51 protein-coding genes and 1 riboswitch (1 of these 52 running past the window's edge) are annotated in these 56,884 nt (G+C 67.3%); of the genes, 31 read left to right on the forward strand and 20 right to left on the reverse strand.

What is annotated here, in order from left to right:
- Positions 1-95 precede the first annotated feature (95 nt).
- Together ACFWAY_RS07065 and ACFWAY_RS07070 are read right to left on the reverse strand one after the other, a co-directional pair.
- Positions 96-467: a hypothetical protein gene (locus ACFWAY_RS07065; RefSeq protein WP_378510265.1), complete on the reverse strand. Its 372-nt coding sequence runs from the start codon at positions 465-467 to the stop codon at positions 96-98.
- Between the two features lie 224 nt (positions 468-691).
- A complete protein-coding gene (locus ACFWAY_RS07070; RefSeq protein WP_378510266.1) occupies positions 692-1,153 on the reverse strand; it encodes a hypothetical protein in 462 nt (153 codons plus the stop codon).
- Positions 1,154-1,194: 41 nt separating this feature from the next.
- Between ACFWAY_RS07070 and ACFWAY_RS07075 the strand changes: the two genes are divergently transcribed.
- Positions 1,195-1,671: an SRPBCC family protein gene (locus tag ACFWAY_RS07075; protein WP_378510267.1), complete on the forward strand. Its 477-nt coding sequence runs from the start codon at positions 1,195-1,197 to the stop codon at positions 1,669-1,671.
- Positions 1,672-1,692: 21 nt separating this feature from the next.
- Here the strand turns inward: ACFWAY_RS07075 and ACFWAY_RS07080 are convergent, their stop codons facing one another.
- Together ACFWAY_RS07080 and ACFWAY_RS07085 are read right to left on the reverse strand one after the other, a co-directional pair.
- Positions 1,693-2,235, reverse strand: coding sequence for a hypothetical protein (locus ACFWAY_RS07080; protein ID WP_378510268.1), 543 nt, complete (start codon positions 2,233-2,235; stop codon positions 1,693-1,695).
- Positions 2,236-2,585: 350 nt separating this feature from the next.
- On the reverse strand, positions 2,586-2,810 hold the full coding sequence (locus ACFWAY_RS07085; protein ID WP_378510269.1) for a hypothetical protein: 225 nt from the start codon (positions 2,808-2,810) through the stop codon (positions 2,586-2,588).
- A 184-nt stretch (positions 2,811-2,994) separates the two neighbouring features.
- Between ACFWAY_RS07085 and ACFWAY_RS07090 the strand changes: the two genes are divergently transcribed.
- From ACFWAY_RS07090 to ACFWAY_RS07120, 7 genes are all read left to right on the forward strand, one after another.
- Positions 2,995-3,612 (forward strand): hypothetical protein, encoded by a 618-nt coding sequence (locus tag ACFWAY_RS07090; protein WP_378510270.1) that lies wholly within the window; start codon positions 2,995-2,997, stop codon positions 3,610-3,612.
- A 128-nt stretch (positions 3,613-3,740) separates the two neighbouring features.
- Complete coding sequence (locus tag ACFWAY_RS07095; protein WP_378510271.1) at positions 3,741-4,145, forward strand: decarboxylase; 405 nt, start codon at positions 3,741-3,743, stop codon at positions 4,143-4,145.
- A 22-nt stretch (positions 4,146-4,167) separates the two neighbouring features.
- Positions 4,168-4,872 (forward strand): TetR family transcriptional regulator, encoded by a 705-nt coding sequence (locus ACFWAY_RS07100; protein WP_378510272.1) that lies wholly within the window; start codon positions 4,168-4,170, stop codon positions 4,870-4,872.
- An 8-nt stretch (positions 4,873-4,880) separates the two neighbouring features.
- A complete protein-coding gene (locus tag ACFWAY_RS07105; RefSeq protein WP_378450549.1) occupies positions 4,881-5,810 on the forward strand; it encodes an ATP-binding cassette domain-containing protein in 930 nt (309 codons plus the stop codon).
- On the forward strand, positions 5,807-7,444 hold the full coding sequence (locus ACFWAY_RS07110) for an ABC transporter permease (protein ID WP_378510273.1): 1,638 nt from the start codon (positions 5,807-5,809) through the stop codon (positions 7,442-7,444). The genes ACFWAY_RS07105 and ACFWAY_RS07110 overlap by 4 nt, the downstream gene beginning before the upstream one ends.
- Before the next feature lie 27 nt (positions 7,445-7,471).
- Positions 7,472-8,224: an IclR family transcriptional regulator gene (locus tag ACFWAY_RS07115; RefSeq protein WP_378510274.1), complete on the forward strand. Its 753-nt coding sequence runs from the start codon at positions 7,472-7,474 to the stop codon at positions 8,222-8,224.
- 155 nt (positions 8,225-8,379) lie between these two features.
- Entirely contained in the window at positions 8,380-8,535 is a 156-nt protein-coding gene (locus tag ACFWAY_RS07120) for a hypothetical protein (RefSeq protein ID WP_378510275.1), read from the forward strand.
- Between the two features lies 1 nt (position 8,536).
- On the opposite strand, the gene ACFWAY_RS07125 is transcribed toward ACFWAY_RS07120, so the two are convergent.
- Positions 8,537-9,577, reverse strand: coding sequence for an NAD(P)-dependent alcohol dehydrogenase (locus ACFWAY_RS07125; RefSeq protein WP_378510276.1), 1,041 nt, complete (start codon positions 9,575-9,577; stop codon positions 8,537-8,539).
- Positions 9,578-9,693: 116 nt separating this feature from the next.
- Here ACFWAY_RS07125 and ACFWAY_RS07130 point away from each other — a divergent pair, with 116 nt between their 5' ends.
- The 3 genes from ACFWAY_RS07130 (at position 9,694) to ACFWAY_RS07140 (ending at position 12,681) form a co-directional block, all read left to right on the forward strand.
- The gene (locus ACFWAY_RS07130) at positions 9,694-10,377 is read left to right on the forward strand and encodes a TetR/AcrR family transcriptional regulator (RefSeq protein WP_378510277.1); all 684 of its coding nucleotides are present in this window, start codon (positions 9,694-9,696) and stop codon (positions 10,375-10,377) included.
- Positions 10,378-10,478: 101 nt separating this feature from the next.
- Positions 10,479-11,447 (forward strand): PDR/VanB family oxidoreductase, encoded by a 969-nt coding sequence (locus tag ACFWAY_RS07135; RefSeq protein WP_378510278.1) that lies wholly within the window; start codon positions 10,479-10,481, stop codon positions 11,445-11,447.
- A 31-nt stretch (positions 11,448-11,478) separates the two neighbouring features.
- Positions 11,479-12,681 carry a cytochrome P450 gene (locus ACFWAY_RS07140; protein WP_378510393.1) on the forward strand — a complete coding sequence of 401 codons (1,203 nt, stop codon included), beginning with the start codon at positions 11,479-11,481 and terminating at the stop codon, positions 12,679-12,681.
- Between the two features lie 136 nt (positions 12,682-12,817).
- On the opposite strand, the gene ACFWAY_RS07145 is transcribed toward ACFWAY_RS07140, so the two are convergent.
- Both ACFWAY_RS07145 and ACFWAY_RS07150 read right to left on the reverse strand, forming a co-directional pair.
- Positions 12,818-13,495, reverse strand: a complete 678-nt coding sequence (locus tag ACFWAY_RS07145; protein WP_378510279.1) for a GntR family transcriptional regulator — start codon at positions 13,493-13,495, stop codon at positions 12,818-12,820.
- Between the two features lie 103 nt (positions 13,496-13,598).
- Positions 13,599-14,960: a dicarboxylate/amino acid:cation symporter gene (locus ACFWAY_RS07150; protein ID WP_378450557.1), complete on the reverse strand. Its 1,362-nt coding sequence runs from the start codon at positions 14,958-14,960 to the stop codon at positions 13,599-13,601.
- Positions 14,961-15,077: 117 nt separating this feature from the next.
- Here ACFWAY_RS07150 and ACFWAY_RS07155 point away from each other — a divergent pair, with 117 nt between their 5' ends.
- Positions 15,078-16,526: an aspartate ammonia-lyase gene (locus tag ACFWAY_RS07155; RefSeq protein ID WP_378450636.1), complete on the forward strand. Its 1,449-nt coding sequence runs from the start codon at positions 15,078-15,080 to the stop codon at positions 16,524-16,526.
- A 43-nt stretch (positions 16,527-16,569) separates the two neighbouring features.
- Positions 16,570-17,409, forward strand: a complete 840-nt coding sequence (locus tag ACFWAY_RS07160; RefSeq protein ID WP_378510280.1) for an HpcH/HpaI aldolase/citrate lyase family protein — start codon at positions 16,570-16,572, stop codon at positions 17,407-17,409.
- A 65-nt stretch (positions 17,410-17,474) separates the two neighbouring features.
- Here ACFWAY_RS07160 and ACFWAY_RS07165 read toward each other — a convergent pair whose 3' ends face one another.
- The gene (locus tag ACFWAY_RS07165; RefSeq protein WP_378510281.1) at positions 17,475-18,365 is read right to left on the reverse strand and encodes a LysR family transcriptional regulator; all 891 of its coding nucleotides are present in this window, start codon (positions 18,363-18,365) and stop codon (positions 17,475-17,477) included.
- A gap of 139 nt (positions 18,366-18,504) precedes the next feature.
- On the opposite strand from ACFWAY_RS07165, the gene ACFWAY_RS07170 reads away from it, so the two are divergent.
- The 3 genes from ACFWAY_RS07170 to ACFWAY_RS07180 are packed head-to-tail and all read left to right on the forward strand — an operon-like array spanning position 18,505 to position 22,762.
- Positions 18,505-19,872: an MFS transporter gene (locus tag ACFWAY_RS07170; protein ID WP_378510282.1), complete on the forward strand. Its 1,368-nt coding sequence runs from the start codon at positions 18,505-18,507 to the stop codon at positions 19,870-19,872.
- Positions 19,869-21,584: an acyl-CoA dehydrogenase family protein gene (locus tag ACFWAY_RS07175; RefSeq protein WP_378510283.1), complete on the forward strand. Its 1,716-nt coding sequence runs from the start codon at positions 19,869-19,871 to the stop codon at positions 21,582-21,584. The genes ACFWAY_RS07170 and ACFWAY_RS07175 overlap by 4 nt, the downstream gene beginning before the upstream one ends.
- Positions 21,581-22,762: a CaiB/BaiF CoA transferase family protein gene (locus ACFWAY_RS07180; protein WP_378510284.1), complete on the forward strand. Its 1,182-nt coding sequence runs from the start codon at positions 21,581-21,583 to the stop codon at positions 22,760-22,762. The genes ACFWAY_RS07175 and ACFWAY_RS07180 overlap by 4 nt, the downstream gene beginning before the upstream one ends.
- Before the next feature lie 6 nt (positions 22,763-22,768).
- Here ACFWAY_RS07180 and ACFWAY_RS07185 read toward each other — a convergent pair whose 3' ends face one another.
- The gene (locus ACFWAY_RS07185) at positions 22,769-23,464 is read right to left on the reverse strand and encodes a FadR/GntR family transcriptional regulator (protein WP_378510285.1); all 696 of its coding nucleotides are present in this window, start codon (positions 23,462-23,464) and stop codon (positions 22,769-22,771) included.
- Between the two features lie 196 nt (positions 23,465-23,660).
- On the opposite strand from ACFWAY_RS07185, the gene ACFWAY_RS07190 reads away from it, so the two are divergent.
- The 3 genes from ACFWAY_RS07190 to ACFWAY_RS07200 all read left to right on the forward strand — a co-directional run bounded on the left by ACFWAY_RS07190 (position 23,661) and on the right by ACFWAY_RS07200 (position 27,887).
- Positions 23,661-25,025: an SLC13 family permease gene (locus ACFWAY_RS07190; RefSeq protein WP_378510286.1), complete on the forward strand. Its 1,365-nt coding sequence runs from the start codon at positions 23,661-23,663 to the stop codon at positions 25,023-25,025.
- Positions 25,026-25,182: 157 nt separating this feature from the next.
- Positions 25,183-26,379, forward strand: coding sequence for a CaiB/BaiF CoA transferase family protein (locus ACFWAY_RS07195; protein WP_378510287.1), 1,197 nt, complete (start codon positions 25,183-25,185; stop codon positions 26,377-26,379).
- Positions 26,379-27,887, forward strand: coding sequence for a carboxyl transferase domain-containing protein (locus tag ACFWAY_RS07200; RefSeq protein WP_378510288.1), 1,509 nt, complete (start codon positions 26,379-26,381; stop codon positions 27,885-27,887). Before ACFWAY_RS07195 ends, ACFWAY_RS07200 begins: the two co-directional genes overlap by 1 nt.
- Before the next feature lie 40 nt (positions 27,888-27,927).
- Here the strand turns inward: ACFWAY_RS07200 and ACFWAY_RS07205 are convergent, their stop codons facing one another.
- Genes ACFWAY_RS07205 through gcvP form a run of 5 tightly spaced genes read right to left on the reverse strand, consistent with a single transcriptional unit; the run spans position 27,928 to position 35,014 of the window.
- The gene (locus tag ACFWAY_RS07205; RefSeq protein ID WP_378510289.1) at positions 27,928-29,310 is read right to left on the reverse strand and encodes an L-serine ammonia-lyase; all 1,383 of its coding nucleotides are present in this window, start codon (positions 29,308-29,310) and stop codon (positions 27,928-27,930) included.
- A gap of 3 nt (positions 29,311-29,313) precedes the next feature.
- Positions 29,314-30,582: a serine hydroxymethyltransferase gene (gene glyA / locus ACFWAY_RS07210; protein ID WP_378450566.1), complete on the reverse strand. Its 1,269-nt coding sequence runs from the start codon at positions 30,580-30,582 to the stop codon at positions 29,314-29,316.
- Positions 30,579-30,983, reverse strand: coding sequence for a glycine cleavage system protein GcvH (gene gcvH / locus ACFWAY_RS07215; RefSeq protein ID WP_378450567.1), 405 nt, complete (start codon positions 30,981-30,983; stop codon positions 30,579-30,581). The genes glyA and gcvH overlap by 4 nt, the downstream gene beginning before the upstream one ends.
- 39 nt (positions 30,984-31,022) lie before the next feature.
- A complete protein-coding gene (gene gcvT / locus ACFWAY_RS07220; protein ID WP_378450568.1) occupies positions 31,023-32,138 on the reverse strand; it encodes a glycine cleavage system aminomethyltransferase GcvT in 1,116 nt (371 codons plus the stop codon).
- The gene (gene gcvP, locus ACFWAY_RS07225) at positions 32,135-35,014 is read right to left on the reverse strand and encodes an aminomethyl-transferring glycine dehydrogenase (protein ID WP_378510394.1); all 2,880 of its coding nucleotides are present in this window, start codon (positions 35,012-35,014) and stop codon (positions 32,135-32,137) included. Before gcvP ends, gcvT begins: the two co-directional genes overlap by 4 nt.
- Positions 35,015-35,210: 196 nt before the next feature.
- Positions 35,211-35,301: riboswitch (glycine riboswitch) on the reverse strand.
- Between the two features lie 289 nt (positions 35,302-35,590).
- Here gcvP and lipA point away from each other — a divergent pair.
- Both lipA and lpdA read left to right on the forward strand, forming a co-directional pair.
- A complete protein-coding gene (lipA, locus tag ACFWAY_RS07230; protein WP_378450569.1) occupies positions 35,591-36,550 on the forward strand; it encodes a lipoyl synthase in 960 nt (319 codons plus the stop codon).
- 34 nt (positions 36,551-36,584) lie between these two features.
- On the forward strand, positions 36,585-37,958 hold the full coding sequence (gene lpdA / locus ACFWAY_RS07235) for a dihydrolipoyl dehydrogenase (RefSeq protein ID WP_378510290.1): 1,374 nt from the start codon (positions 36,585-36,587) through the stop codon (positions 37,956-37,958).
- 75 nt (positions 37,959-38,033) lie between these two features.
- Here lpdA and ACFWAY_RS07240 read toward each other — a convergent pair whose 3' ends face one another.
- On the reverse strand, positions 38,034-39,380 hold the full coding sequence (locus tag ACFWAY_RS07240; RefSeq protein WP_378510291.1) for an MFS transporter: 1,347 nt from the start codon (positions 39,378-39,380) through the stop codon (positions 38,034-38,036).
- 197 nt (positions 39,381-39,577) lie between these two features.
- Between ACFWAY_RS07240 and ACFWAY_RS07245 the strand changes: the two genes are divergently transcribed.
- Together ACFWAY_RS07245 and ACFWAY_RS07250 are read left to right on the forward strand one after the other, a co-directional pair.
- A complete protein-coding gene (locus tag ACFWAY_RS07245) occupies positions 39,578-42,013 on the forward strand; it encodes a response regulator (RefSeq protein ID WP_378510292.1) in 2,436 nt (811 codons plus the stop codon).
- A 42-nt stretch (positions 42,014-42,055) separates the two neighbouring features.
- A complete protein-coding gene (locus ACFWAY_RS07250) occupies positions 42,056-43,129 on the forward strand; it encodes a YihY/virulence factor BrkB family protein (protein WP_378450573.1) in 1,074 nt (357 codons plus the stop codon).
- Between the two features lie 32 nt (positions 43,130-43,161).
- On the opposite strand, the gene ACFWAY_RS07255 is transcribed toward ACFWAY_RS07250, so the two are convergent.
- Both ACFWAY_RS07255 and ACFWAY_RS07260 read right to left on the reverse strand, forming a co-directional pair.
- On the reverse strand, positions 43,162-44,673 hold the full coding sequence (locus ACFWAY_RS07255) for a flavin-containing monooxygenase (protein ID WP_378510293.1): 1,512 nt from the start codon (positions 44,671-44,673) through the stop codon (positions 43,162-43,164).
- A 30-nt stretch (positions 44,674-44,703) separates the two neighbouring features.
- A complete protein-coding gene (locus tag ACFWAY_RS07260) occupies positions 44,704-45,597 on the reverse strand; it encodes an SDR family oxidoreductase (protein ID WP_378510294.1) in 894 nt (297 codons plus the stop codon).
- A 76-nt stretch (positions 45,598-45,673) separates the two neighbouring features.
- On the opposite strand from ACFWAY_RS07260, the gene ACFWAY_RS07265 reads away from it, so the two are divergent.
- From ACFWAY_RS07265 to ACFWAY_RS07295, 7 genes are all read left to right on the forward strand, one after another.
- Complete coding sequence (locus ACFWAY_RS07265) at positions 45,674-46,327, forward strand: TetR/AcrR family transcriptional regulator (protein ID WP_378510295.1); 654 nt, start codon at positions 45,674-45,676, stop codon at positions 46,325-46,327.
- 120 nt (positions 46,328-46,447) lie between these two features.
- Positions 46,448-47,725 (forward strand): hypothetical protein, encoded by a 1,278-nt coding sequence (locus ACFWAY_RS07270; RefSeq protein ID WP_378510296.1) that lies wholly within the window; start codon positions 46,448-46,450, stop codon positions 47,723-47,725.
- 106 nt (positions 47,726-47,831) lie between these two features.
- The gene (locus tag ACFWAY_RS07275; RefSeq protein WP_378510297.1) at positions 47,832-49,184 is read left to right on the forward strand and encodes an MFS transporter; all 1,353 of its coding nucleotides are present in this window, start codon (positions 47,832-47,834) and stop codon (positions 49,182-49,184) included.
- 18 nt (positions 49,185-49,202) lie between these two features.
- Positions 49,203-49,964 (forward strand): IclR family transcriptional regulator, encoded by a 762-nt coding sequence (locus ACFWAY_RS07280; RefSeq protein ID WP_378510298.1) that lies wholly within the window; start codon positions 49,203-49,205, stop codon positions 49,962-49,964.
- A 172-nt stretch (positions 49,965-50,136) separates the two neighbouring features.
- Positions 50,137-51,870: an FAD-dependent oxidoreductase gene (locus tag ACFWAY_RS07285; RefSeq protein ID WP_378510299.1), complete on the forward strand. Its 1,734-nt coding sequence runs from the start codon at positions 50,137-50,139 to the stop codon at positions 51,868-51,870.
- 1 nt (position 51,871) lies between these two features.
- A complete protein-coding gene (locus ACFWAY_RS07290; RefSeq protein WP_378450581.1) occupies positions 51,872-52,180 on the forward strand; it encodes a YciI family protein in 309 nt (102 codons plus the stop codon).
- Positions 52,177-52,929: an SDR family NAD(P)-dependent oxidoreductase gene (locus ACFWAY_RS07295; protein WP_378510300.1), complete on the forward strand. Its 753-nt coding sequence runs from the start codon at positions 52,177-52,179 to the stop codon at positions 52,927-52,929. Before ACFWAY_RS07290 ends, ACFWAY_RS07295 begins: the two co-directional genes overlap by 4 nt.
- Before the next feature lie 68 nt (positions 52,930-52,997).
- On the opposite strand, the gene ACFWAY_RS07300 is transcribed toward ACFWAY_RS07295, so the two are convergent.
- From ACFWAY_RS07300 to ACFWAY_RS07310, 3 genes are all read right to left on the reverse strand, one after another.
- Positions 52,998-53,456, reverse strand: coding sequence for a hypothetical protein (locus tag ACFWAY_RS07300; protein ID WP_378450639.1), 459 nt, complete (start codon positions 53,454-53,456; stop codon positions 52,998-53,000).
- A gap of 402 nt (positions 53,457-53,858) precedes the next feature.
- On the reverse strand, positions 53,859-55,193 hold the full coding sequence (locus tag ACFWAY_RS07305) for an MFS transporter (protein ID WP_378510301.1): 1,335 nt from the start codon (positions 55,191-55,193) through the stop codon (positions 53,859-53,861).
- A gap of 213 nt (positions 55,194-55,406) precedes the next feature.
- Positions 55,407-56,144 carry a GntR family transcriptional regulator gene (locus ACFWAY_RS07310; protein ID WP_378510302.1) on the reverse strand — a complete coding sequence of 246 codons (738 nt, stop codon included), beginning with the start codon at positions 56,142-56,144 and terminating at the stop codon, positions 55,407-55,409.
- Between the two features lie 222 nt (positions 56,145-56,366).
- Between ACFWAY_RS07310 and ACFWAY_RS07315 the strand changes: the two genes are divergently transcribed.
- Positions 56,367-56,884: the 5' end (the start) of an enolase C-terminal domain-like protein gene (locus tag ACFWAY_RS07315; protein ID WP_378510303.1), read on the forward strand. The gene runs 820 nt beyond the window's last position; the window shows 518 of its 1,338 coding nt (coding positions 1-518); it begins with the start codon at positions 56,367-56,369; its stop codon lies off the right edge, out of view.

The following is a 56,884-nucleotide window of genomic DNA, read 5'->3' on the forward strand; positions in this document are numbered from 1 at the left end:
CAATGACTCTTCTTAAATATTCTAAAAAAATTCATTGGATCCGTGGTCGCCGGGAGCTGACCTGGCCCGAGTCGGGGCTCCCGGCGACCCCGCGCTCAGAGTTCGAGGTACAGGAAGTTGTCGGCCCAGTTCGTCTCGCCGCTCGTCGTAGCGAAGTAGAAGATGCGCTCCGAGAATCCGCAATCGAAGTACTCGGCGACCTTCGATTCGCCGGGGGCGAGAGTGCCGAGGTTGATGCTCGGATAGATGAGCGGCGTGTGGACCGTGACTCCGGTGGCGGTCCCGTCACCCCCGTTCGTGACACGCACGGCGCACGCGTTGACACCCTCGGCGTTCGCTTGCGTGATAACCAGGTCGGGTCCGTCGCCGAGAGAGCCGAACGGAGCGGCGGACGCCGTTGCCGCCCCCGCAGTCACCAGCCCCGCGATCATGGCCCCGGCTACTGCCGTACGTCGAAAATTGCGCATGCTTGTGCCCTCTCCTCGGTAGTCCGGATTGTCCCGATTCGACGCTACTGCCGCCCACCGAACGAGGGGTGCAGCCGAACGAAACCGCGCTGTCGTGTCGTGGCGTCGAGGCCCAGGTGCGGGCATCGATGTCGACCTGGATGGAGGCGGATATTATTTCACGACTGCGTTTCCCGCAGATCTTTCGCCGGGCGAAGTACCGACCCGGAGCAGGGACAGCCGACTCAATACACGTTGATCTCCGTGTCGCTCGGGATGTGCGGACGGTCGGTTGTGAGGGTGACTTCGACGCGGCCGGACCCCGTCTCGAGGTGCGTCCACGGCTCCGCCGGGAAGTCGATCACCCCTCCACTGACGTCGGCGGACCACGATCCCGCAGCGCCGGTCTCCAGGTTGCGCCAATGCAGCGTCGCGGATACCGAGCACAGCATTCCGGGCGTCGCCGAGATCCCGACGAACGTCGCGTTCAGTCGAACATAGACCAGCCCGGGCAGACTGTCCGTGGCGACGGTGACTCCTCCGATGCGGCCGCCGCAGGAAATTCCGTGAGCGACGGTCGCGGTGTCGGGGATGTTCACCCACCTGTCTCGAGTCTGATCCGCCGCGGCTGGGGCGGCGGCACCGAACAGCCCGGCCAGCACCAGTCCGCTGATCGTGATCGACTTGCCAAGCGTAAGAAGAGGCATTGTGCTCCGGATCTGCCGACTCGTCATGGTTTGATCGAGTTATGACTGAGGAGAACGGGATTCCCACCGTCGTGACCGCCAGCCGCATTATCGCAGCCCCGGCGCGGACGGTTTTCGAACTGATTGCCGACCCGGCGCAACAGCCGCGTTGGGATGGCAACAACAACCTGGCCGAGGCCGCCGCCGGGCAGCGGGTACGCGCCGTCGGTGACGTGTTCACCATGACGCTCACCAACGGCGGCATCCGCGACAACCACGTGGTCGAGTTCGAGGAGGGGCGCCTGATTGCCTGGCGGCCCTCGCTGCAAGGCAACCAGCCGCCGGGTCATCTGTGGCGCTGGGAAGTCGACCGGGTCGACGACGCGCACGTCCGCGTCACGCATACCTACGATTGGTCGCGATTGACCGACGAGAAGCGCCTCCAGCGCGCCCGGGCCACCACGTCGGACATGCTTCTGGCCTCTGCCGACAGGCTCGCCGAACTCGCCGAGTCAAACGACCAACCGCCTCCAACCTGACCTGTCGCGGACGGTCCCGCGTCACCGACCGGGCACGACCGAAATCGTTCCCTGGCAGACGGCGTTCTGCGAATTGACGAACCACCATCCCGCGCCGGTCTGGACGGTCACGGTGAACGACACCGCGCCGGTTCCTGTCCAGGTCCGGTTGATCGGAATTCCGGGCTTCTGCTGCCAGGCCGCCTCATCGCTGACGCTGTGCCCGGTCGCGCCGGTGGTCGCGTTGTGCCAGTCGACCGACACCCGCGTGCCGTACCAGTTGATCCCGATGCTCGGGATGAGACCACCGGGCGGCGTCGGCAGTTCGTTGCCGCCGCTCAGCAGAATTGCCGGCTCCAGTGCAGACCCACCCGGTCGCAGCGACTCCCCGGACGCGGCGTTGATGGTCCACGTGAACGGCGGTGCCCAGACGAGGGGATTCGCGCTCGAGCACGTCATTGTCGTCGACGTCGGTGGCGCGGGCTGAGCATTCGCGACAGCGCCTCCTCCGGCCGCCACTGCGGTTCCCAGTCCGACAGTTGTGAGTGCCGCGGCACATATCCGTCGTCCCAGCTGTTTGCTCATGAGCGCTCCATTCCTTCGTCACCGCGAGAATTGAGACGTCCGTCGCCCCCCATTCCATTTCGGAGGCGGGACAGGATCTGTTACAGACCGTGCGAACTGGACCGCCACTCACGCAGCTGTATTCGGCGACCAACGCTGCCCTGGACGAACCTCGGATGGCGGGCCCGTAGTTGCCCGTTGCTGGCTACGCTGGGTGTATGGAGCACTACGTCCGCAAGGAACCAACCCCGTACGAGTCCGCGACAGCACCGGTCCGTTCGGGGAGCTGGTTCCGGCGGACACTCCGACGGCTGGGGATCATGCTCCGTGCGCTCATGCATGATCGGAAACCGAGTCCGTCCTCGTCAATTTCACCGCGACGCATGGACGGCTCCCACACCGATATCTTTCCTTTCAACAGCAGTGGCGGAGGAGTAGGCGGCGGGCCGTAAATCGTTGATGCCCTCAGCGCAGCACCAGCTCGTCCAGCAGACCGGCCGCGAGGTACCGTGGCCGCGCTCCGGCGATCTCGACGTCCGCAGGTCGCCGAGGATCTGCTTGTCGGCCTCGCGGCCGAGGTTGGCGGTCTGAAACACTCAGGCAGTCAGGTCATCTGCTTCGATACCGAAGGGATGCTGGCCCACGGTGAAGCACTCGAAGCGAGACGATTGCCAAGGGCCTTCGGAGCGGAGAGAATTGGTGCCGTGCGATTTCTGGTCGGTCAGCTCACGAGCCGGCCACACGATGAGGCATTGTCCCGAGCAACAGGGGGTATCACGCATGGTGCAACCAACGGAGCTATACCGCGTGCGAAGGATCGGCAGGAACGCCCTTCTCACGATCCTCTCGATCATCCTGGCCGGAGTCCTGTTCGCGGGTGGGTGTGGGCAGCAGGACACACAGGCCGATACCGAATCGCAGCAGGATGCGACGACATCCGGGACGAATCTGTTGCCGCAGGACCTTCTGGTAGGGCTGGACGTCGTACAGAATTACTTCCCCGAGATAAGCCAACAGACGGCGACGAGTGAGAACTCCACTGCGTCCGGTGCCCCCGACGCGACGAGAATGGTGATCTACGAAGGGGGCGACGGCAGAAGGGTAACCGTCTCTGTCGATCGATATCCCAGCGCCGACGCAGCCTCGACCGCATTCGAGCAGGCGATCGACATAAGTGAAGTCGTCCAGGGGTTCGTCGCGCTACCGGCGCCGACCGATGTCGGCGACAAGGCATTCGCGGGTTCCGTAACTCAGGGAGCGGACACGCACATCGGGTACGGCGCGCTTGCCGGCGAGTACGTCATCGGGGTGACGTCGGCCGGCTATCCGGCTTCGACCGAGAATGTCGAAAAGCTGACCGGTCTCACGCGCGAGGCGGTCGAGAAGGCCACAGACTAGGGAAACACAGGACTCCGTGCCAACACCGCGTCAGGATTGCGGCCACCGGAGTCATATTGCCGTCAAGAACGGCCGCGACCTCGCGTGGCGGGGGTAGATCTTGGAACTGAATCCCCGAGGAGGTTCCGATGACGCTTCATCTTCCCCACCGGTTCGTGCACGAGCAGCCACGGCAGAACACGGTGCTCGACCTCTCGGTGCTCGGCACGTACGGCCCGGGCATCGAGGAGGCATTGCGCGCGGTGATGGAGCAGCCACAACTGCGGCTGGTCGGTTTCCGCTGCGCTGCGGATTTCGTAGCGATCGACGGGGCGATCGGGCTGATGGAACAGGTCCGACGCGAGTACGGCGCGATTCTGACGGAACTCGTCGTACAGGACGAGGATCGGGCCGACGTACAGGGGACCGTCGACGAGGCCTTGGACGAGGCCTGCGCCCGAAACCGGTATCCCCGTCCGAGCGTCGCGTTCACGAACGCCCGAATTTCCACCTTTGACGAAATCTTGACGCCGTCACCCCTTGCGCCCGGTTAAACACGCGTTTAGCGTACTAAACATGCGTTCAACCAATGCCGGTTCCGAGGTCCCGCACCCCGATATGACCACCCGCGCGCGAGTGCGCGACGCGGCCATCACGGTGTTCGGCAATCACGGCTTCAGTACCGGAGTGCGGGCGATCGCCACCGCCGCCGGAGTGTCACCTGGCCTGGTGATCCACCATTTCGGGTCGAAGGACGGCCTGCGCGCCGAATGCGACGAGCACGTCCTGCGGATCATCCGGGAGCAGAAGGCAGAGGCGATATCCACGCCCGGGCCGGCGGGCACCATGCAAGCTCTCGCCGACATCGAGCAGTACGCCCCGCTCGTCGCGTACATCGTGCGGAGTTTTCAGGCGGGCGGCGGCCTCGGCGAATCCCTCTTCGAGCACATGGTGGAAGACACCGAGCAGTATCTCGCGCTGGGAGTGGCGGCCGGAAGCGTCCGGCCCAGCCGCAACCCGAAGGCGCGGGCGCGATACCTCACCCTCTACAACGTCGGCGCCATGCTGCTCTACCTGCAGATGCGCGCCGACAAGGAAGCTCCGCTCGATTACGCCACGGCCATCCGCGACCTCGCCACCGACGTCACACTGCCCGCCCTCGAGATGTACACCGAGGGCCTGCTGCCGGATTCGTCGACGCTCGAGGCATATCTGGCCACCGCAGACGGCGCCGCGCAGGCGGGCGCGGCTTCCGCAGAACATACCGACTCCCCGAACTAGGAGCAGCTATGAGTGCGATCATCGAAGTGCGCAACCTGGTGAAGACGTTCGGGCGAACCCGGGCGTTGGACGGACTCGACCTCGAGGTCGGCGAAGGGGAGGTGCACGGGTTCCTCGGGCCGAACGGCGCCGGCAAATCCACCACCATCCGCGTCCTCCTCGGCAGCCTGCACTCCGACAGCGGCGAGGCCACCGTGTTCGGCCGCGATCCCTGGCGCGACGCCGTCGCCCTGCACCTCGACATGGCGTACGTCCCCGGCGACGTGACACTGTGGCCGTCGTTGTCCGGCGGCGAGACCATCGACCTCCTTGCGCGGATGCGCGGCGGACTGGACGAGACCCGCAAGCAGGATCTGATCGAGCGCTTCGACCTCGACCCGCGAAAGAAGGGGCGGGCGTATTCGAAGGGCAATCGTCAGAAGGTGGCATTGGTATCGGCGTTCTCGTCCGACGCTCGCCTGCTGCTGCTCGACGAACCGACGTCGGGCCTGGATCCGTTGATGGAACAGGTTTTCCGTGAGTGTGTCGCCGAGGCCCGCGACCGCGGTGTGACGGTGTTGCTGTCCAGTCACATCCTGTCCGAGGTGGAGGCGCTGTGCGAGCGGGTCACCATCATCCGGTCGGGGCGGACGGTCGAATCTGGGACACTTGCGTCGATGCGGCATCTCAGCCGTACGTCGATCACCGCCGAACTTCTCGGCGATCCCGGCGATCTGAGTCGCATCGACGGCGTGGCGGACATCCAGTTCGACGGGTCGACGCTGCACTGCCAGGTCGACAGCGAACATCTCGGCGAGCTCATCCGGGTACTCGGCGACACCGGGGTTCGCAGCCTCGTCAGTCAGCCGCCGACCCTCGAAGAACTCTTCCTGCGGCACTACGAGATCGACGACGGCACGACGGCGTCGTCCGACACTGTGGAGAAGGTGCGGGCATGAGTACCGCAACGGTGTCCCGGTACCGGCCCGTCGAGCCGGCGCCGGTGACTTCCTCGGATTTCAAGGGGACGCTGCACTTTCTGCGGTTGTTCCTGCGCCGGGATCGGATCGCGCTGCCGCTGTGGATTCTGATCTTCGCGTTCGCGCCCGCGCTGTACGTGGCGAGCATCGCCGACATCTACACCTCCGACGCCCAACTGGCGGAGTTCGCGGCCACCACGGCGGCCAGCCCCGCGCAGATCGCCATGTACGGGCCGATCTTCAACTCCAGTCTCGGCTCGGTGGGCGTCTGGAAGGCCGGCATCTACTACACGCTGATCGGGCTGGTGGTGATCCTGACGGTCATCCGGCACACCCGCGCCGAGGAGGAGACCGGCCGTGCGGAGCTTCTGGACTCCACCTCCGTCGGACGGTACTCGGGCCTGACAGCGGCGCTGCTCCTCGCCGGGGGCGCGTCCGTCGTCACCGGGATCCTCTGTGCAGCAGCGTTGCTCGCCCGAGACCTTCCGGTGGGCGGTTCGGTCGCCTTCGGGACGTCGCTGGCCTGCTCCGGTCTGGTGTTCACGGCGGTCGCAGCCGTTGCGGCGCAGGTGAGTACCGGCGCCCGCGTCGCGCGCGGCGTCGCGTTGACGGTGCTCGGGGTCGCGTTCGCGCTGCGCGCGGTCGGTGATGCCGGGTCCGGCACCCTGTCGTGGGTCTCACCGCTCGGCTGGGACCTGCAGATCCGTCCGTATGCCGACGAACGCTGGTGGGTAGTCATTCCCAGCCTCGTCACGGCAGTCGTACTCACCTGGGCGGCATACGCTCTCCTGCGCCGACGCGATGTGGGCGCCGGTCTGATCGCCGAACGTCCCGGCCCCACGGACGCGTCGCCGGCGCTCGCCGGAACTCTGGGACTGGCGTGGCGGATGCACCGCGGAACGCTCGCGGCCTGTACCGCCGGGCTCGGACTGTACGGCCTGCTCATCGGCAGCGCCGCCAAGGGGGTCGGCGGTCAGATCGGCGACAGTCAGACGATCCGGGACATCATCACGCGGATGGGCGGCTCGCAGTCGTTGGAGAAGTCGTTCATCGGCTACGCGTTCACCATGCTCGCGATCGCCGCCGCGGCCTATGCGATCTCCGCGTCGTTGCGGCTGTACTCCGAGGAGAACGCGCAGCGCCTCGAACCCGTGACGGCCGGGTCCGTCGGCCGCGTCCGGTGGGCGTCGAGCCACATCCTGTTCGCGTTGCTCGGACCTGCGGTCGCGATGATCGTGGCCGGAGTTGCCGCCGGGCTCACGTACGGAGCATCCATCGACGACGTGGGGGGAGCCCTGCCCGACGTGATCGGGGCGGCGCTCGTGCAGCTTCCCGCGATCTGGATGCTCGCCGGAGTGACGGTCCTCCTGTTCGGTGTGGTCCCGCGGTTCACGCCGGTGGCGTGGGGAGTGCTCGTCGCGTTCCTGCTGATCTTCATGGTCGGGTCGATCGCGCAGTTCCCGCAGGCGGTGCTGAATCTGGAGCCGTTCAGCCACGCCCCGAAGCTGCCGGGTGGGCAATTCGAGGCGACGCCGATCGTGTGGCTGCTGCTGATCACGGTGGTGCTGGTCGTGGTGGGTGTGGCGGCGTTCCGGCGGCGCGACCTGCGCTGAGCGCCGGCCGGTGTGCACACTGAAGGCATGGCGCGTGTGCACACCGGCGAGTCCGTCCTGGCCCGGACGGTGCGGATAATCGAATCGTTCCGTTCGGACGATTCGCTGCTCACGGTGTCCGAGATCGCCAGACGGTCCGGTCTCCACATCTCCACGACGTCGCGGTTGATCGACGAACTGGTGGGGTGCGGCTGGCTCGAGCGTGAGGACCGGAAGGTGCGGATCGGGGTCCGCCTGTGGGAGGTCGCGTCGCGGGCGTCCCCGACCCTCGGGCTCAGGGAAGCGGCGATGCCGTTCATGGAGGACCTGCACACCGTCGTCGGGCAGCACACTCAGCTCGGTGTCCTCGAAGGTGACGAGGTGTTGTTCATCGAGCGACTCACGGCACCGGGTTCCGTCGTCAACTACACGCGCATCGCGGGCCGGATGCCGCTCCACGTGTCTTCGTCCGGGCTGGTCCTGCTCGCGCACGGACCCTCGGAGCTGCAGGAGCGCATCCTGAGCGAGCCGTTGAAGGTGTACACCGACAACACGATTCGCACCACACGACAGCTGAGGGGAGTCCTGGCCGACGTGCGCCGGCACGGCTACATCCTCTGCGCCGGCCACCTCTACCCGGACACCACGGGCGTCGCAGTCCCGGTGCGGGACGGCAGCGGCAAGGTCGTCGCTGCGCTGTCGGTCATCGTGCCGAACGACGAGAAGGCGTACGCGCAGATCCCCGCGCTCCAGGCGGCCGCGAAGGGCATCACCCGCGTGATGGCGGCGGCGCCGACATAGGGCAAGGCCAGGTGACAGAGCCCCACGGATTTGCTGGAATCCGACGCAATTGCGCGGGCGGCTGACCAATGTCTGTGACGCTGCGCGCGGTGGACTATCCGCCCCGCCCGTGCCACGGTGGAATCGGAACCACTTCTCCCAGAAAGCGCAGCATCATGGAAAGCACCTCGCAACCCAGCTCCCGGGAATGCCCGGACTGCCACGCGCTCACCGCGGACCTCGAGGCCCACAAACTCTGGCACTCCCGGCTCGTCCACGACATCGCCACCGCGGTCGACAAAGACATCAGCCGAAGGGCGCACACCGCGTAACTCAGCCGGCGGACACGGCGACCACGAGCTTTCCGCGAACCTGACCGTCGACGAGGCTTCGCAGTGCCGTGGCGGCCTCGCTCAACGAGTACGTCCGGTCGATGGCGGGTGTGACGGCGCCGGACTCGACGAGGTCGCGGAGCACGAGCAGGTCTTTACCGTCCTCCTTCGAGACGAACACGCACAGTGTCTGACTCACGAAGGGGGACAGCGCGAGTGCGCGCAGCTGGCGATCGGTGCCCCCGAGCCACCGTCCGCCGGTTTCGCCGCCGACGATGACGAGTCTGCCGCGCGGTGTGAGGACCCGGCGCAGGCGGGAGAGGGACGAGTTGCCGCCGATGTCGAGGACGACGTCGTAGCGCCGCCCGAGGCGAACGAAGTCTTCGCGGGTGTAGTCGACGACGTGGTCGGCGCCGATCGACCGGACCAGGTCGACCTTCGCGGTGCTGCATACGCCCGTGACCTCCGCCCCGTACGCCTTGGCCACCTGCACGGCGAACGTGCCGACTCCGCCGGACGCGCCGATGATCAGTACCGCCTGCCCCGGCGTGACCCTGCCGTGGTCGCGCACACCCTGCAGCGCCGTGAGCCCGGAGATCGCGATCGCCGCGGCCTGCACGAACGGCAGACCGGCGGGCTTGAGCGCGAGTTTGGCCGCTGGTGCGCATGCGTACTCCGCGAACGTCCCGGTGCCGATGCCGAACACGTCGTCGCCGGGACGGAATCCCGTGACGCCACGACCGACCGCTTCGACGCGCCCGGCCAGATCCATCCCGGGAACGGCGGACTTGGGCCGGCGGATGCCGTAGCCCGCGAAGCGCAACGGATACGGGAGCCCGGTGACGAGGTGCGCGACGCCGCGATCGACACCCGCCGCGTGCACTCGGACCAGGACCTCGTCGTCGGCGGGAACGGGTATCTCGACGTCCCGCAGTTCGAGGACCTCGGGCGGGCCGTAGTGGTCCTGGGCGACGGCCTTCATCGTGGCTCGTGCGCCCGTGAACGCAGAAGTGTGGCTGTCGGGTTCGGTCGGTGGCTCCATGGTCGGACTCCGTTCGGATAGCGGATCGGCGGGTTCCGGTGTACGTCTGCTTACATCGTACGCTTACAACGTAAGCCTCTGCTTACAACGTAAACTATGCCGGTGGAGAATGTGCGATGACGGCCGAGACCGACCCGACGGCAGAACCCCGCGTTCCCCTGACCAGGGAACGCGTCCTGCGCGCCGCCGTCACCCTCGCCGACGGCAGCGGCGTCGAGGCACTCACGATGCGCGGGATCGCGCAGACGCTCGGGGTGGAGGCGATGTCGCTGTACCGGCACGTGAAGAACAAGGACGACCTCCTCGACGGCATGGTGGACGTCGTCTTCGGCGAGATCGACCTGCCGCCGAACGGTCGCGACTGGAAGTCCGCGATGCGCCGGCGGGCGATCTCCATACGCAACGTGCTCGCACGGCACCGCTGGGCAACCGTCCTGATGGAATCGCGGGCAACCCCCGGCCCCGCGACGCTGCGCCACCACGACGCGGTGCTGGGGATTCTGCGAGCAGCGGGATTCTCCATCGAGCTTGCCGCGCACGCCTTCTCGGCCCTGGACAGCTACATCTACGGGTTTGCGATGCAGGAGACGAGCCTGCCGTTCGGTTCCTCCGACGAGCTCGCCGACGTGGCGGAATCGATCCTCGGCAGTGTCCCGGCCGACGAGTACCCCCACCTCGCCGAGTTCGTGACGCAGCACGCCATGGCACCCGGATACGACTTCGGTGACGAGTACGAATACGGGCTCGACCTGATTCTCGACGGACTCGAGCGGGCGGGCGGACCGCCCCCGCCCAGTTGAGTGACCCCGGTTACATCTCGACTTTCAACTATTGAAAATGATCTGGCGGCTCACCCCCGGCTCGGAAGATCCTCGAACAAACGCGAGATCGAGGAGTCGAGATGCCACAGAACCCGGTTTCTTCCGGTGCACCAGCGGACGCGGCGCTACACGTTGTCGCCAAAGAGCTTGTCGCGGAAGGTGTTGTCGCACTGACCGTGCGTCACCCCGACGGGCGGCGCCTACCGGACTGGGCACCGGGAGCCCACATCGACCTGCTGCTCCCGAACGGGCTGACGCGGCAGTACTCACTGTGCGGCGACCGGTGGGATGCGTACAGCTACCGGGTCGGAGTGCTGCGGGAACCGGCGGGACGGGGCGGGTCGGCGTACGTCCACGACGTACTCGCGGAGGGTGATCTCGTCGGGGTCGGCGGTCCGCGCAACAACTTCCCGCTCGTTCCCGCACCGAGGTACCTGTTCATCGCCGGCGGTATCGGGATCACCCCGCTGCTGCCCATGGTCCGGCAGGCGGAACTGATGGGAATCGACTGGCAGCTTCTGTACGGCGGCCGCACCCGCACGTCCATGGCGTTCCAGGACGAACTCGCCGCCTACGGCGACCGGGTGTCCGTCGTGCCTCGGGACGAGCAGGGCCACCTCGACCTGCCGGCGTCCCTCGCCGCCGCCGACGACGCGAAGGTCTACGTCTGCGGGCCCGGACCATTGCTCGCCGCCGTCGAAAACTGTTGCGCGGACTGGCCCGTCGGCATGCTGCGGACCGAACGCTTCGTGCCGAAGGCTCGCGGTGCGCCGCTGCGCGACGAACCGTTCGAGGTCGAACTCGCGCGCTCCGGCCTCGCGGTGACGGTGTCACCCGGCGCCAGCGTCCTCGACGCCGTGCAGGCGGCCGGGGTCAACGTCCTGTCCTCGTGCCGCGAGGGCACGTGCGGGACCTGCGAGACCACCGTCCTCGCCGGCGCCCCCGACCACCGCGATTCCGTCCTCGACGACGAGGAGCGGTCCGCCGGCGACTGCATGCTCATTTGTGTCTCCCGGTCCTGCTCCGACCGCCTCGTGCTCGACCTCTGACACCCCCACCCCGAAGGGACTCACCGTGACGATGTTCGCCCCCGCTCCCGCGTTGCCCGTCAGCGACGCCGACCCGTTCGCCCTCGACGTCCTGCAGGACCCGTTACCGTTCCAGGCCGAACTGCGGGACGCCGGCCCCGTCGTGTACCTGCGGCGATACGACGTCTTCGCGCTGGGCCGCTACGAGCAGGTCCATGCCGCGCTGACCGACTGGCAGTCGTTCCAATCCGCCGCCGGGGTCGGCCTGAGCAACTTCCGGGACGAGACCCCGTGGCGTCCCCCGAGTGTCCTGCTCGAGGCCGACCCGCCGCACCACGACGCTCCGCGGGCGGTGCTGAGCAAGATTCTCGGCCCCCGCGCGCTGCAGAAACTCAGGGTGTCGTGGATTCAGGACGCGGAGGTCCTCGTCGACCAGTTGCTCGCGAACACAACCGAATTCGACGCGGCGACCGACCTCGCCGCCGCATTCCCGCTGCGGGTCTTCCCGGATGCCGTCGGCATTCCCGACGCCGGACGCGAGAACCTGCTGCCGTACGGGGACCACGCATTCAACGCGTTCGGTCCCGTCAACAGTCTGGTGGAGAAGGGGGCGCCGCGGGTGGCCGAACTGTTGGGCTGGGTCAACGAGCAATGTGCCCGCGACGCGCTCACCGGCGACGGCTTCGGCGCGCAGATCTGGGCGGCGGCGGACCGCGGCGACATCACGTACGAGCAGGCGCCGCTCGTCGTGCGGTCGTTGCTGACTGCGGGGGTGGACACCACGGTCAACGGACTCGCGGCCGTGCTCTACGCGTTCGCGACGCATCCGGAGCAGTGGGCGAGGCTGCGGGAGAACAGCAGGCTGGCCCGGACGGCGTTCGACGAGGCGGTCCGGTGGGAGTCGCCGGTCCAGACGTTCTTCCGCACCGCCACCAGCGACATCGAGATCGGCGGCACGACCATCCCGGACGGCAAGAAGATCCTGATGTTCCTCGGCGCAGCGAACCGGGACCCCCGTAGGTGGGAGAACCCGGACGCGTTCGATCTCGGCCGAAACCCGTCCGGGCACGTGGGGTACGGGATGGGAATTCACCAGTGCGTCGGCCAGCACGTCGCCCGGCTCGAATCGGAGGCGCTGCTGACGGCACTGGCATCGCGGGTGGACTCCATGGAGATCGCCGGGCCGGTACACCGGCACCTCAACAACACGCTGCGGTCGTGGGAATCCGTGCCCGTGCGGGTGCGGCTTGCATGAGCGGAGCCGACCATACGTACGTATGTATTGACGGGGCGAAATGCCCTCCCGCCGAGGTCGCGGGCGCGTCGATGCCCAGACCTGCCGCCGCGGGTGCTCACCGAGCATGCCCGCGGCGGTGGTCCGTAGCAGCTGGTTACGAGGTGGCGGACTCGTCGATGTCGAAGAGTTCGCCGATCAGGCCGCCGAGGAATCGCCGGTGCTGCGAAGATATTTCGGCGGCCGCTGCTTCGTCCCGGGCCGCGCACAGTGTGATCAGGTTGTCGTGGTGTTCGATGGCGTCCTGCCAGCCGCGGAGGCTGGAGAACTTGCGGTAGTAGATCCGGTGGATCTGCGGGTGCACTTGGTGCATGAGCCGTTTGAGCAGTGGGTTGCCGGCGGCGTCGACGATGACGCCGTGGAAGGTGTCGTCCGCGGCGAGTGCGGCACCGATGTTGTCGGTCTTGATCGCCTGCGCAAGGTCGTCGTTGGCGGTGCGCATCACGTCGATCATGTCGTCGGTGAGGTTGGGCACCCCCGTTTTCACGGCCAGTTGGTCCAAGACCTCCATCACCGCGAGCGTTGCCTCGACATCGGCCCGGTTCAGTGGGGTGATCCGGGTGAAGGCGGCGGGTTTGGCCTCGACGAGTCCGGTGTCGATCAGCCGAGTCAGAGCCTCGCGCACCGGGGTGCGGCTCAGGCCCAGATGCTCGGCCAGCTCGCTGTCCTTGACCTTGGATCCGGGCGCGAGCTCACCGGTGACGATCGCGTCGCAGATCCGCTCGAACGCGACATCGCTCATGCGGGGGCGCTCCACCGGATTATCACGCAACATACTGGATACTGTACTCTGCACGCCGCACGCTCCCGGGGGCCGCGTGGTTGAGTGCCTGGCGCCTTGTCGCGAGGGTACCGACTGTTCATTGGCCGGGCACCCACTACCCATCCGCGTTGAGTCGCCCGGCGAGGACCTTGTCGCCGAGTTCGTCGCCAGGCGTTTCGGCGGACCGACCGGCCTTGGCCTCGGCTTTCTCCTCGGACTTGTCGATCACCGACGCGGCGAGGGAGTTTCCGACGACGTTGACCGCGGTGCGGGCCATGTCGGCGATGAAGTCCACCCCCAGCAGGAGTGCGACGGCTTCGGCCGGCAGTCCGATGGTGTTACCCGCGGCGATGAGCACCACGATCGAGGCGGACGCAACGCCGGCCATGCCCTTCGACAAGATGACCAGCACGCCGACCATCAGCAGCAGGGTGGGGATCGACGTGTCGATGCCGTAGGCGTTGGCGAGGAAGACCAGGGCGACTGCCTGGTAGAGCACGGAGCCGTCGGTGTTGAACGAGTAGCCGAGCGGCACGACGAACGAGGTGGTCGAGCGGCTGACGCCGAGCCCCTCGAGCTTGAGCAGCAGCGGCGCGAGCACTGCCTCGGAGCTGCGGGTGACGAACGCGAGTCCGACCAGATTTCCGATGGCCTTGAGCATGGTGACGTACTCGACGCGGAAGATCGCGGCGATGATCGGAAAGATGACGCCGAGGATGATCGCCATACCGACGTAGACGACGGCGAGGAAGCCGAGCAGGCTCGACAGGTTCCCGAACCCGTAGTGCGCGACGTCGTAGCTGATGAAGCCCAGGACCCCGAGGGGCGCAAGGCGAATGACGTATCCGACCACCTTGAACATCGCGTTGGCGAGCGAGTCGAGCACGGACGTCATCGGCTTCGACTGCTCACCGATCGCGGCGAGTGCGACGCCCACGAACCCGGCGAACACGATCACTGCGAGCAGGTTCCCCTCCGCGAAGGCGGCGAAGACGTTCTTCGGGACAGCGTGCAGGAGTAGTTCGTGGAAGTCGATGCCCTGCTCGAGGGTCTCGACGGAGGCTCCGTCAGCGCCGGCGACAGGGGCGCCGGAACCTATGTCGAGCAGCTTCGCCAGCGCGACGGCCATCAGCAGGATGATCGTGGTGACGACCTCGAAGTACAGGATCGCCTTGGCGGCCATGCGACCGACCTTCTTCGCCGAATCCATGCGCGCGATTCCGAGCACGATGAGCGGAAAGACCAAGGGGACGACGATCATCTGAACCAGGTTGAGGAACACGTCGCCGGCCAGTTTGAGTTGCTCGCCGACGGCGGGGGCGAACGTGCCGATGAGTGCGCCGACGCCGACGGCGATCAGTGACTGCACCCCGATCGGCAGCTTCCAGAATTTCCACCACCTGCGTGGTGTGCGAGACGCATCGGCGTCCTCGGGTGCTGTCGCGGAGTCAGCGGGGATGGCTCGGGTTGTCGTCATTCAACAGCTCCAATATATTGGATGTGGTGTACTGTTCGACAACAGTGATCGACGTCATAGTCCCTGTCAAGTAGAACGGCGAATTGGGTGTTGGTGGAAAAGTTGAGCGACAGCGATGTGCGGATCGAGCACGATTCGATCGGAGATCTGGCGGTACCGGCGGGGGCGTACTACGGCGTCCACACCGCCCGGGCGATGGACAATTTCGCGATCACCGGGTCTGCCATCGGTCAGTACCCTGCACTGATCGCGGCGTTGGCGACGGTGAAACAGGCTGCCTGCCAGGCGAACCGGGACCTGGGCCTCCTCGATGACCGGCGCGCCGATGTCATTGTGGCCGCGTGCGTGGAAATCCGCGCCGGGGCGCTGCTCGACCAGTTTCCGATCGACCCGATCCAGGGCGGAGCGGGTACCTCGTCGAACATGAACGCCAACGAGGTCATCGCGAATCGTGCTCTCGAGATTCTGGGGTTCGGACGCGGCGCCTACGCCGAACTCGACCCCCTGACTCACGTGAACCTTGGGCAGTCCACCAACGACGTGTATCCGACCGCGATCAAGCTGGCGCTGGTCGAGCATCTCCGACTGCTGATCGCGTCGCTCGGTCGGCTCGCGGAGTCGTTCGAGCGCAAGTCGATCGAGTTCGACGACATCGTCAAGATGGGTCGCACCCAGCTTCAGGACGCGGTACCGATGACCCTGGGGCAGGAGTTCGCCGCCTACTCGATCATGCTGAACGAGGACTGCGCCCGGCTCTCCGAGGGCGTGCTTCTGCTGCTGGAATCGAACCTCGGCGGCACCGCCATCGGCACGGGGATCAACGGCCATCCCGAGTACTCCGCGCTTGCCTGCAACTACTTGCGCGAGCTGACCGGTGAACCGGTCGTCCCGGCAGGCAACCTCATCGAGGCAACCCAGGACTGCGGAGCATTCGTCCAGGTCTCCGGCATCCTCAAACGTGTCGCAGTCAAATTGTCCAAGACGTGCAACGATCTGCGGCTCACCTCCTCCGGACCGACCGCCGGGCTCGGCGAGATCAATCTGCCTCCGGCCCAGGCCGGTTCGTCGATCATGCCCGGCAAGGTCAACCCGGTCATCCCCGAAATGGTCAACCAGGTCGCGTTCGAGGTGATCGGCAACGATCTGACGGTCACGATGGCCGCCGAGGGTGGGCAACTCCAGCTCAACGCCTTCGAACCCGTTATCGTCTACAGCTTGCTGCGCTCGACGACGCACCTGGCCGCGGCAGCGGACACCCTGGCTGTGAAGTGCGTCGACGGGATCACCGCCAACCGCGACCACCTCGAGCAGGGTGTACGGCGCTCGATCGGCATCGTCACCGCACTCTCGCCGTTCATCGGGTACACCGCCAGCGCGGACATCGCCAAGCGGGCCCTGGAGACCGGCGCCTACGTCGGCGACCTCGCCGTCGACGACGGCCTGCTCACCCGAGCACAGGTCGATGACATCCTGTCCCCCCGGCGACTCGCAGGCCTGCTCACCGCGCCCACCGTCGACCGCGAATTCTCCGCACTCGACCATCTCACCGGTGTCGCCGCGCACTGACCCACGCATCACGCCCCGCACTATCGAGAGAAACGAGAATCGGATGACCCTCACATCGTCGGCACAAGCCGTCGTAGTCCCCGCGACACATGCGCGCTCGTGGCTTCTGGTCGCGGGCTCGCGCCCGGAAGAGTTCGCCGCAGCCACGAACTCGGCGGCAGACGCGGTGATCTTCGATCTCGAGGATGGTGTCGTTCCGTCCTCGAAAATGCAAGCCCGCGAAGCCGTCACGCGTTTCCTCGCCGGTGGGGGCATCGGGTGGGTGCGCATCAACGACGTCACCACCGCGGACTGGACCGCTGATCTGGACGCGATCCGGGGGCTCCCGGGGCTGAGTGGCGTGATGCTCGCCAAGGCCGAATCCGCGGACCACATCGATCGCACGGCTGCCGAGCTGCCTCACACCCCGATCCTCGCCTTGGTCGAATCGGCGCGTGGCGTCGAATTCGCCTTCGACATCGCCTCGGCCGACGCCACCACCCGAATAGCGTTCGGCACCGGCGACTTCCGTCGGGATACCAACGTGGGTGCCGACCCCGACGCGCTGGCCTACGCGCGGGGACGACTCGTCGTCGCCAGTCGAGCCGCCGGCCTCCCCGGTCCCATCGACGGCCCATGCTTGACCGGCGAACCCGATCTGTCCGAGGCCTTGGCCGTCACCAGGTCGATGGGGATGACCGGCAAGCTGTGCATGCACGTCGGTGACACAGCGATCGTCAATCGCGAACTGTCCCCGCTGCAGAGCGATGTGGCCTGGGCTGCCGAGGTCATCGCACACCTCGGCGCGCAGGGCGAGAACATCGCCGACGGCAGCGATCGCCCGAAGCTCGCGCGTGCCCTGCGAATCACCCACCTGGCCGACGTCTTCTCGGTTTCAGTGTGAGATTGTCGGCAGTGGGGGCTTTCTCGGTCGGTGGATCCATCGAGGGTAACGAGGCGGCCGGCCAGCTACCCGACAGTCCCGATCACGTCCCGCAGCACCCGGATCACGGTCTGCATCGCGGGTGATGGATTCGAGTCCTGCCAGGCCATGGCGATGGGGAGGGTGGGGGCGTCGCCGGCGATGGGCAGGTATTCGACGCCGTCCATCGTGAGGTGCGCTGTCGAATCCACCACGACGGCGACTCCGACCCCGGCGCCGACCATTGCGAGCAGGCTGTACGGGTCGGGCGCCTCGTGCGCGACGAGGGGCGCGAATCCTGCTGCCGCGCACAGCGCGAGCGTTGCGTCGCGGACCACGGAACCGTGTTCGGCGGGGTAGATCACGAACCGTTCGCCCGCCAGTTCCTGCGGCACGACGGCACCCGCGTCGACGAGGCGGTGCCCGGCCGGGACCGCGACCATCAGCGCTTCCTCGCGCACGGTGTGGGTGGCGAAGCCCCGCGGGACCGGCAACCCCACGATGCCCATGTCGAGGGTTCCGCGGGTGAGGGCGTCGAGCACCTCACCGGAGTACATCTGCGGGCGCAGGTCCAGTTCGATGCCGGGGTAGGCATCGGCGAGGGAGCGGGCGAGAACGGACAGCACCGTGTAGCCGCCCGCGCCGCCGAAGCCGACGGTCACGCGGCCCGTCTCCCCGGCGGCCGCCGCCTGCGCGATGCCGCGCACGATCCCGACCTGCGCCTCGATGGTCCGGGCCGGACCCACCAGCGCCTCGCCGGCGGCCGTGAGCCGGACCGATCGCGTGGTGCGGACGAACAGGTCGGTGCCCAGTTCGCGTTCGAGCGCCCGCACGGTCTGGCTGAGCGGGGACTGCGCCACATGGAGACGCTCGGCGGCCCGTCCGAAGTGCAGTTCCTCCGCGACCGCGAGAAAGGCGTGCAGGTGACGGAGTTCCACGACCCCTCCTCGGGACTATGTGTCTGGATCACCTAAACAAGCTGAATTAAGTCTTGGACTCTACACGGAATCCCGACCATAGTGATGCACACCACCTCTACCTCGGTGTGACGCCCGAGCACGAAAGTCAGGGAGAACCGTGAACCCGAATCCCGGCCGCGACGCGGCACCACCCGAATACAGCACCAAGCAGGCTCGCAAGGCGGGTGTCACCGCCTTCGTCGGCACCACCATCGAGTGGTTCGACTTCTACATCTACGGCACCGCCTCCGCGCTGGTTCTGGGCCGACTGTTCTTCCCCGACGCCTCGCCCGCGGTGGGCACCCTCGCCGCGTTCGCGACGTTCGCGATCGGCTTCGTGGCCCGCCCGCTCGGCGGGATCGTGTTCGGTCACTTCGGCGACAAGTTCGGACGCAAGAACGCCGTGATCATCACGCTGATCTTGATGGGGATCGGAACGGTCGGCGTCGGCTGCCTCCCCACCTACTCGCAGATCGGGATCTGGGCGCCCATACTCCTCGTCGCGCTCCGCGTGGTTCAGGGCATCGCGATGGGCGGTGAGTGGGGTGGCGCCGTGCTCATCGCCACCGAATTCGCGCCACCGAACAAGAAGGTGCTGTACGGTGCATTCGCGCAGCAGGGATCTCCCGTCGGCAATCTGCTCGCCACCCTGGCGTTCCTGGCAATGACATTGTTGTCGGACAGCGTGTTCGAGTCGTGGGGCTGGCGTCTGCCGTTCCTCGCGTCCGCCGCGCTCGTCGTCGTCGCGCTGTACATCCGGCTGCGGATCTCGGAGACGCCGGAGATGAAGAAAGCCGTCGTCGCCCAGGAGCGCACCCGGATGCCGCTCGTCGAGGTGCTGCGCTCGCATCCCGTCGAACTCGTCCTCGGCGTCGGCGCCGTGGTCGCGGGTGTCGCCATCACCTACGTGAAGACGACGTTCGCACTCGCGTGGGCCACCACCGACCTCGGATTCGACCGCGGGGACTTCCTCCTCGTGATCACGATCGCGCTCGTCGCGCAGGTGCTCGTGCAACCGTTCGGCGCCGTGCTGGCCACGAAAATCGATCCGTCGCGGGCGGTCCGGTGGATGCTGCTGCCCGAACTCGTGTTGCTGCCGTTGATGTTCCTTCTCGTCCAGACCGGGTCTGTGCCGTTGGCCATGCTCGGCATGGTGCTGGCCACCGCGCCGCACGCGATGTACTACGCCGCGCTCGCCGGCATCCTCGCCCAGATCTTCCCGACCAATGTCCGCTACACCGGGATCTCGCTGTCGTATCAGCTGTCGACGGCGATCTTCGCCGGAACCGCCCCGATGCTCTGCCAGTTCCTGCTCACCCACACCGACTCGATCTGGCCGGTCGTCGCCCTCGGGCTCAGCTACGTCGTGCTCTCGCTCGCCTGCATGACCCTGCTGCTCCGCCGCGGCAAAGCCCGCTCGGGCGGGGCCGACGCCGAGCCCCGTCCCGAACACACCTCGACCCGGAAAGATGTTGCTCACTCATGAATTTCGCTCACACCGATCCCGCCCTGCGCGCCGTCGTCGACCGGTGGACCGCACCGTCCGACCGCGACAAGCTGAACATCCTGCTCGACCGGCTGGGCGCCGACGCCGGCGACCGGCTCGACGCCCTCGCCGCCACCGCCGACAAGAATCCGCCGGTGCTGCAGCAGTTCGACCGGGATGGCGAACGCATCGACCGGATCGCGTATCACCCCTCCTACCAGGAACTGTGCCGAGCCGCATACAGCGAATACGGGCTGTCCGCACTGTCGCACCGCGGCGGCCTGCACGGCTGGGACGCAGTCCCGCCGCACCTGGTGAAATACCTGGCGTCGTATGTGTTCGTGCAGGCCGAGTTCGGGCTGGCGTGCCCCGTGTCGATGACGGATGCCGCCGCCCGCACCCTGCGCATGTTCGGTGACCCGGACGTGTTCGGACCGTGGATCGACGCACTGACGTCGACGGACCCCGACGACGCGATGACCGGCGCGATGTTCATGACCGAACCGCAGGCCGGCACCGACATCGCCCGCACGGAGACCCGGGCCGAGCGTGACGGCGACGGGTGGCGGTTGACCGGGAAGAAGTGGTTCGCGTCCAATCCCGACGCCGACGTCATCGTGACCCTGGCCCGGTTCCCCGGCGGCGACGACCAGTCCACCCGCGGCGTCGGAATGTTCATGGTGCCCAAGGTTCTGGCGAACGGCGAGCGCAACAGCTACACGATCGACAGGCTGAAGGACAAGCTCGGCACCCGCTCGATGCCCAGCGGCGAGGTGTCGCTGACCGGTGCGTACGCCCAACAGGTCGGCGAACTCGACCGCGGGTTCCGGCAGATGGCCGAGATGGTGAACACGTCGCGGCTGTCGAACGCGATGCGGTCGAGTGCCCTGATGCGACGCGCCGTGCGCGATGCCGTCGACCACACCCGGGAGCGGGTCGTGTTCGGCAAGGCCCTGTTCGACCAGCCCCTGATGCGCGCAACCCTGCTGCCGCTCGCGCTCGACGCCGAGGCGGCGCTCGCCCTGGTGGCGTACAGCGCGCAGTGCCTGCAGGCGGCGGACGCCGGCGACGACTCCGCACGTGCCCTGATCCGGGTCCTCACCCCGCTCGCGAAGCATTACATCTGCAAGCGGGCGCGGACGGTCACCGGCGAGGCCATGGAGGTACGCGGCGGCAACGGTTACATCGAGGAATGGGCCCACGCCCGCCTGGTCCGCGACGCCCACCTGGGGTCGATCTGGGAGGGCTCGAGCAACGTCATCGCCCTGGACGTGCTGCGGTGCATGCGCAAACTCGGTGCGCATCACCGGCTGGCGGACACGATGCGGGGCATCCTCGCCGGACTCGGACCGGACTGCGGTCCCGGCGCCGAGATTCTCCGCCGACGGTGGGACGACCTGGTCGAGGAAGGCGACCTACTGGTCGCCGGGGACGACGCCACCGCGCAGGCCGGGTGCGCGCGCTACGCGAACGAGCTGGCCCGCGCGGCGATGGCCACCCTGCTCTACGACCTCGCCGACTTCGCGATCACCTCGGGCAGCGGCCACCGGTCGCTGCTCGTCGCGAACGCCTACCTGTCCGGCGACACCGGACACCTCCCGGGGGCTGCCCTCGACCACCTCGCGGCCGTCGTCGACGGCACCGACGTCGCCGCGGGCTCGGCGCGGGCCGCGGCACCCCGATCCGACTCTGCAACAGGAGTTCTCCTGTGAACCCCACCTCCACCGGACCGGCGCCCCTCGCGGGTGTGCGGGTGCTGGACCTCTCCAAGATCCTCGCCGGACCGTACGCCACCATGTCGCTCGCGGACCTCGGCGCCGACGTCACCAAGGTCGAACACCCGGACGGCGGCGACCCGACACGGTCGTGGGGTCCGCCGTTCGTCGGCCCCGACGCCACGTACTACCTCGCGATCAACCGGGGCAAGAAGTCCGTGACCGTCGACCTCAAATCGGAAGAGGGACAGGACGTCATCCATCGCATTCTGGAGGAGACCGACGTCGTCGTCGAGAACTTCAAGCCCGGCAGCGGATTGCAGCGGATCTTCGATTACCGGACGCTGTCCGAGCGGTATCCGCATCTGGTCGTCTTGCACATCTCGGCGTTCGGGGAGGAGGGTCCGCTGCGCGACGAACCCGGCTACGACATGATCGCGCAGGCCGCCGGCGGACTGATGTCGCTCACCGGTGAGCCGGGCGGGGCGCCGATGAAGGCCGGATTCGCGATGGGCGATCTGGGGGCGGCGCTCTTCGGTCTGATCGGCGTGCTCGCCGCCCTCGTGGAGCGGTCGCGGACCGGCCGAGGGCAGTACGTGACGACGTCGCTGTTCGAGTGCCAGCTGGCGCTGCACGTGAACTGGGCGACCAACTATTTCGCCACCGGCGAGCGTCCCGGCGCGCTCGGATCCGGCCACCCGAATCTCGCTCCCTATCAAGCGTTTCCCGCGAGCGACGGATACTTCGTCGTCGCGGTGGGCAACGACAGCCAGTGGGGGAGGCTGTGCTCGGCGATCGCACGCGAGGATTTGACGAACGATCCGCGATTCGAGCGCAACCGTGACCGCGTCGCGAATCGCGGCGATCTCGAGCGGGAACTGTCGGCGGCCTTCGCGTCGGGCACCGTCGAGCAATGGTGTGACACGCTCACCGCGCACGCCGTGCCCGTGTCACCGATCCGGCACCTCGACGAGATCTACGCCGACCCGCACACTGCCGCACTCGGAATGATCGGCACGGTCGACCATCCGACGCTGGGCAGCCTGCACCAGATCGCGTTCCCGGTCAGTTTCGCAGGCGAGCGCCCGCATCTGACGTCCGCACCGCCGGTACTCGGCGCCGACACCGACGCGATCCTCGGTGCCCATCGGCCGCAGTCGGTGGTCGGTGGGTAGACCCGGTTACCCGCCCTCGCGCAGCAGCGCGACGTCGGACACCATCCGGATGTGATCGGCCATCGCACGGGAGGCGCCCGCGGAGTCCTGGTCTCGAATCGCCGTCGCAATGCGCCGGTGCCCTTCGAGCGAGGCCCGCGGGCGTTCGGCCTGGGAGAGGGATTCGATCCGGGTCTCCCGGATCAGCCCGGAAATCTCGTGCATCAGCTTGGCCAGCAGTGACGAGTGCGCCGCTACGGTGATGGCCTCGTGGAACCGCTCGTCGCCGACGACGCCGCGATCGCCCGCGGCGATCTCGGCCTCCATCGTCGCGAGGGCGGAATCGATGGCCGCCATCTCCTCGTCGCTCCGGCGCTCGGCGGCCAGCCCGGCAAGTTTGACCTCGAGTGCCTCGCGGGCCTCGATCACCTCGGGGAGACGGTCGGCGTGTTCCCGCAACGCCTTGACGGCTCGTTCCTCGATGGGGCGGCGGACGAGCACGGCACCGTCCCCGTGCCGGACCGACACCACGCCCTGCACCTCGAGGGCGACGAGCGCCTGGCTCAGGGAAGCGCGACTCACGCCCAGTTGAGCTGCGAGTTCACGCTCGGCGGGGAGGCGGTCGCCCGGCGTCATCTCGTGGTCGGCGATATGGGCGCAGAGCTGCTCGACGATCACCTCGTACAGCCGCGGTCGCGCTACCGGACGCAGTTGCTCAGCCACTGGGCCACCTACTCTCCATTCCACTGAAACTACTCCACGGTATCTCGCCTAGGCATGTAACCGCACCCACAGTTCCTGTTGACAGTGATCCGCGACACTGCTTGTATGAAGTGGCTAGGCCAATCTGCCACTGAGTCAATTTGCTCGCCGGCGGCGGTCGAGACCAGTTGCCACTGCCACAGAACCGGAGACTTTCATGTCGACCGAGCTGATTCCCATACTTGCGCTAGCTGTCATGTTCCTGGCCGCGACCGTGCTGCCTGTGAACATGGGCGCTCTCGGCTTCGTTGCCGCCTTCTTCGTCGGAACCTTGTCGCTGCACATGAGCAGCGACGACATCATCGCCGGATTCCCCAGCAGCCTGTTCCTGACGCTGGTCGGCATCACCTACCTCTTCGCGATCGCCCAGAACAACGGGACCGTCGACCTCATGGTCCGCGGGGCGGTCCGGCTGGTCCGCGGTCGTGTCGCGCTGATCCCCTGGGTGATGTTCGGGATCACCGCAGTCCTCACCTCGATCGGTGCGCTCGGTCCCGCCGCCGTCGCGATCGTCGCGCCGATCGCACTCGGCTTCGCCGCCCGCTACAAGATCAACGCTCTCCTGATGGGCATGATGGTCGTGCACGGAGCGCAGGCCGGCGGATTCTCGCCGATCAGCATCTACGGCGTCACGGTCAACGACATCGCGTCCAAGGCGGGGCTCACCAACAGCCCGCTCACACTTTTCCTCGGCAGTCTCCTGTTCAACGCCGCGATCGGCGTGCTCCTGTTCGTCTTCCTGGGCGGCCGCGACCTGATCGGGCGCAGCGTCCACGACGACGGCCCCCAGGGCGTGGCCGAACCCGGCGGTGGCGTCTCGGGTGGAGGAGTGCCCGCGACCGGCGGTAACTCGGGATCGGGAGGGGTCACCGCGACCAAGGTGCGCCCGTCGCCGGCCCTCGCGGCCTCGCCCGTGCGTTCCGGCGTCACCTTCGATCAGGGCCTCACCCTGCTCGGCCTCGCCGCGCTCGCCGTGTTCTCGCTGATCCTCGACCTGGATGTCGGATTCATCTCGATGACGGTGGCCGTCGTCCTGGCGCTCGCCTCGCCGAAGGCGCAGAAGGGTGCGATCGCTCAGATCAGCTGGTCGACGGTTCTCCTCATCGGCGGCGTCCTCACCTTCGTGGGAGTCCTTCAGGAGGCGGGCACGGTCGAGTACGTCGGAAATGCGGTCGCCAGCCTGGGTATGCCCCTTCTCGTCGCCCTTCTCCTCTGCTATATCGGTGCGATCGTCTCCGCCTTCGCCTCGTCCACGGCGATTCTGGGCGCGACCATTCCGCTCGCGGTTCCGTTCCTTCTCGCCGGTGAGGTGGGCGCGGTGGGAGTCATCGTCGCCCTCGCCATCTCCTCGACCATCGTGGATGTCAGCCCGTTCTCGACCAACGGCGCGTTGGTTCTCGCGAATGCTCAGAACGTCGATCGAGACCGGTTCTACAAGCAGATCCTGAAGTACAGCGCGCTCGTCGTCGCCATCGGGCCGCTCGTGGCCTGGGCGATTCTCGTGGTGCCCGGCTGGCTCTGACCGTCGGCGGGTAGGCGACCGGCCCGCCCCAGGTATCTCGTTTTCAGCTCTTGACATCGGTCGGATCAGATGTTTCATTTAATTGGCCAGTCCACTAGGTCACTGCACCAATAGTCCAGCTCTCGCGGCTCTCGCCAGGAAGTAACGGTGGTTTCACATGTCCACGAACACGATGGAGCGCACAGGTCCGCTGCAAGGAGTGGTCGTCGTCGATCTGACCCGCGCACTCGCCGGCCCCCACGCGGCGATGATGCTCGGCGACCTCGGCGCGGACGTCATCAAGATCGAAACCCCGCACGGCGGCGACGACACCCGCGGGTGGGGGCCGCCCTTCGTGGAGCCGGCCGACGCAGAGCGGGAATCGACGTACTTCCTGTCGGCGAATCGGAACAAGAAGTCGATCACCCTCGACCTCAAGGCCGAAGACGGACGGGCCACCCTCGAGTCTCTCGTCCGGCGCGCGGACGTACTCATGGAGAACTTCCGCACCGGCGTCCTCGACCGCCTGGGATTCACCACCGAACGTCTCGCGGAACTGAACCCCCGCCTGGTCGTCTTGTCCATCAGCGGTTTCGGTCACGACGGACCCGAAGGCGGACGCGCGGGATACGACCAGATCGCACAGGGCGAGGCCGGACTGATGTCGCTGACCGGACCGAACCCCGACGAAGTCCAGCGCGTGGGCGTCCCGATCGCGGACCTGCTCGCCGGCATATACGGGGCGTTCGGTGTCGTCGCGGCCCTGCAGGAACGCGAGCGCACCGGCCGGGGCCGCGTCGTGCGAACGTCGTTGCTGGCCAGTGTCGTCGGCGTGCACGCCTTCCAGGGGACGAAGTGGACCGTCGCCGGCGAGGTCGGCGAGGCGCAGGGCAACCACCATCCCTCGATCTCGCCCTACGGGCTGTTTCGCACCGCCGACGGCGCCGTGCAGATCTCCGTCGGCAGCGAAGGGCTGTGGAAGAGGTTCTGTGCGGGCTTCCACCTCGATCCGGACACCCCCGGTATGGCCACGAATCCCGAACGCGTCGAGAACCACAAGCAGGTACTGGAACTGGTCGAGGATGCGTTCGGCGCGTACACCAGCGACGAACTTCTCGTCGAACTCGACCGCATCGGGGTGCCCGCGGGACGCGTTCGGACGATCTCCGAAGTCTACGAATGGGAGCAGACCAAGTCGCAGGGGCTGCTCGTCGACGTCGACCACCGCACCCTCGGCAACATCACGCTGCCCGGCCCGCCCCTGCGGTTCTTCGAACCGGACGGCACCGAGGTCACCGAGACCCGGCACACCGCACCGCCGGTCCTCGGCGCGGACAACGACACCGTGATGTCGTGGCTGAAAGAGTGCAGCTGATGACTCGCCTGACCGCTCCCGAACTGCTCGACCTGGTGGTCGACGCCGGCACCTGGGAATCGTGGGACACGCCCCCGATCCAGGTTGCGGCGGACTCCGAGTACGCCGACGAACTTGTGCGCGCACAGGAGAAGACCGGCCTCGACGAGGCGGTGCTGACCGGGGTGGCCACCATCCGCGGCCGCCGAACGGCAATCCTCGTCTGTGAATTCGGTTTTCTCGGCGGCTCCATCGGAGTGGCCGCAGGCGAGCGTCTGGTCGCCGCGATCCGGCGCGCCACGCGCGAACGCCTTCCGTTGCTCGCCCTGCCCACGTCGGGTGGCACGCGAATGCAGGAGGGAACGACCGCATTCCTGCAGATGGTCAAGATCACGGCGGCGGTGATCAAGCACAAGGAGGCGCATCTGCCGTATCTCGTCTACCTCCGGAGCCCCACGACCGGCGGTGTGTTCGCGTCCTGGGGATCGCTGGGCCACGTCACCATCGCGGAACCGGGAGCGCTCGTCGGCTTCCTCGGACCGCGGGTGTTCGAGGCGCTGTACGAGGCGCCGTTCCCGGCGGGTGTCCAGACCGCCGAGAACCTCCATGCACACGGACTCATCGACGCGGTGCGTCCGCCGGATCAGCTCGCCGAGATCGTCGACCGCGCGCTGCGCATCATCACGTCCAGCCGTGCCGGCCGGCCGTCGCTTGCCGACGCCCCCGTGTACGAGACTCTGCCGGACGTCCCCGCGTGGGATTCGGTGGTCGCCTCGCGTCGCGAGGACCGGCCCGGGGTGCGTGAGGTGATGTTCCACTCCGCGTCGGATGTTCTTCCGCTCAACGGAACCGGTCAGGGTGAGGTCGACCCGGGTTTGATCCTCGCTCTCGTCCGGTTCGGTGACATGCCGTGTGTCCTGCTCGGCCAGGACCGTCGAGGGCAGACCACGCGGTCGCCACTCGGCCCGGGCGCCCTGCGGGAAGCGCGCCGGGGAATGCGGCTGGCGGCGGAACTGAACCTGCCGTTGGTGACGGTCATCGACACCGCGGGAGCGGCATTGTCGAAGGAAGCGGAGGAAGGAGGTCTCGCCGGCGAGATCGCGCGCTGCATCGCCGACATGGTCTCCCTCGACGTCCCCACCATCTCCCTGCTGCTCGGGCAGGGCACCGGCGGCGGCGCGCTGGCGTTGATCCCGGCCGACCGGGTGCTCGCGGCCCAGCACGGCTGGCTGTCGCCCCTGCCACCCGAGGGCGCGAGCGCGATCCTGCACCACGACATCGCGCACGCACCGGACATGGCCGCCCGGCAGGGAATCCGGTCGTCCGATCTCCTCGCGAGCGGCATCGTGGACGAGGTCATCCCCGAATTCCCCGATGCGGCAGACGAATCAACGGCATTCTGCACCCGGGTGGGTGCGGTGCTCCACCGCGAGCTGTCGCTCCTCGATGCGACAGACACCACCCAGCGACTCTCCGACCGTGCGGAGCGATTCGACCGGATCGGTCTGTTGCAGCCCGCACCTGCGTGACGCGATGCCGGGGATCCCGATCGGATCCCCGGCACCGCGGTCAGCATTCGACGAGGTTTACCGACACGTTGACGGCGAGACCACCGGTGGAGGTCTCCTTGTATTTCGAGCTCATGTCGGCGCCGGTGGCCCGCATGGTCTCGATGACCTGATCGAGGCTGACTCGGTGGGTGCCGTCGCCGCGCAGAGCCATCCGGGCGGCGTTGATCGCCTTGCCCGCCGAGATGGCGTTGCGCTCGATGCACGGGATCTGCACGAGGCCGCCGATGGGATCACATGTGAGACCGAGACTGTGTTCCATCGCGATCTCCGCCGAGTTCTCCACCTGCTCGGGGCTGCCGCCGAGGATCTCGGAGAGCCCGGCGGCGGCCATGGACGCCGCGGACCCGACCTCGCCCTGGCAGCCCACCTCGGCCCCGGAGATCGAGGCCCGTTCCTTGTAGAGGGATCCGATTGCGCCGGCCGCCAACAGGAATCGCACCGCCGTGCCGTCCGGGTCCGCCTTCCCCGCCGGGGTGTAGTGCAGTGCGTAATGCAGGACCGCCGGGATGATGCCGGCCGCCCCGTTGGTGGGGGCGGTGACGATCCGCCCGCCGGACGCGTTTTCCTCGTTGACGGCAAGGGCCACCAGGTTCACCCAGTCCTCGGCGAACGCGGGGTCCCGGCCGGGATCCTCCTCGTGCAGCCGCTCGTACCAGCCGCGGGCGCGGCGGCGTACCTGCAGACTGCCGGGCAGGTACCCGTCCCGGCTGATTCCGCGTTGCTGACATTCGACCATCACGTCCCGGATGTGCAGGAGCCGCGCCCGAACGTCCGCCTCGGGCCGGAGGGCGCGTTCGTGCTCGAGCATGATTTCGCTGATCGTGAGCCCGTAGTGCTCGCTGAGGTCGAGCAGTTCGCGTGCAGACCCGAACGACAGCGAATTCCCGCCGGCGCCGACGGACGCCTCCGGCTCGGCGCCGGTGACGACGAATCCGCCACCGATCGAGAAGTACGTCTGCGCGTGCAGTTCACGACCGTCCATACCGGTGACGGTGAGGGTCATGCCGTTGGGGTGAAAGTCCAGGACCGTCAACGGGTGCAGCACCATCTCGTCCTCGGCGAGCGGGATGTCGACCGTCCCGCCGAGGCGGATCCGCCGGCTCGCCCGCACCTCGTCGAGTCGCGTCCCCATCTCCTCGGTGGCGATGGTCTCCGGCCGATATCCTTCGAGGCCGAGGAGGATCGCCGACATGGTGCCGTGGCCGGCGCCGGTGGCCGCGAGCGATCCGTACAGATCTACGCGGACGCCGGCGACGTTCCCGAGGAGGCCGAGTGTGCCGACGTCGTCGACGAACGTGCCCGCCGCCCGCATCGGCCCGACGGTATGCGAACTCGACGGTCCGATGCCGACCGAGAACAGGTCGAACACACTGATCGTCACGAGTTACAGACCCGGGTAGAGCGGATACTTGTCGGCCAATGCCCGGACCTGGGCGGCCAATCCGGACGTGTCCGCGTCGCCGGGCGCGACGAGGGCCTGGGCGATCAGGTCGGCGACCGCCACGAAGTCGTCCCGGCCGAAGCCGCGGGCGGCGAGTGCCGGTGTGCCGATGCGCAGACCGGACGTCACCATCGGCGGCCGCGGATCGAACGGGACGGCGTTGCGGTTGACGGTGATTCCGATCGCGTCGAGGCGGTCCTCGGCCTGCTGCCCGTCGATGCCGGCATCCCGCAGGTCGACGAGGACGAGGTGCACGTCCGTGCCGCCGGTCAGGACGCTGATTCCGGCTTCCTTGACGTCGGGCCGGCTGAGCCGTTCGGCGAGGACCTTCGCACCGTCGAGGCAGCGTTCCTGACGCTCCGCGAACTCGGGTTCGGCCGCCATCTTGAATGCCGTTGCCTTGCCTGCGATCACGTGCTCGAGCGGACCGCCCTGCTGGCCGGGGAACACCGCGGAGTTGATCTTCTTCGCGATGGCCGCGTCGTTGGTCAGGATGATGCCGCCGCGGGGCCCGCCGAGCGTCTTGTGCGTCGTCGACGTGACGACGTGTGCGTGCGGGACGGGGGACGGGTGGAATCCGGTGGCGACCAGACCGGCGAAGTGGGCCATGTCGACCATCAGGTACGCGCCGACCTCGTCGGCGATCTCCCGGAAGCGGGCGAAGTCCAGGTGCCGGGGGTAGGCCGACCAGCCGGCGATGATCAGTTGCGGCCGGTGCTCGCGCGCCGCTTTCGCCACCTCGTCCATGTCGATGAGGTAGTCCTGCTCGGACACCCCGTAGGCGGCGACGTTGTAGAGCTTGCCGGAGAAGTTGAGGCGCATGCCGTGAGTGAGGTGGCCGCCGTCGGCGAGGGACAGTCCGAGGATCGTGTCGCCCGGTGTGATCAGCGCGTGCATCACCGACGCGTTCGCGGTGGCACCGGAATGCGGTTGCACGTTGGCGTATTCGGCGGCGAACAGCGCCTTGACGCGGTCGATGGCGAGCTGCTCGATCGTGTCGACGTGCTCGCAGCCGCCGTAGTAGCGCCGGCCCGGGTAGCCCTCGGCGTACTTGTTGGTCAGCACCGAACCCTGCGCCTGCATGACCGCGAGCGGTGCGTGGTTCTCCGACGCGATCATCTCGAGGCCGGTGCGCTGACGCTCGAGTTCCTTGCCGACCAGTGCGGCGACGTCCGGATCGAAATCCGCGAGGTCGCGGTTCAGGACGCTCATACCTGCACCCCGTTCTTCTCGGCGTACTCGGCTGCGGTGAGGAGTTCGCCGGCGGCGGACGGCTGGACGGCGAACAGCCAGCCCTCGCCATAGGGATCCGAGGTGACCAGTCCCGGGTCGTCGACGGCGGCGGTGTTGATCAGCGTGACGCGGCCGCTCACCGGCGGGTACAGCTCGGACACGGTCTTCGTCGACTCGACCTCGCCACACGATTCACCGGCGACGATGGTCGAACCGACCTCCGGCAGGTCGACGAAGACGAGCTCGCCGAGTGAGTTGACGGCGACCGACGTGATGCCGACCCGGACCGGTTCGTCGGGGAGCGTCGCGCCCGGCTCGATCAGGACCCACTCGTGGTCGTCGGTGTAGCTGCGGTCGTCGGGGAAAGCTGCTGAAGGCATGGCGGTACCTCTTCCAGGGCTCAAGGGAGTGGGAACGGTTCAGGAGCGGCGGTAGAACGGCGACGGAGTGACCACGAACGGTTCCTTCTTGCCACGGATGTCCACGGTCAGCTCGGTGCCGGATTCGCGGAACGCGACGTCCACGAAAGCGAGCGCGATCGGATACCCGAGCGTCGGAGACAACGCCCCCGACGTGATGGTGCCGACCGCCGACTCACCGGCCGCGTCGAACACGGTGTACTCGGCACGCGCGGCCCGGCGCCCGGTTCCGGCGAGGCCGACCAGCACCCGCCGCGGCGCCTGATCCGACAACTTCTGCAGGGCATCGCGGCCGATGAAGTCCTTGTTGAGCCGGACCACCTTGCCGAGCCCGGCCTCGTACGGATTCGTCTCGAGGTTCAGTTCGTGGCCGTACAACGCCATTCCGGCCTCGAGGCGGAGGGTGTCGCGGCAGGCGAGGCCGGCGGGGACGCCGCCGCGGGCCGTGGTGGCGTCGAGCAGTGCGCGCCACAACTGCACGGACAGGTCGTTCGGCACGTAGAGCTCGAAGCCGTCCTCTCCGGTGTAACCGGTGCGGGCGAGGAGGACGTCGATGCCGGCGACCACTGCGCGCGTGACGGCGTAGTACTTCAACTCCGCCACCGTCTTCACCTGCTCGGCGGGAACGAGGGACTGCACGACGTCCTGCGCGACCGGTCCCTGCACCGCGATCAGCGCGGTCTCCGAGGATTGATCGTCGACCTTCGCGGAGAAGCCTTCGGCGCGTGCCGCCACTTCGCGGGACACCGCCGGCGCGTTCGCCGCGTTGGCGACCACGAGGAAGTGCTCGTTGGCGAGACGGTAGACGACGAGATCGTCGATGACCCCGCCGTCCGCGTTGCACAGGAGGGAGTACTTGGCCCGGCCGACACCGATCTTCGAGAGTTCGCCGGCCAGAGCGTAATCCAGGACCGCTCCGGACTCGGGGCCGGTGACTGCGATCTCGCCCATATGCGAGAGGTCGAACAGCCCCGCCGCGGTCCGGACGGCGCGGTGTTCGGCGAGTTCGCTGTCGTACTTCAGCGGCATCTGCCAGCCCGCGAAGTCGGTGAAATGGGCTCCGAGCGCGCCGTGCTCGCCGAGCAGCGGGGATGCGGGCGTCGTGGTGAGGGTCATGCGAAGGCCTCCTCGGGGGTCTCGGCGATGGCCGAAGTGTCGGTGTCGGTGGTGTTCTCGAAGGCCTCGGGCGCGGGGCACGAGCACACGAGGTTGCGGTCGCCGTGGACGCCGTCGATGCGACGCACCGGGGGCCAGTACTTGGTGGCGCGAAGCGACGCGACGGGGTAGGCGGCGAGGTGGCGCGGGTAGGGCAGATCCCAATTGTCGGCGGTCACCTGTTCGGCGGTGTGCGGGGCCTGACGCAGCGGGCTGCGCTCGAGCGGCCACACGCCGTCCCCGACCAGGTCGATCTCACGGCGGATCGAGATCATCGCCTCGATGAAACGGTCGAGTTCGGCCAGGTCCTCCGACTCGGTCGGCTCCACCATCAGCGTCCCGTTGACGGGGAACGACAGGGTGGGTGCGTGGAAGCCGTAGTCGATCAATCGCTTTGCCACATCCTCGGCGGTGACGCCGGTCGCCTTGGTGACCGGCCGGAGGTCGAGGATGCACTCGTGTGCCACCAGACCGGACGGTCCCGTGTAGAGGACGGGGAAGTGCTGATCGAGCGATCTGGCTACGTAATTGGCTGCGAGCACCGCGGTTTCGGTGGCACTCGTCAGCCCGTCCGGACCCATCAGCGCGATGTACGCCCAGGTGATCGGGAGGATTCCGGCAGATCCGTAGTTGGCCGCCGACACCGGGGTGCCGAGGTCGTCGCCGCCCAGCGGATTGCCGGGCAGGAACGGAGCGAGATGCTCGCGCACCGCGACGGGCCCCACACCGGGACCGCCGCCGCCGTGCGGGATGCAGAACGTTTTGTGCAGGTTCAGGTGTGAGACGTCGCCACCGAACTTGCCGGGCTGTGCGAGACCGACCAGCGCATTGAGGTTCGCGCCGTCGACGTACACCTGCCCGCCGGCCTCGTGAACCAGATCGCAGACCGTCCGCACGTCGTTCTCGTACACGCCGTGCGTGGACGGGTAGGTCAGCATGATGGCGGCCACCGCACCCTCGTGCGCCGCGATCTTGGCGCGCAGGTCGCCCAAGTCGATGTTGCCGTTCTCCGCTGTCGCGACGACGACGACCTTCATGCCCGCGAGAACCGCAGATGCGGCGTTCGTTCCGTGCGCGGACTGGGGGATGAGGCAGACGTTGCGTCCGAAGTCGCCGCGGGATTCGTGATAGCCGTGGATCGCGAGCAGCCCGGCCAGCTCACCCTGCGATCCGGCGTTGGGCTGCAACGACACCCGATCGTAGCCGGTGATCTCGCCGAGCCACCGTTCCAGGTCGGCGACGAGTTCGAGGTAGCCGGCTGTCTGTGCGACCGGGGCGTACGGGTGGATGGACGCGAACCCGGGCCAGCTGATCGGTTCCATCTCGACAGCCGAGTTCAGTTTCATGGTGCACGATCCGAGCGGGATCATGGTGCGGTCGAGGGCGAGGTCCTTGTCCGACAGCGTGCGCAGGAAGCGGAGCATCGCGGTTTCCGAGCGATGTTCGTGGAACACGCCGTGCTGCAGGTAGTTCGACGTCCTGGCGAGTGTCGACGGCATTTCGGGCACCGCGAGGGTCGTGGTCTGCGCGCCGAACACGGCGACCACGCGCCGGACGATGTCGTCGGTGGTGCACTCGTCGCAGGCGATCGCAACGTGATCGGCGTCGACGAGGCGGAGGTTGATGCCGTCGCGATCGGCCGATTCCACAATCGCCCCGGCACCCGTCGGGACCCGCACGAGAACCGTGTCGAAGAAGCTGTCGTGGACGATCGTGTGACCGGCGGCGCGCAGGCTTGCGGCGATGGTCGACGCGTGGGCGTGCACCCGGTTCGCGATGGCACGCAACCCTTCCGGTCCGTGGTAGGCGGCGTACATCGCGGCGACGTTGGCGAGCAGTGCCTGCGCGGTGCAGATGTTGCTGGTCGCCTTGTCACGCCGAATGTGCTGTTCGCGGGTCTGCAGAGCCAGCCGGTAGGCGGTCTTCCCGTCGACGTCGACGGACACTCCGACGAGGCGGCCGGGCAGCATGCGCTCGAGCCCGCTGCGGACGGCCATGTAGCCGGCGTGCGGTCCGCCGAAGAACAGCGGCACACCGAAACGCTGGGCCGACCCGACCGCGATGTCGGCGCCCTGCTCGCCGGGTGGCGTCAGGATCGTCAGCGACAGCAGATCCGCCGCGACGGTGGTCAGCGCGCCGCGCGCCTTGGCGTCGGCGATCATCGGAGCCAGGTCGCGCACCGCTCCGCTCGCGCCGGGCGCCTGGAAGACCACCCCGAACATGTCACCGTCGGGCAGTTCCCCCGACAGTTCCGCGACCACCACCTCGATGCCCACCGCCTTTGCTCGTCCCCGGACGACGGCCAGCGTCTGCGGCAGGCAGTCCGCGTCGAGGACGACGCGGTTGGTGCCGGACTTCGACTTGTTCGCGCGCCGCATCAGCAGCACCGCCTCCATCACGGCGGTGGCCTCGTCGAGCAGCGAGGCGCCGGCGAGGGGAAGGGCGGTGAGGTCCTCGATGACGGTCTGGAACGTCAGCAGCGCCTCCAGTCGGCCCTGGGAGATCTCCGGCTGGTACGGGGTGTAGGCGGTGTACCAGGCCGGGGACTCGAGCATGTTCCGGCGCAACACTGCGGGAGTGATGGTGTCGGAGTATCCGAGGCCGATCATCTGGACGCGGGTCTCGTTGCGCTCCGACAGTGCCCGCAGGTCGGCGAGAACCTGCTGCTCGGACCGCGCGGTGGGCAGATTCAAGGGCTGTGAGCTGCGGATCTGCTCCGGCACTGCGCTGTCGATCAGGTTCGCGAGGGTGTCGTAACCGAGGGCGCCGAGCATGCGCCGGGACGCGGAGGCATCGGGACCGATGTGGCGGGACGGAAAGTCGCTGGTGAGGGGCACGCCGTGGGTGGCGGTGCGGGTTTCTGCTGGCACGAGGTGACTCCGGTTTCGTTGAGTCCGGACCGCACCGGACATCGACAAGGGGCACCTCCCCGCTCTGTCCTGAAACCTGAGAGTTTGGGCGCACCGCAACTGCGGCGTGCTCTTCACCTTCGGTAAGTTCCGGCCCTGAGGCCGACGCTTTCTCCAGAGTTGCCTCTGCGCTGCGGTACTGGGGCCTGAGAGATTCCCGGGGAGGAAGTTGCTCCTACGGCGCCTCCGAAAGGAGGTTCTCCCGCTGCGCGTCAACGGCGTCTTCAGTTGTGGTTTGCCAAACAGTACACAGGCGCCGCGGGTTTGTCTCCTCGGACCGACGGTCTTGCCAAAAGTCCTCGTCGTTTGGCATCCTCGATGGATCCTCGCTCGGACGTGACCGCACACGCCGGGCGATGGGAGCCCAGATACCCGCAGCCGCAACGGTTGTCGATGCATGCTCGCTCTCCCCGCTCACACTCACCCTTCCCGGTGCCGCGCTGCCGACCGCGCGCCTCGACGTCGCATACCGACCGGTTTCGACCGGTCATAGGAGTTCCCCACATGACTGCACACCCTGAGCCACCCCCCGTCGCTCCGCTCGCCCCTGACGGCCGCCGACTGCTCCGCCTCGAAGTCCGCAACACCCAGACCCCGGTCGAACGCAAACCGTCGTGGATGAAGGTGCAGATGCGGACGGGGCCCGAATACCGGGACCTCGCCGCCCTCGTCGAACGCGAGAACCTGCACACCGTCTGTCAGGAAGCGGGCTGTCCCAACATCTTCGAATGCTGGGAGGACCGTGAGGCGACGTTCCTCATCGGCGGAAGCCAGTGCACCCGGCGATGTGACTTCTGCCAGATCGACACCGGCCGTCCCGCCGCACTCGATCGGGGCGAGCCCAGGCGGGTCGCGGAGTCGGTGCAGACCATGGGCCTTCGGTACGCCACCGTCACCGGCGTGGCCCGCGACGACCTGCCGGACGGCGGCGCCTGGCTCTACGCAGAGACGGTGCGGCAAATTCACGAACTGTGCCCGGGCACCGGCGTCGAACTGCTGATCCCCGACTTCAATGCCGACCCCGGGCAGCTACGTGAGGTGTTCGGCACCCGCCCGGAAGTACTGGCGCACAATGTGGAGACCGTTCCCCGGATATTCCGTCGTATCCGCCCCGCCTTCACCTACGAGCGTTCCCTCGAGGTGATCACGCGGGCTCGGGAGGACGGTCTGATCACCAAGTCGAACCTGATCCTCGGGATGGGGGAGACCACGGACGAGGTGATTCAGGCACTCCGGGACCTGCACACCGCCGGCTGCCAGTTGATCACGATCACGCAGTATCTGCGTCCGTCGGCCCGGCACCATCCGGTGTCGCGGTGGGCGAAGCCGGACGAGTTCGTCATGCTCGACGGGATCGCCCGCGAGATCGGATTCCTCGGCGTCCTGTCCGGTCCGCTCGTGCGCTCGTCCTACCGGGCCGGCCGCCTGCACGCCGAGGCCCTCGCCGCGACCGCAGTTCACTGATCCCGATTTTCTTCCGTTCCAGCAAGGAGTTCCCATGTCTACGCGATCTGCAGATGTCGTCATCCTCGGCGGCGGTTCCGGTGGCTACGCAGCCGCCATCCGTTCGGCCGAACTGGGCCGTTCGGTCATTCTCGTCGAGGAGAACGAACTCGGCGGCACATGCCTGCATCAGGGGTGCATTCCGACGAAGGCGCTGCTGCACTGCGCCGAGGTCGCGGACAGTGCCCGCACCGCTTCGCAGTTCGGTGTCGACGTCACGTTCGACGGTGTCGACCTCGAGAAGGTCCTGAGCTACAAGAACACCATCGTCACCCGACTGCACAAGGGGCTGCAGGGACTCGTCGACTCGTACGGCATCACCATCGTCAACGGCCGCGGACGGTTGGTCGGACCCAACGGGGTGGAGGTCGACGGCGAGTTGATCACGGGCGGCGCCGTCGTCCTGGCGACGGGGTCGTCGCCGAAGACGCTGCCCGGCATCAGCATCGGCGGCCGGGTCGTCACCAGCGATGAGGCGCTCGTGCTGCCGTCGGTCCCGAAGAAGGCGATCATCCTGGGCGGCGGTGTCATCGGCGTCGAATTCGCCAGTGTCTGGGCCTCGTTCGGTGCGTCGGTGACGATCGTCGAGGCGATGCCGCGGCTGGTGCCGAACGAGGACGAGACGATCTCCAAGTACCTCGAACGGGCTTTCCGTCGCCGCAAGATCGCCGCGAAGACAGGTGTGCGGGTGACGGAGGTGACGCAGGACGAGGATGCGGTGTCCGTCACCCTCGACTCCGGCGACGTGCTCGACGCCGACGTCGTGCTGGTCGCGGTGGGGCGCGGCCCCAACACCGCGTCCACGGGGTTCGAGGAGACCGGGGTGATGCTGGAGAGGGGATTCGTGGTGACCAGCGATCGACTGCGCACCACGGTGCCCAATGTCTTCGCGGTCGGCGACATCGTCCCCGGGCTCCAGTTGGCCCACCGCGGCTTCCAGCAGGGCATCTTCGTGGCCGAGGAGATCGCCGGGCTCCGCCCGGACGTCATCGACGAGACCGGCATCCCCCGCGTCACGTACTCCCACCCCGAGGTCGCGTCCGTCGGGTTGACCGAGACCGCGGCGCGGGAGAAGTTCGGCAAGAACGTCGAGACCGTCACCTACGACCTCGCCGGCAACGGCAAGAGTCAGATCCTGAAGACGTCGGGGGCGGTCAAACTCGTGGTGGCGCCGACCGGGGTGGTCGTCGGCGTGCACATGGTCGGCGACCGAGTCGGCGAGCTGATCGGCGAGGCGCAGCTGCTCTACAACTTCGAGGTCGACGCCGCGCAGGCCGCGAAGTTCGTGCACGCCCACCCCACGCAGGGTGAGGCGCTCGGTGAGGCGCTGATGGCAGTGGCCGGCAAACCACTCCACGTCCACGGCTGAGCCTAGGCCCTCCGGGCCCGTGCGCCTTTCTGGTTGTTCCAGCAACCACAAAGGCGCACGGGTGGCGGAGCCGCCTCAGTGGGTAGTCAGCGGTGCGTCCGCGGTGGCGTCCACGTCGGTCTTCTCGAACCGCAGTCGCGACACGGCGAGTCCGGCGAGCACGAAGGACGCGGCCACGAGGATGTACAGCTGGGTGGGCGACCAGTCGCGGTCGAGGAGGGCGCCCGCGACGATCGGGGACGCGATGGCGCCGACGCGGCCGATGCCGATACCCCAGCCGACGCCGGTGGCCCGGACGGCGGGCGAGTAGACCGACGGCGTGATCGCGTACAGCCCGGCGATGCAACCGTTGGCGAAGACGCCGATCAGGGCGCCGAGCCCGAACGCGATGACGATGGACGCGGTGGCGGGGACGAAGACGACGAGCAGTACGCCCGCGATCGCCATGTAGGCGATGAGCACTCGCTTCAGGGCGAAGCGCGCGGACAGTGCCCCGAGCAGGGTGGCGCCGAAGATGCCGCCGAGGTTGAGGAGCACCCCGCCGGTGACGCCCTGGTTCGCGGACATGCCGGCCTCGACCAGCAGTTTCGGGGTCCAACTGGTGACGAAGTAGAAGCCGAACATCGCCGTGAAGAACGCGAACCAGACCAGTAGCGTGCTGCGGCGGCGCTGCGGGGACAGCAGGACACGCATCGCGAATCCGGCGTCGGCGGTGGCGGCGGCACGCGGTGCGGGCAGTTCGTCGAGTCGCGGCTGACCGACCCGCTGGGCGAAGGCGTTGATCCGGTCGAGGGCGTTGGCCGGCCGCCGGACGAGCAGGAAGTCGATCGATTCGGGGAGCCGGGCGTAGACGACGGGGATGATCGCCGCCGTGCACAGCCCGCCGAACAGAAACACCGCGCGCCAGCCGAGCGAGTTCTGCAGGACGACCGCGATGATTCCGCCGAGGGTGGCGCCGACGGCGTAACCGGTGGAATTGAGGCTCACAGCGAGGCCGCGCCAGCGGTTCGACGCGTACTCACTGGCGATGACGTTGCTGCTGGCGAGGATTCCGCCGATGCCGACGCCGGTGAGGGCGCGGAGCAGGCCGAGCTGGATCGCGTTCTGGCTGACCGCCGACAGCAGCATGCCCGTCGACGCGAGTGCCAGACACAGCAGGATCATCGCGCGGCGTCCGATGGTGTCAGCCCATGGCGCCAGGAACAGCGACCCCGCTGCCATGCCGAACAGTCCGGCGCTGAGCAGGAGGCCGACGACCGAGCCGGACAGATCCCACTCCTGCGACACCGACTGCGCGGTGAACGCCATGACGAGGACGTCGAAACCGTCGAGCACGTTGAGTAGACCGCAGATGGCGATGGCGCCCCATTGGTAGCGCGTCATCGGGCTGCTGTCGATGCGTTCGCGTAGGTCGAATTGCATGCGCTGGACCTGCTCTTCCTCGGAGGTGGGCTGTGATGTGGCTCACGACTCACCTACCGTGGCGGACAGGTCACTCGTTTCCAACTTCGCTTCCGAATGTCGGAATACGAGAAGTAGCGGTTGGATGCGGTACTGGGCCATGATTTCCCTGTTGACAACTGGAAGACTCCGGGCGACCGGCAGTGGGCGAAAGGTCCATGGATGTGACTGGCTCGGGTTTCGGTAATTCCTGGTCGGCGGATCGGTTGTTCGCCGGGCCGGGCGAGACACGGGAGCGGCTACGCCGCACCGATTGGGCGGCCACGCCGCTGGGGCCCGTCGAGACCTGGTCTGTCGAGTTGCGGGCGGCAGTACGGACCGTGCTGCCCTCCGAGGTTCCGATGTTGCTCTGGTGGGGGCCTGAGCTCGTGCAGATCTTCAACGACTCGTACACCCGGGTCCTCGGCGCCAAGTACCCGGCCGCGATCGGTGAACCCGGTGCGCAGTGCTGGGCGGAGATCTGGGACGAGGTGGGTCCGCTCGCCGAGCAGGTGATGTCGGGTGGTGCGGCGACCTATACGGAGAATCAGCCGCTGTACCTGCTGCGGCACGGGTACCTCGAGGAGACGTACTGGACGTTCTCCTACAGTCCCGTGCAGGACGAGGACGGGAATGTCGCCGGGGTCTTCGTGGCGACGACCGACGTGACCGCGACCGTGCTCGGCGAGCGTCGACTGGAGACTCTGCGGCAACTGGGCACCGTTTCCACCGCAGGCGGCGACGATCCGCTCGTCGATGCCTGCCGTGCGGTCGTGCGGGTACTCGGCGACAGCGGACGAGACGTTCCGCTGGCCGCGATCTATCTCCGTCGCGAGGTCGTCGGCGGCTCGGGTGACGACGCCGCCGAAGACCTCGTGCTCGTCGGTGCCGTGGGGGTGGACGACGACGGCGAGTTCAGGCCCGCCCGGATCCCAGCGACCGACGTCACCCGCCACCGTGGCCGGGCGCCGGGTGAGCTCGAGCCCGCCGCGACCAAGGCGGTGACGGAGGTGAGGCTGTGCCCGTTGATCGTGACGGGTCACGCGGAACCGGTGGGTGTGCTGGTGCTCGGGATCAGTCCGTATCGCGCGTTCGACGACGCATATCGGGGCTTCGCCGAGTTGGTCACGGCGAAGGTGTCGACCCTGATCTCGGACGCCCTGGCCTACGAGTTCGAACGCGACCGCGCCGCTGCGCTGGCGGAACTCGACGCGGCGAAGACGCGGTTCTTCGAGAACGTCAGTCACGAGTTCCGTACCCCGCTGACCCTGTTGCTCGGACCCCTCGAGGCATTGCGCGAGCGGACCGGGGACGAGTCGCCCGCAGATCAGCGCGACGCGATCGCGGCCGCCTACCGGGCAGCGGTCCGGCTGCAGCAGCTCGTCGACGACCTGCTCGATCTGTCGAAGGCGGAAGCCGGCCAGCTTCTGCCGCGCGCGGAGCCGACCGATGTCGGCCGGTTGACGGCCGACTGCGTGAGCATGTTCGATTCCGCCGCCGTGCAGGCCGGACTCGCACTCCGGGCCGATATCGACGAAGGCTCCGGTCCGGTCGAATTGGACCGCGAGATGTGGGTGAGGATCGTGCTGAACCTCGTGTCGAACGCGGTCAAGTACACCCGGTCCGGATCCGTGTCCGTCGCGCTCCGCCAGGACACCGGCCGGCTGGTGCTGAGCGTGACCGACACGGGTGTCGGAATTCCGGCCGAGGAACAGGAACGCGTATTCCACAGGTTCTATCGCGTCGAGGCCCGCGGGTCGGGCAGTGGCGGCGTCGGCATCGGACTTTCCCTGGTGGCCGATTTTGCCGCTGCGCTCGGCGGTTCCGTCGATCTCGACAGCGCACCGGGCCGGGGCAGCACCTTCACCGTCCGCATACCGCGGATCCCGGCGCCCGACGGCGTGACCCCGCGCGCGACCGACCGACCCGTCGGCGCGGTGACGCCCTTCGGCGACGTCGACCAGCGGGAACCGTCCGCCGAGGTCGCGGTATCGAACGAACGTGGGGCGGACCGCCGCCGCATCCTGCTCGTCGAAGACCACCCGGACCTGCGGGCGTACCTCACCCGATTGCTGCAGGAGCAGGGCTGGGACGTCGACCCCGTCGCCGACGCGGAGTCCGCGCTGAAGCACGTCGCCGCCCGTCCGCCGCATCTCGTGCTCAGCGACATCATGCTGCCCGGTCGCGACGGCATCGACCTCCTGCGGGAGCTGCGATCGGAGCAGTCGACGGCACGGCTACCGGTCGTTCTGCTCACCGCCCGGGCGGGAACGGAGTCGACCGTCGACGGGCTGAACCACGGAGCCGACGACTACATCGTCAAACCGTTTCAGCCGAACGAACTCGTCGCGCGGGTGCGTGTTCATCTCGAAATGTCGTGGCTTCGTGAAACTCTGATCACGGACAGTGAGCTCGAGTCGAAACAACTGCGCACGGCGCTGGATACGCGGACAACCCTCAGCCAAGCGGTCGGGCTGACCATGGCCGCCTTCCAGTGCGACGCCGACACCGCCTTCGACAAGCTCTCGTCGTATTCGCAGAATCGCAACGTCAAACTTCGGGAAATCGCGGCGGAGGTGGTCGCGAACTTCGCCGCGGGCACCGACCGCGAATAGAGCCGCAGTTTCCCTGAGGCGCGTTACGGGTAGGCGTGACCGATGAACGACGATCATCAGCACGCCGAACCGGAACCCGACGATCCGCGTAAGCCGGATTCGCCTGCGGACCTGACTAAGCCTTCCTGGTGGTACGTCATCAGGAAGACGGCGCACGAGTTCACGCGCGATCAGTGCACCGACCTGGCCGCCGCACTGACGTACTACGCGGTCCTCTCCCTGTTCCCTGCGCTGCTGGCGCTGGTCTCGTTGCTGGGTGTGTTCGGTCAAGGGCAGCGCACCACCGATGCGGTCCTGCAGATGGTCGACGATCTCGGGCCGTCCTCCGCCGTGGACACGTTGCGCGACCCCATCGCGCAACTGGTCGCGACGCCGACCGCGGGAATGGCCCTCGTTCTCGGCCTGCTGGGTGCGGTGTGGTCGGCGTCCGGCTACATCGGGGCGTTCGGACGCGCGATGAACCGCATGTACGAAGTCGAGGAGGGGCGTCCCGTGTGGAAGCTCCGGCCCCTGATGCTGGCCGTCACCGTCGTCGGTCTGGTGCTGGTGGCCGCCGCAGCGGCGATGCTCGCCCTGAGCGGCCCCGTCGCCCGCTCGCTGGGTGACGCGATCGGATTCGGCGACACCGCCCTGACCGTCTGGAACATCGCGCGTTGGCCGTTCGTCCTCGGCATCGTCGTGGTAGCCGTGGCCATCCTCTACTACGTCACGCCCAACGTGAAGCAACCGAAGTTCCGCTGGATCAGCGCCGGCGCGTTCCTCGCCATCGTCACGTGGATCCTGGCGTCGGTCTTGTTCGGTCTGTACGTCGCCAACTTCGGCAGCTACAACAAGACCTACGGCTCCCTGGCCGGCGTGATCGTGTTCCTGCTCTGGCTCTGGATCACCAATCTGGCGTTGCTCTTCGGCGCGGAACTGGATGCCGAACTCGAACGCGGACGGGAGTTGCAGGCCGGCATGCCGGCCGAAGACGAACTGCAATTGCCGCCTCGCGATACACGGGTCTCCGACAAGAACGCGGAGAAGTACGAGCAGTACGTGCAGCAGGGCAAGGCGCTACGCGAGAGTGACGGCGACACGTCCGACGTCGAAGCCGTGTGCCCTCCGGGCCCGTGAGTACTTATTAACCGCCCGTGGTTAACAAGTACTCACGGGCGGCGGAGCCGCAACCCGCTGAACGTCATGGCATCGTCCACGATCTTGCCGTGCCGCAGTGTCACCAGGTCGCGGAAGTAGTTCATCCGCAGCCGCCACGGCGCTTTCGAACCCTGCTTCGGGAACGACTCCACCGACCGCAACACGTACCCGGCGGCGAAGTCGAGGAACGGCTCCTCCTCGACCGAACTGTCGCGCTCCGGGGCGCACTGCGCGAACCCGTTCGCGTCCATGTGCGCGAGCAGACGGCAGACGTACTCGCACACCAGGTCGGCCTTGAGCGTCCACGACGCGTTGGTGTACCCGATGACGAACGCGAAGTTGGGCACCCCGCTGAGCATCATTCCCTTGTACGCCATGGTTTCGGTGAGGTCGATGTCGTGGCCGTCGACGGCGAGCGTCATCCCGCCGAACGCGAGCAGGTTCAAACCTGTTGCGGTGACGACCACATCGGCGTGCAATTCCTCACCGGACTTCAGCGTGATCCCGGTTTCGGTGAAGGTGTCGATGTGATCGGTCACGATCGACACCTCGTCGTTCCGAATGGCGCGGAACAGATCCCCGTTGGGAACCAGGCATAGTCGCTGATCCCACGGGTTGTATCGGGGCGTGAAGTGGGTGTCGATGTCGTACCCCTTCGGCAGCCACTTCTCCTGGAGTTGCCGGATGCGACCCTTCATGAATTCCGGGTATCGCTGGCACAGTTGGTAGATCGCGGTTGCCACCGATGCGTTCTTCAGGCGGGTGAGGCCGTAGGCGAGCTTGGCGGGCAGGTGCCGCCGCAGCTTGTTGGCCAGCTTGTCCTTGGCCGGCATCGAGATGATGTAGGTGGGCGAGCGCTGCAGCATGGTCACGTGTGCGGCGTCGGCAGCCATGGACGGCGCCAGCGTCACCGCGGTGGCTCCGCTGCCGATGATGACGACGCGCTTGCCCGCGTAGTCGAGGTCCTCGGGCCACTGCTGCGGGTGGACGACGCGACCACCGAACCGGTCGATTCCGGGGAACTCGGGAGTGTAGCCCTCGTCGTAGCGGTAGTAGCCGCTGCAGGACATCAGGAAATCGGCGGTGAACCGGACCTTCTCACCGGTGTCGGTGCGCTCGGCGTCGACGGTCCAGTGCGAGTCGGCGGTGGACCACTCGGAGCGGATCACCCGATGCCGGAACCGGATGTTCCGGTCGATCCCGTGCTCAGCCGCCGTGTCCTTGACGTACTCGAGGATCGACGGCCCGTCGGCGATCGACTTGTCGTTCTCCCACGGGCGGAACCGGTAGCCGAGGGTGTACATGTCGGAATCGGAGCGAATGCCGGGGTAGCGGAACAGGTCCCACGTGCCACCGATCGATTCGCGGCTCTCCAGGATTGCGTACGTCCGGCGGGGAAAGTTGTCCTGCAGGTGGTACGCGGCACCGATCCCGGACAGTCCGGCCCCGATGATCAGCACGTCGACGTGTTCGACGGGCGCCTTGGCCGCGGTGGTCTCGGCGGCGGTCTCGGTGTGTGACATGAACACTCTCTCGCTGGCTGGGAAGGGGGGTTACTTCGGGTCTACGGCGACGTCGTCGAGAGCGACATTACGTGCGCTGGTGGACCGGCCGAGTTTCGCGACCTCCTCGTCCATCAGCGGAAGAATGCGGGGGACGTGGGGCAGCGTGTTGCGATCGCCGACGCGCGAGGTCACCACCGACTTCAGCCAGCCGGCGAGCGCGACCCACCGCGGCACATAGACCCGGCGTTTCCGCTTGGCCAGGGCATCGACGAATGCGTCGACGCAGGGACCCACCGACGACGTCTTGCCGACCGGTCCCGGCAGGACCGCGAGAAGTTGGTTGAACGCCGTGAGGTCGGCTTTCGCGTCCTGGACGAGCGGGGTGTCGATCCACGACATGTGGGCCGAGCCCACGGCGACACCGCGGTGCGCGACTTCGAGACGCAGGACGTTGGCGAAATGCTCGACGCCGGCCTTGCTCGCGCAGTACGCGGCCAGACCGGGCGCGGGTGCGAACGCGGCGAGCGACGAGACGATCAGTATGTAGCCCTTGCGCTCGATCACGGACGGAAGCGCAGCGCGGACGGTGTAGAAGACGCCGAGGATGTTGACGTCGATGACCCGTTTGAACCTGGCTGGATCGACCTGCATCACCGAGCCGTAGCTTGCGATGCCGGCATTCGCGACAACGAGGTCGATGCCGCCGAACTTCGCAACACCGTCGTCGACGGCCTTCTGTACGGCGGCAAGGTCGCAGACGTCCGCGGCTACGGCGATCGCGACGTTGTCACCGAGTTCGGCGGCGAGGGCGTTCAGCGGCTCGGCGTCCAGATCGATCAGAACCAGTTTGACGCCCTTGCGGGCGAGGGCGCGGGACGTCTCGGCTCCGATGCCACGCGCTGCCCCGGTGACGAGAGCGACTTTGTTCCTGAGCGTGGGCATGGGATCTCCTGGCGTGTGATCTGGCACCGTTTGGTGTCAGTTTGTATCTGGAACTGTGCGGTGTCAATATGGGGGCGTGAGTTCGCCCAAGCTCGACGAAACGGGCCGCACCTACCGCGGTGCGGGTCCGCGCCAGCGTCAGGAAGAGCGTCGCGTGCGCCTCGTCGACGCGGCCGTCGAAGTGTTCGGGACCAGCGGATACCGGTCCGCGACGGTGGAGAAGATCTGTTCGACCGCCGGGCTCACCAAGCGCTACTTCTACGAGTCCTTCGACGACAGCGAGGCCCTCCTCCTGGCCGCGTACGCAAGCGTGACCGACCGCCTGCGGGACAGCGTCCTGCACGGAGCGGGGGCCGGCGGCGCCGATCTCGACGCGCGGGTTCGCGGTGCACTCACCGCCTTCTTCCGATCCGTCGCCGACGACCCGCGGATCCCGCGGATCGCATTCCAGGAAGTCCTCGGCGTCGGGCCTGAGGTCGACAACGCCTACCGCCGCGTCACCCTGTCGTTCGTGGACGCCGTTCTCGTCGTCATCGGTCCGGCCGTCGACCGGACCGCATTTCCCGACTTCCACCTGCGCACCCTCGCGACCGGCCTGGTGGGAGCCGTGCTGATGATCGCCCAGCAGTGGGTGCTGTCGGAGAACCCGCAGCCGATCGAGTCCGTCATCGGCAGCGCGCACACCATCCTCTCGGCCGTCCTGGGGCAACTCGGTACCCCGCCCATGTGAGTGGCGCGGCGTCCGGGCGCACGCTTTGCCACTCACGTGCGCTGACCTGGGATTGCGTGCGCCGGTGGGAATCCGGGCAAACCCCTGACGGCATCACATATATGTTGTTAAATACCTGACATGTCCGGTGCTGTGCACTGTCAATCACCGTGGGTCCGCAATACGACGATCCGCGCGGTGCTCGTCGCGCTGCTCGGGGTGGTCGCGCTCGCTACGCCGACTCCGATCGTCGCGCACGCCGCCGGCTACGAAGGCCTGCTCGACATCACGCCGGCCAACGCGGCGGCGGAGTCGATCGGCGGACTCGACCCCCGGCTGCCCACCGATTCCGCCGTACTCGGTGCCGCGCTGGCGGCCGCCCGCTCCGACGGCGTCGCACCGACGCGGTATTCGTCTTTGCTGCAACAGTATTGGCTGTCCCGCGGATCCGAGGCGTCCGGCATCGACCTGGCCGCGTGGGATCCGAACGCCGGACTGATTGCCAATGCTGCGGTGGTCGACCGGGTGTACGAGAACTACGGCCGGTACCAACTTCAACGCGCCGAGCTCTACTGGTCCGGGATGGCCGGGCTGGCGGGAGGGTCGTTCGCCGCGGGCTTCTGGGACCTCGACCTCGGCCGCAGCGTGCTCGGAGTCGACGCCGTCCACACCCTGGGCAACGCCGTCGCGTCCACGGTCCGTGGGTTGCCCGGCGAGGCGATGACACTCCTGCCGACAGACCCGAGAACGCTCGCCACCGTCGGCCCGGCGATGACCGCCGACGACATGGACTGGTACCAGAAGCGCCTGCTGATGATGCAGAAGCACATCTACTTCGACATGGTGCCCATGCACGAGGCGTACCTGAACGAGGGCCGGGCCGCTGTCGAGGAGATGGCCGCCGTCGGACTGCTCGACGAGAACGCCGAGATCGCCTGGAACGGCATCTTCTCCGGCTCTCCGACGGGCTACGCGGACGCCCTGTTCCGGATGGCGTCGCGTGAGCAGAATCAGATCATCGCCGATCAGTGGGACGTCACCGCGGCAGCCCGCGACGGCGTCGGCCGCGCACTCACCTACGCCACCACCCTCGCGGCGCAACCCTCGGTTCCCGGTTCGCGCGCACCGGGACAGGTTTCGCCGATGTCTGTGGCGGGCGACGTGAACGGCTCGGCCTATCGTCTCCGCACGCCCCTGCCCGGCTTCAACTGGGCCGATCGCGAACCGCGCTGGCAGTACATCGTCGGTGACATCGCGTCGTCCTACCAGCGGCTCGCCGAGGGCCGTCCGGGAGAGTTGCGGGCCCTGCTCGCGATCCCGTTCCGCGACTTCGTGGAGAGCCAGCGGGTGCTGCGGCGGGTACCCGACCTCGCCCGCGACATGAGCGCCGGCTGGGAGTTGTCCCCGGCGCAGCCGTAGGCGGGGCACGTTGCCGGCTTTCCAATGGATGGATATGACGTTGCGCACGCGTGGGCGCGGTTGGCACGTTGTGTCACACCACGCCAGGCCGATCGCAGGAGAGTCGATGAACGTATCCGCCGTCACGCACGACAGCCCGACGACCGCGACACCCACCGAGGTCGCGAAGACGCCGAAGAAGGCGGCGCTCGCGTCGTTCCTCGGAAGTGCGCTCGAGTACTACGACTTCTTCATCTACGGATCCGCCGCCGCCCTCGTCTTCGGGCACACGTTCTTCCCGGCCGGCAACGACGCGATCGGCACGGTCGCCGCGCTCGCGACGTTCGGCGTGGGCTACGTGGCCCGGCCCGTCGGCGGAATCGTGCTCGGCCACTTCGGAGACAAGCTGGGCCGCAAGAAGATTCTGCTGCTGACCCTGCTCATCATGGGCCTGTCCAGTCTCGCGATCGGATTCCTGCCCACGTACGAGCAGATCGGCATCGCCGCCCCGATCCTTCTCGTGCTGTGCCGCCTCGCGCAGGGATTTTCCGCGGGTGGTGAGGCCGCCGGCGCCAGCACCCTCACGCTCGAGCACTCACCGGAGGGACGACGGGCGTTCTTCACCAGCTTCACGATGACCGGATACGCCGCCGGGATGGTCCTCGCGACCCTCGTCTTCATCCCCGTTGCCGCCTTGCCGAAAGACCAACTCGACAGCTGGGGCTGGCGAATTCCGTTCTGGTGCAGCGCGGTGATGCTCGTGGTGGCCTACTTCGTCCGCACCAAGCTCGACGAAACTCCGGTGTTCGAGGAGTCACGCGAGCAGGAAGCAGTTCAGAAGCTGCCCGTCGTCACCGTCCTGACCACCCAGTGGCGTGACGTCCTGCGGATCGCGCTGTGTTCGCTGTTCGCGGTCGGGCAGACCGTGTTCACGGTCTTCGGGCTCGCCTACGCCACCGGGCCCGACGTCGGCATCGACCGCACCACGATGCTGTGGGCGTCGTCGGTGTCGATCGCGGGCTCCATCGTCGCGATCCCGCTGCTCGCCAAACTGTCGGACCGCGTCGGACGCCGCCCCGTCTGGATCGCCGGTGCCCTCGGGTGCGCCGTGACAATCTTCGGGTACTTCTGGGCCATCTCGATCGGCTCCATTCCGCTGATCTTCGTCGCCGCGCTGTTCACGATGACGCTGTTCTACTCGATGGTGAACGGCCTGTGGCCCAGCTTCTTCACCGAGATGTTCGCGGCGCCGGTGCGCTACTCCGGTTTCGCGGTCGGTACGCAGATCGGCTTCCTCATCGCCGGCTTCGCCCCGGCGATCGGCTGGGCACTGCTGGGCACCGGAGTGAACGCGTGGATCCCCGTCGCAGTGTTCACGGCGCTCTGCATGCTGGTCTCATCCGTCGCCGCCTTCACCGCCCGCGAGACGTACCGGGTGCCGCTGGCCGAACTCGGGCGTCCGGCTACTCCTCAGGAGTAGCCGGAGGACAATAGGGCGATGTCACGGACACCGACAGGAGAATCGGTCACTGCCCGCGTCGTGAGGGTTCTGTCCTCCTTCGACGCGGACACACCGTCCCTGTCGGTGTCCGATATCGCGCGTCGGTCCGACCTTCCCGTCGCCACGGCGCACCGCATCGTCGGGGAACTCGTGAAGTACCGCCTCCTCGAACGCAACGACACCCGTATCAGCATCGGCGTGCGGATGTGGGAACTGGGCTCCCGCGGCTCACACACCCTGAGCCTGCGCGAAGCCGCGATGCCGTTCATGGAGGACGTGAACGCCGCGATCAAGCAACACACCCAGTTGGGCATCCTCGACGGCAACGAGGTGCTGTTCGTCGAACGGCTCTCCACCCGCGGGTCCGTCGTCAACGTCACCAAGATCGCCGGACGTCTTCCGGTGCACGCCTGCTCGTCCGGTCTGGTCCTGATGGCCAACGCCTCCCGCGACGTGCAGGACGAACTGCTGTCGCAGCCGCTCGAACGCTACACCGACGCCACCGTCACCGATCCCGACCAGATGCGACATCTCCTCGCCGAGGTCCGGCACCAGCACTTCGCGGTGGCCGCCGGTCTCATCACCCCGGGTGCGACGGGAGTCGCTGTGCCCGTGCGCGACAGCGACGGTGGCAGGGTGATCGCCGCCCTATCCGTCGTCATACCGCACGATCAGGCCAACCCGCAGTCGGTGGTCGCGGCGCTGACGACGGCGTCGCGCGGCATCACCCGGGCGATGACGCGCGGATCGCGGCACTGACAGAATCCCTTTCCATCCATTGGAGTCGCGCTGTGACTCGGCTCTCGGATCGGTCAGAGTGGTTGTCACGAACACACCGTCACCGATCACACATTGCGAGCCGAAAAACACTACACACCAGTGCTTTCGCCGATGTCCGATCGAGTGTCGACACTCCAGGGAAGGTCCAAGCATGAGCTCGAAAACTGTCAAATGCGACCTGTTGGTCATCGGATCCGGGGCCGCAGGCATGGCCGCGGCACTCAAGGCGGCGAGCGAGGGGCACAGCGTCATCGTCGCCGAGAAGTCGCAGTGGCTCGGCGGCACCACCGCGATCTCGGGCGGCTGGGCGTGGGTGCCGGGCAACAAGCAGGGCCTTGCGCAGGGTGACACCCGTCAGGAGATCGAAACCTACATCCGCGCACTCGCCAAGGACTGCTACAAGGCCGAGATGGTCGACACGTTCCTCGACGAGGTGCCCGAGGCCATCGACTGGCTCGAGCGCGACACCGACGTCGAATTCGTCTACCCGGAAATGGCTCCGGACTACCAGATGGACGCGCCGGGCGCGAAGCCGTCGGGACGCGCGATCTCGGGCAAGGTCGTCGACGCCCGCACCCTCGGCGAGAACCGGTTGCGGTTGCGCCCCTACCTCGACACCTACACCGTGTTCGGTTACATGCCGGAGGTCGGACCCGACATCGCGCAGTTCCTCCACGCCAACCAGTCGTTGAAATCGTTTGCCTACGTGTCGAAGAAGCTCCTCAAGACGTGGGTCGAAACGGTGCTCTGCCGCCGATCGTTCGACCGGACCAACGGCAATTCGCTGATGGTGCGGATGGTGTCGTCCGCCGCGAAGCTCGGCATCCGGATGTGGACCGAGACGCCGGTGACGAAGATTCTGCAGTCGGAGAACGGGGTCGTCACCGGGGCGGTACTCGGGGGCGTGCACGCGGAAACGGTGGAGGCGCGGCTCGGTGTCGTCATCGCGGCCGGCGGCTACTCCTCGGATCCGGCACTGCGAGCCGAGTACTGGGGTCATGATCCGCACGGCGACAACCACTTCACTCCCACGGTCGGGCACGACGGCGACAACGTGCGCCTGGCCGCGCCGCTCGGCGGGCACGTCGACACGGACGTCCACGAGCCGGCCGCGTGGGCCCCGGTGACGGTGTTCACCGGTCTGCGCGGGCAGCAGCGGATCTTCCCGCACTTGCGGGCGTTCGGGCTCCCCGGATTGATCGCCGTGAACCGCAAGGGCGAACGATTCGCCAACGAGTCGAGCTCTTACCACGACTTCGGCATGGCGATGATTCAGGAGAACGTCGGCCACGACGAAACCTTCGGCTACATCATCGCCGACTCGAAAGCCATGAACAAGTACGGAATCGGCTACGCCAAGCCGTGGCCGATTCCGCAGGGATACTTCAAGAAGACCGGATTCCTCCACAAGGCCGACACGGTCGACGAACTCGCCCGCAGGATCGGTGTCGACGCCGCCGGGCTGAAGAAGACCCTGTCCGAGTTCAACGCGGGAGCCGCCAAGGGGGAGGACCCGAAGTTCAATCGTGGGTCCAACTGGTTCCACCACTTCAAGGGCGACATGGAACACCAGCCCAACCCGAACCTCGAGCCGCTCGACAAGGGACCGTACTACGCCGCGAAGATCGAGATGGGCGACCTCGGCGCCTACTCCGGCCTCGCCGTCGACCGGCACAGCCAGGTACTCGACGACGACAACCAGCCGATCCCCGGTCTCTTCGCCGCCGGTTCCGCGGCCGTCAGCATCTTCGGCGGCGGCTACCCGGGCTACGGCGCCAACATCGGGCCCGCCCTCGTCTTCGGGTACACCATCGGCCGGGACGCCGAGATCCTTGCGTCGCTGCGCAGCGAATCCGTCGAGCCGACCGTCCTGGAAGAGGTCTGACGTGCCGTTCTTCCTCGTCCGCTACACATACACCGGCGACACGGCCGGCCGGGACCAGCACCGTCCCGAACACAAAAGCCACCTGCAGGCCGCCGCCGACCGCGGACTGATCCTCGGGTCCGGACCGTTCGCGGCAGGAGAAGCACCCGGCGCGGCGATGATCTACGAGGCCGCGGACAGGCAGGACGTCGTCGACGTCGTCGAGGGCGACCCGTTCCTGACGCGCGGGTTCGTCGCGTCGCACGACATCACCGAATGGATTCCGATGATCGGCCCGTGGGCGGTCGCAGCAGTGGGAGGTAGGTCATGACGGGTCGAGTGGCAGGGAAGGTCGCCGTCGTCACGGGGGCGAACGGTGACCTGGGCGGCGCGACCGCGCGGATGCTCGCACGAGAGGGGGCGCTGGTCGCGGCCCTCGACCTCAAAGTGCCGGATGCGCCGTGGGATTCGACGGCGATCACGTCGTTCGCCGCCGACGTCACCGACGAGACCAGCGTCGCCGAGGCCGTCGCGGCAGTGGTGGAGACCGTGGGTGTTCCCGACATCCTGGTCAACTGCGCCGGCATCATCGGGCGGCCCGCGCCGTCGCACGAGGCGTCGGTCGCCGAGTTCGACCAGATCTTCGACGTCAACGTCAAGGGTGTCTGGTTGACGACCAAGCACGTCGTGCCCCACATGATCGGCCGGAAGAAGGGCAGCATCGTGAACTTCTCGTCGATCCACGGGCTGACCGGAGGCTCCAACGTCCCGCTGTACCACGCGTCGAAAGGTGCTGTGCGGCTGCTCAGCAAGGCGGACGCCGTCACCTACGGGCCGCACGGAATTCGCGTCAACTCGATCCACCCCGGGTCGATGCGGACGGCGATGAGTCAACGGTCGGCCGAGGGCAGCGCGATCGGACCGGAGGAGTATTACCGCCAGCTCGTGTCGGGCAACCCCCTCCCGCGGCAGGGGGAACCCGACGAGATCGCGTACGGGGTGCTCTACCTCGCCTCGGACGAGTCCGGCTTCACCACAGGCACCGAACTCGTCGTCGACGGTGGGTACACGGCGCACTGATTCTCTTGCCGCGCCCAATGTCACACTGGTTCAGTCTGACTGCACCCCTGTGACATTGGGCGAGTCCGTCAGCCGAAATGCCGCACCAGCCGGCGATGCCGGTGCGCGAAGAACGCGCCGAGGACGCGGGCGAGCACCGGCGTCAGCGGCACCAGCGGGAGCCGCGGCTCGAACGTGATCCGGTCGTGGACGCCGGTGCTCCCGTCGTCGAAGGGCCTGAGCGTGCGTTCGTGCTCCCACCGGCGCATGCTGAGCATCGTCGACTTCTCGTGGAACCGCCGGCACGGTTCGAGTTCGGCGATGGTCAAATCGTCGTAGTCGAACGGGACGAGCCCGAACAGCCGCAGCCACGCCCGCCCGAGCGGTTCACCGACCGGAACGGAGTCGATGGTGATCGACTCCCGCCCCCGCGGGATGCTCATCGTCATCCACGGACGCATTTCGTCGTTGATCCCCTCCGGATCGACGACCCTCGCCCACACCTCTCCGATCGGTGCGCCGACGACCGAGCTGCGTTCGATGATCACGGTTCCATCATCGTTCGACATATGAGGGTGTGCAACGGCTTCGCGTCTGCGTGCGCGCCGAAGTCCCGTGACGAGCTCTACCGCCCGGACGGGACGGTCGAAACGACCTACGGCGAGCGCTGAGGCGGCCCAGACAATCTGTGGTGGAAAGAGCGCTGACGTCGTTGATCGGAGACGGTACGAGAAATGAAATTGTCGGGGCGCAACAGTGCGCACAAACCATGAGTGACACGGTGCCGGGCTCGTGTGGCCGCAACGCCCCCGCAGCCTGCGCCCACCGAGATGTAGGCCGGGCTCTTGTCAAGTTGTGATTCAGCGAAACGAAGTCCCCCGAACCGTATGGTGTCGGGAGACCTCGTTGTTTCAGACTGCCCTCGAACAGGGGTTTACCGGTGTTCGGTATCAGTGCCGGGGTGGCAGGGATTCTTCGACCTTCAGGGGCTCCACTTTGCCCATGACGAAAAGGTAGTTGGCCGCACCCAGCAGTGCCACGGCGCCGATGACGGCGAGCGGAGCGATGTAGGAGCCGGTTCGGTCGACGAGTACGCCGATGACGACCGGGGTGAAAATGCCGGCCAGGTTGGAGGCGAAGTTCTGGATTCCGCCGATCGACCCGACGTGGTTCGAACTCGGGGCGACATCCGCCGGCAGGGACCAGATGCCGGTCGCGGCGATGGTCAGGCTGGAGTAGGCAAGCGACAAGAGCGCCAACGCCATCCAGGCCTCGGGGACGACGGCCGCGAACATGATGACTGAGCCGCCGGCCAGCCCTCCGGCGATCTGGGTCTTGCGGACCCGGGTGAGCGAGTGCCCGCGCCGGACCGCCCGGTCGGCGGCGAGACCGCCGAGCCAGCCGCACGCGACCGCGCACACACCGGGGAGGGCGCCGAACATGCCGAGCTTGAGGAGGTCGAATCCGCGTTCGCTGACGAGGTAGCTGGGGAAGAAGGTGATGAAGAAGTAGATCGCGCTGTTCAGGCAGAAGAAACCGAACATCATGCTCAGGATGGTGCGGTAGCGGAACAGCGACCGCCAGGGCAGCTTCGCCGCGGCGGCGTCGTCGTTGCCTGCAGTGCGGGCGCCGCCGTCTTCGATGTGCGCGAGTTCGGCGGCGTCGACCCGCGGGTGTTCCTGCGGGTTGCGGTAGATCTTCCACCAACCGAAGGCCCAGACGACACCGAGTGCGCCGATGACGATGAACACGCCGTGCCAGGTGGTGAACGAGATGATGAGCGCGACGATCGGCAGCGCGATCACGGCGCCGACGCGGGAGCCGGAATCCCAGATGCTCGTCGCGAAGGCGCGCTCGCTCTTCGGGAACCAGGTGGCGACGACCTTGGCGGAGGTGCTCGGGGCCGGGCTCTCCCCGACACCGAGCAGAAAGCGCACGGCGAACAGGGATGCGAAACCCTGGGCGAGGGCGGTGGCCATGGTGCATACCGACCACCACAGGGAGGCGATCGTGAACGATCTGCGGGGGCCGACCTTGTCGACGTACCAGCCGGCGGCGAGCTGGCAGACGTCGTAGGCCCAGAAGAAGGCCGCGAAGATCAGGCCCTGCTGGGTGGCGGTGAGGTGGAAGTCCTCACCCATGAAGGGCAGGGCGACGGCCAGGCTGGAGCGGTCGAGGTAGTTGATGCTCAGGCCGACGAATGCGAGCCAGATGATGGCCCAGCGCATTCGTGTCATGGTCCGAGGCGCTTTCACTTCGGAGGCACTTCCTACGGCAGTACTCATGTGGGTTCTCCCTGACATGACCATTGTTTCCTCAGGTGGACAAGCACCGAGGCAGGTGGGATGCGGTTGGCTGCGACCCAAAATCAAATCGTATAGGAACCGCAGTGATCGTATAGGCATCATAGAAACAGGTGATGGCGGTCACTGTCAAGGCTCCGCGTGGCCCACGGGCGGCCGAAAAGGGCGGCGCGGCGCGGCGGTGTGCCCCGCCCTCTATCGGACGATGCGTACTTTCGACGACTGCGTGGCCCCTGCGGGGTCGATCGGCGGCAGATCTCCGTCGAAGGCCTGCGCGAAACGGGAGAAGGAGTTGCGGATGTGGTCGGCCATCGCCTGTTCGGCGGCCTCCGGTTCGCAGCTGCGGATCGCCTCCCAGACGCGGCGATGCTCGGCGATGGTGACCGTGCCCTCGACGTCTGCGGGGTAGAGCCGGAAAATGTGCAGGTGGCAGTGCGTCTGGACGAACGCCTGCTGGACCACACGGTTGCCTGCCGCGCCGAGGATGGTGTCGTGGAAGCGGGTGTCGTGGGCGACGAGATCCTGCCGCAGGTCGCCGCGGTCGTCGACGCGGCGTTCGAAGGTCTCGAGTTCCCGGTCGAGGGTGTCGCTCGGGTTCGCGAGGCGGTCCACCGCCGCTGACCGTGCGGCCCAGGGTTCGACGAGCAGGCGGAATTCGAAGAGGGCACGGAGTTCGGGCAACTGCAGTAGGGGAGTGGTGCTGTACCCGCGGCCGGGACTGTAGACGACGAGGTTGTCGCCCTCGAGCCGTTGCAATGCCTCTCGGACGGGGGTTTGCGACACCCCGAGATCGCGCGCGATGGCATCGATGTTCATCCGGGTGCCCGGGGGGATCTCGCTGGCCACGATGGAATCGCGAAGCGTCGAATACACCTCGCCGGCCGCCACTTTGGGCTGGGTCCTCGGAGTAGTGGACGCATCTTGCCTGGACATGACGTACCTTCCTTCACTCCTCGGGCCGCGAGCGTGACGCGCCAGGTCACGGGCACTACGACCTGCCGACTGTATACGCCGAGCGCCGACTCGCCGCCTACCAGTGTTGCTGTCTGACGTCGGGCGGTGACCGACCCCATTCTTCCTCGGGGGGTTGACTCCGGTCACCCCACCTATATGATTACGACAATTCCTATACGATTCGCTCGAAAGTGAGTGCGCATGTCTCGCATCGTTTCCATTACCACCGAAGACGTCCGGTTCCCCACCTCACTGGAACTGGATGGTTCGGACGCGGTCAACGTCGACCCGGACTACTCAGCCGCCTACGTCACGATCCGCACGGACGCCGACGAGGAGGGGCACGGCTTCGTCTTCACCTGCGGCCGCGGCAACGACGTCATCACCCACGCCATCGACACGTACGCGCAGTTGCTGATCGGCCGGAACGTCGAGGAACTGATCTTCGATCTCGGCGGCGCCTCCAAGCGATTGGTGCACGACTCGCAGCTGCGGTGGCTCGGCCCGGAGAAGGGGGTCAGCCAGATGGCCTGCGGCGCATTGATCAACGCGCTGTGGGACATTCGCGCCCGCCGTGAGGGCAAACCGCTCTGGCTGCTGCTCAGCACGATGGCTCCCGAGGAGATCGTCGACGTCGTCGACTTCACGCACATCCGGAATGCGCTCGATCCCGCGCAGGCACTCGACATCCTCCAACGCGCAAGCGCAGGCAAGAACGA

The sequence above is a fragment of the Rhodococcus sp. NPDC059968 genome (assembly GCF_042738615.1).
Classification (GTDB): domain Bacteria; phylum Actinomycetota; class Actinomycetes; order Mycobacteriales; family Mycobacteriaceae; genus Rhodococcus_F.

Bases quoted from the DNA above. Each gene is read 5' to 3' on its own strand.
- ACFWAY_RS07145 (WP_378510279.1), bottom strand. From the start codon at position 13,495: ATGTTGCGTGATAATCCGGTGGAGCGCCCCCGCATGAGCGATGTCGCG.
- ACFWAY_RS07305 (WP_378510301.1), bottom strand. From the start codon at position 55,193: ATGAGTACTGCCGTAGGAAGTGCCTCCGAAGTGAAAGCGCCTCGGACC.
- ACFWAY_RS07295 (WP_378510300.1), top strand. From the start codon at position 52,177: ATGACGGGTCGAGTGGCAGGGAAGGTCGCCGTCGTCACGGGGGCGAAC.
- ACFWAY_RS07310 (WP_378510302.1), bottom strand. From the start codon at position 56,144: ATGTCCAGGCAAGATGCGTCCACTACTCCGAGGACCCAGCCCAAAGTG.
- ACFWAY_RS07195 (WP_378510287.1), top strand. From the start codon at position 25,183: ATGTCCACGAACACGATGGAGCGCACAGGTCCGCTGCAAGGAGTGGTC.
- ACFWAY_RS07285 (WP_378510299.1), top strand. From the start codon at position 50,137: ATGAGCTCGAAAACTGTCAAATGCGACCTGTTGGTCATCGGATCCGGG.
- ACFWAY_RS07240 (WP_378510291.1), bottom strand. From the start codon at position 39,380: ATGCAATTCGACCTACGCGAACGCATCGACAGCAGCCCGATGACGCGC.
- ACFWAY_RS07100 (WP_378510272.1), top strand. From the start codon at position 4,168: ATGCGTTCAACCAATGCCGGTTCCGAGGTCCCGCACCCCGATATGACC.
- ACFWAY_RS07120 (WP_378510275.1), top strand. From the start codon at position 8,380: ATGGAAAGCACCTCGCAACCCAGCTCCCGGGAATGCCCGGACTGCCAC.
- ACFWAY_RS07175 (WP_378510283.1), top strand. From the start codon at position 19,869: ATGAATTTCGCTCACACCGATCCCGCCCTGCGCGCCGTCGTCGACCGG.
- ACFWAY_RS07245 (WP_378510292.1), top strand. From the start codon at position 39,578: ATGGATGTGACTGGCTCGGGTTTCGGTAATTCCTGGTCGGCGGATCGG.
- gcvH (WP_378450567.1), bottom strand. From the start codon at position 30,983: ATGCCTTCAGCAGCTTTCCCCGACGACCGCAGCTACACCGACGACCAC.
- ACFWAY_RS07160 (WP_378510280.1), top strand. From the start codon at position 16,570: ATGACCCTCACATCGTCGGCACAAGCCGTCGTAGTCCCCGCGACACAT.
- lpdA (WP_378510290.1), top strand. From the start codon at position 36,585: ATGTCTACGCGATCTGCAGATGTCGTCATCCTCGGCGGCGGTTCCGGT.
- ACFWAY_RS07130 (WP_378510277.1), top strand. From the start codon at position 9,694: ATGACGGCCGAGACCGACCCGACGGCAGAACCCCGCGTTCCCCTGACC.
- ACFWAY_RS07105 (WP_378450549.1), top strand. From the start codon at position 4,881: ATGAGTGCGATCATCGAAGTGCGCAACCTGGTGAAGACGTTCGGGCGA.
- ACFWAY_RS07110 (WP_378510273.1), top strand. From the start codon at position 5,807: ATGAGTACCGCAACGGTGTCCCGGTACCGGCCCGTCGAGCCGGCGCCG.
- ACFWAY_RS07260 (WP_378510294.1), bottom strand. From the start codon at position 45,597: ATGCCCACGCTCAGGAACAAAGTCGCTCTCGTCACCGGGGCAGCGCGT.
- lipA (WP_378450569.1), top strand. From the start codon at position 35,591: ATGACTGCACACCCTGAGCCACCCCCCGTCGCTCCGCTCGCCCCTGAC.
- ACFWAY_RS07150 (WP_378450557.1), bottom strand. From the start codon at position 14,960: ATGACGACAACCCGAGCCATCCCCGCTGACTCCGCGACAGCACCCGAG.
- ACFWAY_RS07280 (WP_378510298.1), top strand. From the start codon at position 49,203: ATGTCACGGACACCGACAGGAGAATCGGTCACTGCCCGCGTCGTGAGG.
- gcvT (WP_378450568.1), bottom strand. From the start codon at position 32,138: ATGACCCTCACCACGACGCCCGCATCCCCGCTGCTCGGCGAGCACGGC.
- ACFWAY_RS07125 (WP_378510276.1), bottom strand. From the start codon at position 9,577: ATGGAGCCACCGACCGAACCCGACAGCCACACTTCTGCGTTCACGGGC.
- ACFWAY_RS07275 (WP_378510297.1), top strand. From the start codon at position 47,832: ATGAACGTATCCGCCGTCACGCACGACAGCCCGACGACCGCGACACCC.
- ACFWAY_RS07270 (WP_378510296.1), top strand. From the start codon at position 46,448: ATGTCCGGTGCTGTGCACTGTCAATCACCGTGGGTCCGCAATACGACG.
- ACFWAY_RS07135 (WP_378510278.1), top strand. From the start codon at position 10,479: ATGCCACAGAACCCGGTTTCTTCCGGTGCACCAGCGGACGCGGCGCTA.
- ACFWAY_RS07095 (WP_378510271.1), top strand. From the start codon at position 3,741: ATGACGCTTCATCTTCCCCACCGGTTCGTGCACGAGCAGCCACGGCAG.
- ACFWAY_RS07070 (WP_378510266.1), bottom strand. From the start codon at position 1,153: ATGCCTCTTCTTACGCTTGGCAAGTCGATCACGATCAGCGGACTGGTG.
- ACFWAY_RS07075 (WP_378510267.1), top strand. From the start codon at position 1,195: ATGACTGAGGAGAACGGGATTCCCACCGTCGTGACCGCCAGCCGCATT.
- ACFWAY_RS07090 (WP_378510270.1), top strand. From the start codon at position 2,995: ATGGTGCAACCAACGGAGCTATACCGCGTGCGAAGGATCGGCAGGAAC.
- ACFWAY_RS07115 (WP_378510274.1), top strand. From the start codon at position 7,472: ATGGCGCGTGTGCACACCGGCGAGTCCGTCCTGGCCCGGACGGTGCGG.
- ACFWAY_RS07140 (WP_378510393.1), top strand. From the start codon at position 11,479: ATGTTCGCCCCCGCTCCCGCGTTGCCCGTCAGCGACGCCGACCCGTTC.
- ACFWAY_RS07080 (WP_378510268.1), bottom strand. From the start codon at position 2,235: ATGAGCAAACAGCTGGGACGACGGATATGTGCCGCGGCACTCACAACT.
- ACFWAY_RS07065 (WP_378510265.1), bottom strand. From the start codon at position 467: ATGCGCAATTTTCGACGTACGGCAGTAGCCGGGGCCATGATCGCGGGG.
- ACFWAY_RS07190 (WP_378510286.1), top strand. From the start codon at position 23,661: ATGTCGACCGAGCTGATTCCCATACTTGCGCTAGCTGTCATGTTCCTG.
- ACFWAY_RS07255 (WP_378510293.1), bottom strand. From the start codon at position 44,673: ATGTCACACACCGAGACCGCCGCCGAGACCACCGCGGCCAAGGCGCCC.
- glyA (WP_378450566.1), bottom strand. From the start codon at position 30,582: ATGAGCGTCCTGAACCGCGACCTCGCGGATTTCGATCCGGACGTCGCC.
- ACFWAY_RS07200 (WP_378510288.1), top strand. From the start codon at position 26,379: ATGACTCGCCTGACCGCTCCCGAACTGCTCGACCTGGTGGTCGACGCC.
- ACFWAY_RS07250 (WP_378450573.1), top strand. From the start codon at position 42,056: ATGAACGACGATCATCAGCACGCCGAACCGGAACCCGACGATCCGCGT.